Raw genomic sequence first — 45,226 nt, 5'->3', positions numbered from 1 at the left:
CGTCACCGCCGTCCGTTTCCAGGGGATCATCCACGACTTCGTGATGCTGAACGCCCTGCGCGAGACGCACGCCGCCGAGGCCGCGATCACGATGGCCGTCACCGTCCTGCGCAAGGCGCTCGCCTCCGGCTGACGTACGGCACACTCGGCGGCATGGACACCGATGCGTTCGTGAAGACCCTGGACCGGGAGGGCGGCCTGCTGGCCGAGGCCGCGGAGGCGGCGGGCGTCGACGCCGAGGTACCGCCCTGTCCGGGGTGGCGGGTACGGGATCTGCTGCGGCACACGGGGATGGTGCATCGCTGGGCGACCGGGTTCGTCGCCGAGGGGTACACCGGGTACCACCCCGACGCCGGCCTCCCGGACCTGGACGGCGCCGAGCTGCTGGCCTGGTTCCGGGCGGGGCACCGCTCCCTCGTGGACACCCTCTCCACCGCCCCGCCCGACGTGGAGTGCTGGCAGTTCTTCGCGGCGCCGTCGCCGCTCGCGTTCTGGGCGCGGCGGCAGGCGCACGAGACGACCGTGCACCGGATGGACGCCGAGGCGGCGCGCGGCGGGACGGCCGGTGAGATCGCCCCGGACTTCGCGGCCGACGGCATCGACGAGTTGCTGCGCGGCTTCCACGGCCGCCGCAAGAGCAGGATCCGCAGCGAGGAGCCCCGGGTGCTGCGGGTGCGGGCGACGGACACGGACGGCGCCGTGTGGACCGTACGGCTGTCCCAGGAACCGCCCGCCGCCGAGCGGGACGGCACCGGGGGCGCCGACTGTGAACTGGCCGGTCCCGCGGGGCAGTTGTACCGGGCACTGTGGAACCGGGGGCCGTTCCCGAGCGTGACCGGCGACACCTCGGTCGCCGCACTGTGGCGGGAGAAGTCCGCCGTAACCTGGAGCTGACGGATCCACGACTGACGGATCCAAGGCCGCCGGATCCGGAGCTGACGCCGCGTCAGCCGGTCAGCATCTTCGTCAACACCGCGCGCTGCAACGGGAGTACCTCACCGTGCAGCGCGCGGCCCTTGTCCGTGAGGGTCACGCGGACGCCCCGCCGGTCCTCCGCGCACATGCCGCGCTCGACGAGACCGTCCTTCTCCAGCCGGGCGACCAGGCGGGACAGGGCGCTCTGACTGAGGTGGACGCGCTCGGAGATCTCCTGGACGCGGAATGCGCAGGACTCACCCGACAGCACATCCAGAACCTCGAAGTCGCTGCCGCACAGGCCGTGTTGATGCAGAGCACGGTCCAGTTCGCACTGTGTGCGGGCGTGCAGCGCCAGCATCTCCCGCCATTGGTCCACGAGCGCCTGCTCGGCCTTCTTCGCCGCCATGACAGCGCACCGTAGCAGAGAAACGAGTTTGTTGCATCGGAATTAAATGCTCTTGCATTCGATGCATGCGCATGTATTGTCTCCGGCATGACCTCTCCGCTCTCCCCTCCCGCGGCCCCGTCCTCGGCGGTCAGCTGGACCCCCCGGCTGTGGGGCACCCTGCTGGTGCTCTGCGCCGCGATGTTCCTGGACGCGCTCGACGTGTCGATGGTCGGTGTCGCGCTGCCCTCCATCGGTTCCGAACTCGATCTCTCCACCTCGACGCTCCAATGGATCGTCAGCGGCTACATCCTGGGATACGGCGGCCTGCTCCTCCTCGGCGGCCGGACCGCCGACCTGCTCGGCCGCCGCCAGGTCTTCCTGGTCGCCCTGGGTGTCTTCGCGGTGGCCTCGCTGCTCGGCGGGCTCGTCGACTCGGGCCCGCTGCTGATCGCCAGCCGCTTCATCAAGGGCCTCAGCGCGGCCTTCACCGCACCGGCCGGCCTGTCGATCATCACGACGACCTTCGCCGAGGGCCCGCTGCGCAACCGCGCCCTGTCCATCTACACCACCTGCGCGGCCACCGGGTTCTCGATGGGCCTAGTCCTCTCCGGCCTGCTCACGGAGGCCAGTTGGCGGCTCACCATGCTGCTGCCCGCGCCGATCGCGCTCCTCGCCCTCCTCGCCGGCCTGAAGCTGCTGCCGCGCAGCGAACGCGAGAAGGACCACAACGGCTACGACGTCCCGGGCGCCGTCCTCGGCACCGCGTCGATGCTGCTGCTGGTGTTCACCGTCGTACAGGCGCCGGAGGCCGGCTGGGCATCGGCCCGAACTCTTCTCTCCTTCCTGGCAGTTGCCGTCCTGCTGACCGTCTTCGTGTTCGTCGAGCGACGCTCCGCGGGGCCGTTGATCCGGCTGGGTGTGCTGCGCTCCGGCAACCAGATCCGCGCCCAGCTCGGCGCGATGGCCCTCTTCGGGTCCTACGTCGGCTTCCAGTTCCTGGTCACGCTCTACATGCAACAGCTGCTCGGCTGGTCGGCGTTGCACACCGCGCTCGCCTTCCTGCCAGCCGGTGCGCTGGTGGCGGCATCCTCGACGAAGATGGGTGCGATCGTCGACCGGTTCGGCACCCAGCGGCTGATCGTGGTGGGCTTCGCGCTGATGGTCGTGGGGTACGCCCTGTTCCTGCGGGTCAGCGTCGATCCCGTGTACGCGTCGGTCATCCTGCCCTCGATGCTGCTGATCGGCGCGGCCTTCGCGCTGGTCTTCCCCTCGCTCAACATCCAGGCCACCAACGGGGTCGACGACCACGAACAGGGCATGGTCTCCGGCCTGTTGAACACCTCGGTGCAGGTCGGCGGCGCGATCTTCCTGGCCGTCGTCACGGCCGTGGTGACCGCCCACGCCCCGGCGCACGCCACCCCGCAGGCAGTGCTGGACAGTTACCGGCCCGGGTTGGTCGTGGTGACGTTCATCGCGCTCGCCGGACTGCTGATCACGCTGCCGGGGCTGCGCACCCGCCGTACCCCACAGTCCATCGTCGTAGCCAAGTCCACTGTGACGGAGGCGGAAGCGGAAGCGGAGCGCGTGGCGCTACGTGACTAGGGGGACGCCTCCCTGAGGGTGCGCCCGGCGGAGCCGATTGCTCCGCCGGGCGCACGCGTGTGAGACTTTCGGGATGACGACGACCGGGGGACGGCGCACGCAGGCCGAGCGGGACGCGATGACCGTCGAGATCGGGTACGCGCTGGTCAGCGCGGCGTTCGTGGCGGCGGTGCTGTTCGGGGCGGTCGCCGGTCCGGCGTTCCTGTTCGAACTGCCGGGCGCCGTCGAGACGTCGCTGGTGCGCGGGGCGCTCGTGCTCGCGCCGGTCGTGTTCTTCGTCCGGGTGGTGACGGTTCTGTACCGGTACCGGCAGGGAGCGGTTCAGCCCAGCCAGCCGGGGCGGACCAACCCCGACTCGTAGGCCAGCACGACCAGTTGGGCTCTGTCCCGGGCGCCCAGTTTCACCATCGTGCGGCTGACGTGGGTCTTCGCGGTCAGTGGGCTGACGACCAGGCGGCGGGCGATCTCGTCGTTGGAGAGTCCGATGCCGACCAGAGCCATCACTTCCCGTTCCCGCTCGGTGAGTTGGGTGAGGGCGTCGGCGGTCGCGGGTTCCTTGGAGCGGGCGGCGAACTCGGCGATCAGACGCCGAGTGACCCCGGGCGACAGCAGCGCGTCGCCGTCGACCACCGCCCTTACGGCGCGCAGGAGTTCGTCGGGTTCGGTGTCCTTGACCAGGAAGCCGGAGGCGCCGGAACGGATCGCCTCGAAAACGTACTCGTCGAGTTCGAAGGTCGTCAGCATGACCACCTTCACGTCTCTCAACCCGCTGTCCCCGGTGATCCGTCGAGTCGCGGCCAGACCGTCGAGCAGCGGCATGCGAATGTCCATCAGGACGACATCCGGGCGCAGTTCGCCCACCGCGCGCACGGCCTCCTCACCGTCGGACGCCTCACCCGCCACCTCGATGTCCGGCTGCGCGTCCAGCAGGGCCTTGAAGCCGGCCCGGACCAGGGCCTGGTCGTCGGCGAGCAGTACGCGGATCACCGGTCGTCCTCCTTCGGCGTGACCTTCAACGGCAGTACGGCGAGCACCCGGAAGCCGCCGTCCGGGCGCGGACCCGCTTCGATCGTGCCACCGAGCGCGGCGGCCCGCTCCCGCATCCCGGCCAGCCCGTTGCCGCTGCCCCCGGCGTCCGCGCCGGTCGCGGGCCCGTCGTCGTCGATGCGCAGCCGTAGCTCCCGGGGGTCGTGGTCGAGGTGCACGCGCGCGTGCCGCGAACCGGAATGCCGTACGACGTTGGTGAGCGCCTCCTGGACGATGCGGAAGGCGGCGAGGTCGGTACCCGGCGACAGGCGGGGCGGCGTTCCGTCGACCGCGACGGTCAGCCCCGCGCTCGCCGCCTGCTGCACCAGTTCGGGCAGCCGGTCCAGGCCGGGGGCCGGGGCACGCGGGGCGTCGCCCGGGGTGCGCAGGCTGTCGAGGACCTGGCGGACCTCGCCGAGCGCTTCCTTGCTGGCGGCCTTGATGGTGGTCAGCGCCGTACGGGCCTGCTCGGGATCGGAGTCGAGGAGCGCGAGGCCGACGCCCGCCTGGACGTTGATGACGGAGATGCTGTGCGCGAGGACGTCGTGCAGTTCACGGGCCATCCGCAGCCGTTCCTCGTCGGCACGGCGCCGGGCCGCCTGGGCACGCTCGGCCCGCTCCCGGGCCCACTGTTCGCGGCGGGTGCGGGCCAGTTCGGAGACCGCGGCGACGGCCACCACCCAGGCGGCGACGGCCAGTTCACGACCCCACGGCATCCCGTGGTCGTGTTGCGGGGGCAGCCAGCGGTAGAGCCAGTGCGCGATCAGGAGATGCGCCACCCACAGCACACCGAGCGCGCTCCAGGCGACCCGGCGCCGACCGGCGACGACCGCGCTGAAACAGCCGATCGCGACGGGCAGGAAGACGGGACCGTACGGGTATCCGGCGCCGAAGTACACCACGGTGACGAACACAGTGCCGAAGGCCACCCACACGGGGTACCGATGGCGCCACAGCAGCAGCACCGATCCGACGACGAGCAGCACGCGCGCGTAGAAGTCGAGGTGAACGCGATCGGGCTGACTGTGCGAGGCGAAGGTGCTACCGCCCAGCACGAACACGGTGACCAGCAACGTGGAACGCCACGGCCACCGCGTCGGGACCACCGGTCCGCGGCGCCACCAGGGCGGTCCCCCGCCACGTACCCACTGCTCGTCCATGCACGTCACGCTAGACGCCGGCCGGCACCGGGGTCGTCAGCTGAACGGGGTGATCACTCATACTCCCCGGGGAGTACAGCGCCCCTGAAAGGGGCGCGGGGAACTGCGCGACCAGCCCCCACCGGCTCGCGGCCAACAGACCACCTATCCAGCGGAGCACTCAAACATCCGCAAGCCCCACCCCAAGCGCAAGCCGTCGCACCGCATGCCGAAAGAACGCCTCCCGATCCTCCACCACCCGCCGGAACTGACCGAAGAGCTCGAAGCTCACCAACCCATACAGCTCAGCCCACGCGGCGACCAGAGCCACAGCCACCGCGGGCGGAAGATCACCGGCGAAGTCCGCGACCATACGCTCCCCCTCGGGGCGGAGATCCACCGGGAGCAGGGGCTCGGTCAGGGTGCCGGCCTGGTGCGCGTCGCGCGCAATGCCAATGAGGAGAAGGGCAACCCGCGCGGCGGACGGCACGGTGGTCTCGGGAGCGACATACCCCGGAACCGGCGACCCGTAGATCAACGCGTACTCGTGCGGATGCGCCAGCGCCCACCCCCGCACCGCCTCGCACACAGTGATCCACCGCCGCACCGGCCCCGCGTCCACGACCCCGGAGTACGCCACTTCCGCGGCCTCCCCGACGGAGTCGTACGCGTCGATGATGAGAGCGGTCAGCAGCTCGTCACGGCTCGGGAAGTACCGGTACAACGCGGAGGAGACCATGCCCAGCTCACGCGCCACGGCGCGCAACGAGAGCTTCGAGGCACCTTCCGCGGCGAGCTGTCTGCGCGCCTCGTCCTTGATGGCCGCGGTGACCTCGATCCGGGCTCGGGCGCGGGCGCCTTGTGTGGTGCTCATACGAGCCAGTGTGGCACGGAATCAGAGCAGCGCACACAAACAAGAGCAGCGAACAAAAAAGAGAGCACCGCTCTTGCATTGGACCGCCGAACCGATGCAGACTATTCCCGAGAGCGAGAGCAGTGCTCACAAAAGCGAGCATCGTTCTCCCCGTCCGTCTTCTTCACCCAGGGAGTCATCATGAGCACGCACGTCCAGAAGCCCGGCTGGTTCACCGTGAACGTCTTCAACCGCGCCGTCGCCTGGTTCACCCGCCGCGGTCTCAGCGTCTGGGGTTCACGGGTGCTGGCGGTCCGCGGCCGTAAGAGCGGCGAGTGGCGGACCACCCCGGTGAACCTGCTGACGGTGGACAGACAGCAGTACCTCGTCGCCCCGCGCGGGCACGTCCAGTGGACGCACAACATGCGGGCGGCGGGCGGCGGCGAGCTGCGGCTCGGCAAGAAGGTCGACGCGTTCACCGCGACCGAGGTCACCGGCGACGACAAGGTGCCGCTGCTGCGCGCCTACCTCAAGCGGTGGAAGGCCGAGGTCGGGGTGTTCTTCGGAGGAGTCGGCCCGGACTCCTCCGACGACGAGCTGCGCCGGATCGCCCCCGACCACCCGGTGTTCCACGTCACGGTCAGGAGCTGACCTCGCCCTCCACGGGCTCCGTGGGCTCCACGCGCTCCACCGGCTCCGCGTTCCTGCGGTCGATCGCGGTCAGCGCGCGCTGGGCCAGCGGATGGCTGCGCACGAGCTCGCCCAGCGTCGTCGAGCCCCGGGTGATGTCCATGAAGGCCTTCCACGCCGGCCGGAATCCGGTGAGGGCGGCGTGGAACAGACCGGGGCGCTTCTCGAAGATCGCCAGCATGCTCTTGCCGACGCTCATCTCGACGCCGAGCCCCGCCTTGATCGCGAACGCGTAGTTCAGGGCCTGGCGGCGGGTGTCCACGGCGTCGTGCGCCTCGGCGATCCGCACCGCCCACTCGCCCGCGAGCCGTCCCGACCGCAGCGCGAACGAGATGCCCTCACGGGTCCACGGCTCAAGAAGTCCCGCCGCGTCGCCGCACACCAGCACGCGCCCGCGTGACAGTGGCGAGTCGTCCGCCCGGCAGCGGGTCAAGTGTCCTGAGGAGATGCTCGGTTCGAAGCCGGCGAGGCCGAGCCGGGCGATGAAGTCTTCCAAGTACCGCTTCGTGGCGGCGCCTTCACCGCGCGCCGAGATCACCCCGACCGTGAGCGTGTCGCCCTTGGGGAAGACCCAGCCGTAACTCCCGGGCATGGGGCCCCAGTCGATGAGCACCCGGCCCTTCCAGTCCTCGGCGACGGTCTCCGGCACCGGGATCTCCGCTTCCAGGCCCAGGTCCACCTGGTCGGTCTTTACCCCGACGTGCGCCCCTATGCGGCTGGCGCTGCCGTCGGCGCCGACGACGGCCCGCGCGAGCACCGTCTCGCCGCCCTGGAGGACGACCGCGACGGTACGCCGGTCGGGCACCGCGGAGCCGTGCTGCTCGACTCGTGTCACTGTGACGCCCGTACGCAGCTCGGCGCCCGCCTTCTGGGCGTGCTCGACGAGCTGCTGGTCGAACTCGGGCCGGTTGATCAGCCCGAACAGCATCTGCCGGGACCGGCGCGTGCGCGTGAACCGCCCGTTGTTCGAGAAGGTTATGGCGTGCACCCGGTCCTTCAACGGCAGTTCGAAGCCGGGCGGGAGGGAGTCGCGGGAGGGTCCGATGATGCCGCCGCCGCATGTCTTGTAGCGGGGCAGCTCGGCTTTCTCCAGCAACAGCACGCGCCGTCCCGCGACCGCCGCCGCATAGGCGGCCGAAGCCCCCGCGGGTCCCGCGCCCACCACGACGACGTCCCAGACCCGCTGTTCGTCGTCCGCCGAAGAGTTCTCGCTGCTCACGATGGTCTACTGCTCCCGATCAAGCCGCTGCCGCACCTGTCCCCCGCATCCTACGGCGGACATCGCCACAGACCGCTGTGGGAGGATCGACGGCATCATTCGTACAACGTCGCACCCACGAGGAGCGTGCCCATGTCGTCGAATCCGGTCGCCGAGACCGTCGCCTCGCTGATGCCCACGGCGAGGACGGAGCTCACCGAGCTGGTGGCCTTCCGATCGGTGGCGGACTTCGACCAGTTCCCGAAGAGCGAGAGCGAGGGCGCCGCGAACTGGGTCGCCGACGCGCTGCGCACCGAGGGTTTCCAGGACGTGGCTCTGCTCGACACCCCGGACGGCACCCAGTCCGTCTACGGCTTCCTGCCCGGCCCCGAGGGCGCCAAGACCGTGCTCCTGTACGCCCACTACGACGTGCAGCCGCCGCTGGACGAGGCCGGCTGGACGAGCCCGCCGTTCGAACTGACCGAGCGCGACGGCCGTTGGTACGGGCGCGGTGCCGCCGACTGCAAGGGCGGCGTGATCATGCACCTGCTCGCGCTGCGCGCCCTCAAGGCCAACGGCGGTGTCCCGGTGCACGTCAAGGTGATCGCCGAGGGCTCGGAGGAGCAGGGCACCGGCGGCCTGGAGCGGTACGCCGAGGAACACCCCGAGCTGCTGAAGGCCGACACGATCGTCATCGGCGACGCGGGCAACTTCCGGGTCGGCCTGCCGACGGTCACGTCCACCCTGCGCGGTATGACCATGCTGCGCGTGCAGGTCGACACCCTCGAAGGCAACCTGCACTCGGGCCAGTTCGGCGGCGCCGCACCCGACGCGCTGGCCGCGCTGATCCGCGTACTGGACTCGCTGCGCGCGAAGGACGGCTCGACGACGGTCGACGGACTCGCCGCCCAGGCGTCCTGGGACGGGCTGACGTACGAGGAGGAGCAGTTCCGCGAGGACGCCAAGGTGCTGGACGGCGTCGAGTTGATCGGCTCCGGTTCGGTCGCCGACCGCATCTGGGCGCGTCCGGCCGTCACGGTCCTCGGCATCGACTGCCCGCCGGTCGTCGGCGCCACCCCGTCCGTGCAGGCCGGTGCCCGCGCGCTGGTCAGCCTCCGCGTCCCGCCGGGCGCCGACGCGGCCGAGGCGACCAAGCTGCTCCAGGCCCACCTGGAGGCCCACACCCCGTGGGGCGCCCGCGTCCGCACCGAACAGATCGGCCAGGGCCAGCCGTTCAGCGCCGACACGACCAGCCCGGCGTACACGGCGATGGCCGACGCGATGGCGGTCGCCTACCCCGGCCAGGAGATGCAGTACGCCGGCCAGGGCGGCTCCATCCCGCTGTGCAACACCCTCGCGGCCCTCTACCCGCAGGCGGAGATCCTCCTCATCGGCCTCAGCGAGCCGGAGGCCCAGATCCACGCGCTCAACGAGAGCGTGTCCCCTGAGGAGTTGGAGCGGCTGTCGGTGGCGGAGGCGCTGTTTTTGCAGAACTACGCGGGCAACTGATCCGCTCTGCCCGTAGCAGAGGCCCTCGCCTGCGGGCGGGGGCCTTTTCTACGGTCGTCCCATGGACGTCGTCGAGATCCTCCCCCGCCTCCACCTGCTCCGCTTCCCGGTCGGCCAGGCCTATCTCTGGTACGACGACGGGGAGTTGACGCTGATCGACGCGGGACCGGTGGGCTCCGGCGCGTCGATCGCGGGGGCGATCACCTCGCTGGGGCGGGATCCGGGGGCCGTACGACGGATCGTGCTGACCCACTTCCACGAGGATCACGTGGGCGGGGCGGGCGAGTCCGCCGTGCTCGGCGGCGCCGAAGTGCTGGCGCATCACCTGGACGCTCCGGTCGTACGGGGCGAAGTCCCGGGCCCGCCGCCGGTGTTGGAGGACTGGGAGCGGCCGATCCACGCGGAGGCGGCCAGGCATCTGCCCCGAGGTGACATTCGACGCCCGTCCGCGGTAACCGAGTTGGAGGACGGCGACGTGCTCGCCTTCGGGGGCGGCGCCCGCGTCGTCCACGCGCCCGGTCACACGGATGGCAGCGTCGCACTCCATCTGCCGCAGTACGGCGTGCTGTTCACCGGTGACGCCGTCGCCGCGTCGCCGGTCGACGGCTCGGTGCTGCTGGGCGTGTTCAACGTCGACCGGGCCCGGGCCGTCGCCTCCTTCCGCCGGCTGGCGGCACTCGACACAGAGGTGGCCTGCTTCGGCCACGGTGATCCGGTGATCGGCGGGGCCGGGGCGGCTCTTCGGAGATCGGCGGACAAGTACACCGTCCCGCCCCGAGGATGAACGCATGTCCAGCACCTCGCGCGTCACCGCCCACAGTGACATCGCCACGTCCCTCGCACTCCTCTCCGACCACGAACTCGCCGAAGTGGTCGAGGCCGGCACGCCGTTGGGGTCCGGTATCGGGGGTCGCTCGGCGCTGATCGAGGTGGACGGCAGAAAAGTGTTCGTGAAGCGGATGCCGCTGACGGATGTGGAGCGGCGGCCGGAGAACGTTCGGTCGACGGCCAACGTATTCGGAATGCCCGCCTATTGCCACTACGGCCTCGGAAGTCCGGGCTTCGGTGTCTGGCGGGAGCTGGCAGTGCACAAGATGACCACGAACTGGGTACTCGCGGACCGGTTCCCGGGCTTTCCCCTGATGCACCACTGGCGGGTACTGCCCGACACGCCCCAGCCTCTGCACGAGGAACTGGCGGATGTGGAAAAGGTCGTGGCCTACTGGGGCGGCAGCCGACAGGTGCGTGAGCACATCGAGGCACGGCGCACGGCAAGCGCGAGCCTGACCCTGTTCGTCGAGCACTTCCCGCACACACTCCACGACTGGTTCGACGACCAGCTGCGCACCGGCGATCCGGACGCCGCCTGCACCCTCGTGGAGCAACAGCTCAAGACCACCACCGAGTTCCTCCACGAGCACCGACTGCTGCATTTCGACGCCCACTTCGAGAACATCCTCACCGACGGCCGGCAGCTCTATCTCGCCGACTACGGCCTGGCAGTCTCGTCCCGCTTCCGACTCTCCCCCGAGGAGCGGGAGTTCTTCGACCGGCACCAGCACTACGACCGTTCCTACGCCACCGCTCGGCTGGTGAACTGGCTCGTCGTCGCCCTCTACGGATACGACCTCCCGGCGCGCGAAGCCTTCGTGCGCGCCTGCGCCGATGGAGAGCGGCCCAGCGGAATCCCCGGAGCCGCCGCCTCGATCATCACCCGGCACGCGCCACTCACCGCTGTGCTGGCCGACTTCAACCGCCGTGTGCAGAACGAGAGTCGGCTCACCCCGTACCCGGACGACGAACTGAGCCGCGCCTACAACAACTCCACGCTCTCCGCGTAGTGACAGGCGACCGGATTGCCACCACCCCGGGATCGCGAGGGTCGCCCCGAAACTGCGGGTGAGCTGCTGCGCGGCGGCCTCGGCGCCGGCCTCGTCTACATGGGCTGTCACGCCACGCACGGCCCGAACCTCTACAAGCTCAAGCTCGGCACGGTCACCTGGAACGAACTCAACGGCCTGGACATGTCCGCGCTGGACGGCCGCCGCACCCTGGTGTGCCTGAACGCCTGCCACTCCGCCCGGTTCGTGAACAACCGGCCGCTCGGCGAGAACGCCCTGCGCGGCTTCGCCGAACTCTTCCTCCGCAAGGGAGCAGGCGGCTGCATCGCGACCTCCGGCAAGGTCGGCGACGACGTGGCGCACACGCTGATCCGCGATCTCGTCGGACGGCTCTGCGCCGACCCCGAACTGCCCGTCGCGCGGGCCCTGCGCGACTTCCGGGCCGCGGCCGTGGCCCAGCTGCCCGATCCGCTGCCGTTCGTCTACGGTGACGACGACGCGATCGACGCCGAGGGCCAGCGGCAGATTCTGCCGATCCTCTACAGCTTCATGTTCCTCTATTTCGGACACCCCTTGACCACGCTCCGGCTCAGCGTCCGTGCGCAGGAGGCGAGGACATGAGCGGCGATCCCGCTGCGTTGATGATCGAGCCCCTCGTGGGCTGGCCCCGCAAGGCCCAGGCAGGGCAGAGCTATCTCGTCACCGTCGACCTCAACGGCCCGGCGGCGCCCGAGGACTGGCCCTACGACGAGGAGGAGTTCGACTTCGGCGTCGCCCTGGACGGCTCCCGCCGGTTCGTGTGCGAGGCCCTGAACGAACCCAGCGTCGTCCTGCACCGCTTCGGCGGCACCTACGGCCCGGCCCGCTTCGTGATCAAGGCGAGCCGGGCACCGGGCCCGGGCACGATCTGGCTGACCATCAGCAACCGCTGGGGTGTTCCGGTCCGTACCGTCGAACTGCCCAGCGAGATCGTCGCGGACGCCGTCGTAGGACAGGGGCATGTCGTCGTGCCCGCGCTGAACGGCAGGGCCGCCACCCTCCCGGCCGAGCACACCGTCCCCGGGCAGCGCGTCGGGCGGCGTCCGGTGTCCGGCGTCTGGTCGCCGCACCACATCACGATCAGCTACGCCGGCACCGACCGCGCCTGGGCCGTGTGGACGGCGCGGCAGCTGGAGCGGCACGGCTGCCAGACCTTCCTGCTGCGCTGGGACCCGCCGCCCGGGGTGCCGCTGGCCCGGCTGCTGACCGATCTCCTCACCGCCCCCGGCCGGGTGCTGCTGCTGCTCGACGAGGAGTACCTGCGGCTCGGCCAGCGCACCGAGCTCGAATGGGGCGAGGCGCTGGGCCCGGTGGTCGCCGCCGACCCGGACCGGTTCGCCGCCGTTGACCTCTCCGCGCGCACGCTCCCCGCGGCAACCGCCGTACTGGGCCCGGTCAGTCTGCGGGAGCTGGACCCGGCCGAGGCGCTGCGCCGGCTGCTGACCACCCTCGACCTGCAGGACGCCCGGCCGGAACCCGAGGACGAGTCCGTCGCCCCCCGCTTCCCGGACGCGCCGCCCGCGGTGTGGAACGTCCCGCGCCGCAACTTCCGCTTCACCGGCCGCGACACGGTCCTGGAGGAACTCCGCGCCCTCTTCGAGAACGGACCGCCGACGGGCGCCCGGGTGGCCCTGCGCGGTATCTCGGGCGTCGGCAAGAGCCAGATCGCCATCGAGTACGCGCACCGGTTCGCCAACGAGTACGACGTGGTCTGGTGGATCAGCGCGAGCTTCCGGGCCACGGCCCGCCAGCAGTTCGCCGACCTCGCCGAACCGCTGGGCCTCGCCGACAGCAGCGCGCTGCCGGAGCGGGTCCGCGCGGTCCGCGAGGCCCTGCGCACCGGCCGCCCGCACCGCCGCTGGCTGCTCGTCCTCGACAGCGCCGACGACCTGGAACAGGTCAACGACCTTCTTCCCGAGGCCGGCGGCCATGTCGCGGTGACGACCCTCACGCAGGGCTGGGCCGCGACCGGCGGGGTCGCCGAGGTCCAGGTGGAGCGCTTCACCCGGGCGGAGAGCATCAGTTACGCCCGCCGGCACGTGGAGCGGCTCACCGAGGAGGAGGCCGACCAACTCGCCGACGCCGTCGAGGACTTCCCGCTGCTGCTGGCCCAGACGACGGCCTGGCTGGACGCCAACCGGATGTCGGCGGCCGAGTACATCGGGCTGCTGCGCCGGGGCGACGCCGACGAGATCGGCATCCAGACCCTGCCGGACTACCCGATCGGCTTCCAGACCACCTGGGCCCTCACACTCGACTCCCTGGCGCGGGACAACCCCGAGGCGACCGAACTCCTGCGCCTGTTCGCCATGTTCTCCCCCGGCTCGATCCCCGTACGCCAGCTCCAGCAGTCCCGCCCCGGCGACCTGCCCACGCTGCTGGCCGACCTGGCCGCCGACCCGGCCCGCTGGCTCGGTGCGCTGCGCCGCCTCTCGGAGTCAACTGCCGTACGGATGGACTACGTTCAGCCCTCGGACAGCGTCGGCTATGTGGACAGCGTGGAGATGCACCGCCTCTACCACCGCTTCCTGCGCCGCACCCTGACCCCCGGCGAACGGGACGAACTCTCGGCGGTCGCCTGCCGGGTACTGGTCTCGGCCGACCCCCGCTCACCGTCCGAGGTCGCCAACTGGCCTGTCTACGCCGAGCTGTTGCCGCATCTGCACCCCTCGGGCGCCCTGGAGAGCTCCGAGGGCCCGGTGCGCGACCTCGTGCTCAACTGCATCGAGTACCTGCGGCTGCGCGACGAGGAGAGCACCGGACTCACCCTGTGCGAACAGGTGCTGGCCCGCTGGCGGATCAGGCTCGCGCCCACCCATCCGTCCATGCTGGTCCTCGTCCACCAGCACGCCAACATGCTGCGCCGCTGCGGCCGTTACCGCGAGGCGGAGGCCGTGGGCCGGTCCGTCGTGGAGCAACTCGCCGAGGAGCGCCCCTCCGACGACCTCGAACTCCTGCGGGCCGAGACGGGCCTCGGCGGCTCCCTGATGGCGCTCGGCCTCTTCAAGGAGGCCCACCACCTCTTCGAGCAGGTCTGGCGGGCCTACGACGTCCTCGACGGACCACGGGCCCCCCGTACCCAGGCCTGCCTCAACAACCTCGGCGTCGCCCTCGGCCTCCTCGGCCGCTACCAGGAGGCGGCCGACGTGCACGCCCAACTCCTGGTCCTACGGCGGGAGTCGTTCGGTTCGGACCATCAGTCGACCCTGCTCAGCGGCCTCACCTACGCCCGCTCGCTGCGTCTGCTGGGCCGCCACCAGGACGCCACCGCGCTCCAGGAGGCCAACTCCCTGCTGCACCGCCAGACCATGGGCGACCATCATCCGCAGACCCTGGCCGCCCAGCACAACCAGGCGCTGTGCCTGCGTCGTTCGGGCGACGTGCCGGCCGCCGCCGACCTGCTGCGCAGCCTGGTCGAGCGGTGCCGGAACCTCCAGGGCGTCCGGCATCCGATGACCCTGATGGTCCAGGCCGACCACGCCTCCTTCCTGCGCTCGCACGGTGATCTCACCGAGTCCGCCGAGCTGACGGACGCGGTGGCCGACGGCTACCGGCATCTCCTCGGCGACGATCACCCGTACACGGTGGGTGTCCTGGGCAACCGCGGTCTGCTGCTGTGGCTCGGCGGCGACCGGGCCGCCGGGGCCCGGCTGATCGAGCAGGCGCTGCGGGGCATGACGAACGCCGTGGGCGCCGACCATCCGTGGACCCTGGGCTGCGCCCTGAACGCGGCGGCGGCCCGCCGGCTGTCCGGACGGCCCGACGAGGCGGCCGAACTGCGCCGGGAGACCCTGCTGCGGGCCCGCGACGCCGTCGGCCCCGACCATCCGCTCATACGGGCCTGTGAGGACGCGTCGGCGACGGGAGCGGAGGAACCACCCGGCTGGGACTTCGAGCCGCAGCCCATCTGAAGCCCGTCTGGAGTCTCTCAAAAGACCGGTCCGCAGCCCGTCCGAACTGCCTTTCCGGGCCCCAGCATTGGGGCCCGGCCTGAGGGTGCTGTGCGCAACCTGTGAGTCCGCTGATTCTCATCGGCCGCTCAGTGAAGGCTCAGCAATGCCACAGACGGGGACCGGAAAGTCACCGTCATGAACGAACAGAACGCGGGAGGCGTCCGGCAGCGCTCGGTCGAGATCGTGGTGCCGGTCTACAACGAGGCGCACGTCCTCGCCGGCAGTGTCGGCCGTCTCCACGCATACCTCGAAACGTCCTTCCCGTTCCCGTTCACGATCACCGTGGCGGACAACGCGAGCACCGACTCCACCTGGCAGGAGGCGCTCGACCTCACCCAGCGGCTGCCGCACGTGCACGCCGTGCACCTCGACGCCAAGGGCCGGGGCCGCGCCCTGAAGCACGTGTGGAGCCGCTCCGAGGCGGACGTGGTCGCGTACATGGACGTCGACCTCTCCACCGGCCTCGAAGGCTTCCTGCCCCTGGTCGCCCCGCTCCTGTCCGGCCACAGCGACGTGGCCATCGGCAGCCGGCTGCACCGGCAGTCGGCGGTCCAGCGCGGTGCCAAGCGCGAGTTCATCTCCCGCTCCTACAACCTCCTCCTCAAGGCAGGCCTCGCCGCCCGCTTCTCGGACGCGCAGTGCGGCTTCAAGGCCGTCCGCACCGAGGTGTTCCGGGCGCTCGCCCCGCACATCGAGGACACCGCCTGGTTCTTCGACACCGAACTCCTCGTCCTCGCCCAGCGCAACAAGCTCCGTATCCACGAGGTCCCGGTCGACTGGATCGACGACCCCGACAGCCGCGTCGACATCGTCCGTACCGCCCTCGACGACCTCAAGGGCATGCGCCGGATGTTCAAGCAGACCGTCACCGGCCGCGCCCGCATCGCCGCCGTACCCCGTCGCACCCGCACCACCGCCCCTGTCCTGCCCGTCGGGGCGCCCGCCTCTTCCGCGGAACACCTGGAGTACGCGTCATGACGACCCTCGCCCCGCCCCCCGGCCAGGAGAGCGCCCGCCGCTCGCACCGCGCGGGCCCGCCCGCCGACGGCGGCCTCAACTCCCGTGCCAGAAGGCTCTTCACGGGCCCGGAGGACGACCCCCGCTGGGCCCGCCCGGCCCTGTGGGGCATCCTCCTCCTGGCCACCGCGCTCTACGCGTGGAACCTGACCTCGATCACCGGCAACACCTTCTACGACGCGGCCGTCTACAGCGGCACCAAGAGCTGGAAGGCGTTCTTCTTCGGCGCGCTCGACTCCGGCAGCTTCATCACGGTCGACAAGCCGCCGTTCGCCCTCTGGGTGATGGGCCTGTCCGCCCGCGTATTCGGTTACGGCACCTGGCAGTTGATGCTGCCCATGGTCGCGGCCGGCACCGGCTCGGTCGCCATCCTGTACCGCCAGGTCAAGCGGGACTTCGGCGCGGTGGCGGGCACGATCTCGGCGGTGGTCCTCACCCTCACCCCGATCACGGTCGCCATCACCCGGGACACCAATCCGGACCCGATCCTCGTCCTGCTGATGATGCTCGGCGCCGCGGCCCTCATGAAGGCCGTCCGCAACGGGAAGCTGATGCCGCTGGTGTGGTCGGCGGTCGCGATCGGCTTCGCGTTCAACACCAAGATGATGCAGGCGTACGTCGTCCTGCCCGTGTTCTTCCTCGTCTACCTCTGGGCGACGAACGTCTCCCTCGGCAAGCGGATCCGCAACCTCGCCGTCGCCACCCTCGCGCTGATCGTCTCCAGCGCCTGGTGGATGGTGATCGTCGACCTGATCCCCGCGTCCTCCCGCCCCTACATCGGCGGCTCCACCGACAACACGGTGTGGGACCTCGTCATCGGCTACAACGGCTTCGGCCGCATCTTCGGCGCCAGCTCCTCGGTCGGCTCGCAGGGCAACGGGGCGAGTTTCGGCGGCAGTTCGGGCCTGTACCGGATGTTCAACGAGATCATGGGCGGCCAGATCTCCTGGCTGATCCCCTTCGCGGCGATCGCGCTCGTCGGCGGCCTGGTCCTGCGCGGCCGCGCTCCCCGCACGGACGCCAAGCGTGCGGCGCTCATGCTCTGGGGCGGCTGGTTCGTCGTCCACTTCCTGACCTTCTCGCTCGCCGAGGGCACGTTCCACCCGTACTACGTCACCGCCATGGCGCCCGGTATCGCGGCCCTGGCCGGTGCGGGCGGGGTGCTGCTGTACCGCGCCTTCCGTGAGGGCTCGGCGGCCAAGTGGGCCTGGGTGCTGCCGGCGGCGATCGCGGCCAGCTCCGTCTGGGCGGTCGTCCTGCTCCAGCGGGTCTCCGGCTCCGGCACGGTGTACACGGTCGCAGAGATCGTGGTCGGTGTGGCGGGCGTGGCCTCCGTGCTCGGCCTGCTGGTGGGCCGGTTCACCAAGCGCCACCGCCTGATGGGCTTCGCGGCACTGGCCGCGGTCGTCGCCCTCCTCGCCGGACCCGCGGCCTACTCGGTCTCGGCGGCGACCTCCTCGACCAACGGCACCAACCCGACGGCCGGTCCCAGCACCGGTGGCGGCATGGGTGGCGGCGGTGGCGGCAGCATGGGCGGCGCCCCGGGCGGCACCAAGTCCGGTACGAAGCCCAGCGGTTCGGCCCCGTCCGGCACCCGGCCCTCGGGCAGCGGTTCGGCGCCTTCCTCCTCCTCGTCTTCCTCCTCGTCCTCGGCCACGGAGTCCGGCGCCGAGTCGAGCACCGAGTCCGGTACTCAGTCGGCCGGTGGCGGTACGGGCGGCGGCACCCAGGTCTCGTCCGAGATGATCACGTACCTCAAGAAGCACCAGGACGGGGCGACTTGGCTGCTGGCGGTGTCCACCGACCAGACGGCGTCCTCGATCATCCTGGAGTCGGGTCAGCCCGTGATCTCCATGGGCGGCTGGTCCGGCAGCGACAACGCGATGACCCTCGCCAAGCTCAAGTCCCTGGTGAAGTCGGGCAAGTTGCACTACATCATCGTCAGCAGCGACGGCGGCCAGGGCACCAACTCCGCGATCGCGACCTGGGTCAAGGCCCACGGCACGGCGGTCAAGTCCTCGGCGTACAGCAGCAGTTCCTCGACGACCTCGACCTCGTCGACGAGCAGCGGCCTGTACCGCCTGGACGCCTCCGACGTCAGCTGATCCACTCCCCCGATCCACATGTCCCGACAGGAAGGGCCGCCGGTAATCCGGCGGCCCTTCCGCTTGCTGTGGGTGAGGGACAGCCGCTAAGCCGCCACCGTCGCGACCGGGAATCCCGGCGTACGGCGGACCCGGCGCTCGGCGTCGACCGCGAACACCTCGCAGCCGGGCCGGGCGGCGGCCCAGTCGACGCCCTCCGGACCCATCGCGAAGGCCGCGGTGGCCGTGGCGTCCGCCTCCGTGAGGGAGGCGGCCACGACGGAGATGCTGAGCAGTCCGGTCGCGGGAGTGCCGGTGCGCCCGTCGACGATGTGGTCGCCGCGCTCGTAGCGCGCGGAGGTCGCCACCGCCCCGTCGGTCAACTCCAGTACCGTGCACAGCTGGTCGGCGTGCTCGGGGTGCCGTACGCCCACCCGCCACGGACCGCCGGCCACGACCACGTCGCCACCGGCGTTGAGGATGAACCGCCGGGCGCCGGCGGCGGTGAGCAGTTCCGCCGCCCGCTGCACCGACCAGCCCTTGACCACCGCGCAGGGGTCGAGGGGCCGGCCTGGCAGCCGGACGTCGAAGGCGCCGCCGGTCGCGACCCGGTACTGCTCGCAGAGGTCGAGCACCTCGGTCAAGTCCGCGCTCAGGTCCCGGAGTCGCAGCTCCCCGCGGTCGTAGCGGCAGACCTCGCTGTCCGGGCGGAACGGGCTGAAGCGGGCGTCGACCTCGCGCAGCCAGGCGAACAACGCGTCCGCCACCTCGTCCCCGATGCCCTCGTCGTCGACGCGCAACGACACCGGAAAGCCCATCACATGCTCGACTCGCCGCATTTCAGGCGCCCTTGGCGTCGATCGCGGCCTGGAGCGACTGGACGTAGGCGTCGCTGGTGATCGTGGCGCCGGACACCGTGTCGATCTTCGAGCTCTGCGCCTTGAGGGTCTCCTCGATCAGCACCGGGACGGCCGCCGTGGTCTGCGGGTGGTCCGGCTGCTGGAGCATGCTCACGGAGCTGATCTTGTCGCCCTCGAAGGTCACCTGCACCTGCACGGTGCCCTTGGATGTGTTGATCGCGGTGCCCTGGACGACCTTCTTCGAGGACGCGGAAGGGGTCGACGAAGACCCGGACGAGGACGACGAAGTGGCCGTAGGAGTCGGTGTCGAGACCGCCTCCGTCGTGGTCGTCGTGCTCGTCGTCGTCCCGATGGACGGCTCGTAGCGCCACACGGGGATCAGACCCGCGACGGACAGCACCAGGACAGGTATGACTCGCTTCACGATATTTCTCTCATCCCGCCAGGCTGAAGCGTTCGAAGTGGATCTGCTGCTTGGGCACGCCCATGTCGCCGAGGCTGCGCAGCACCGCGTTCATCATCGGCGGCGGTCCGCAGAGGAAGACGTCGCGGTCGGCGATGTCCGGTACGAGCCGGGCCAGTTCGCGCGGCGCGAGCTTGTCGGGGACGGGCGGGCCGGTGACCAGGTGGAGCTGGGCGCCCTTGGCCTGGGCGAGTTCGACCAGCTCGTCGTAGAGGACGGCGTCGCGGTCGGTGGCGACGCGGTAGATGACGACGGCGTGGCCCTCCAGGTCCTCCAGCAGGGCGCGGATGGGGGTGACGCCGACGCCGCCCGCGATGAGCAGGGACTCCGGCTTCGTGCGGTGCAGGGTGGTGAAGGCGCCGTAGGGGCCCTCGGCGAAGACGCGGGTGCCGACCTTGAGGTGGCGCAGGGCGGCCGTGCCGTCGCCGGCCGTCTTGGCGGTGAGGCGCAGGCGGGTGCCGTCGGGGGCGGCCGAGAGGGAGAAGGGGTTGGCCTGCCACCAGCGGTCCTTCGTCAGGAAGCGCCAGAGGAAGAACTGGCCTGCCTGCGCCGGGAGTTGGTGGAGGTCGCGGCCGGTGATGTAGATCGAGACGACGTTGCCGGACTCGGGGACCACCGCCTCCACCCGGAACTGGTGGCGGAAGTTGCGCCACAGGGGCAGGACCAGCCGGCCCAGGGCGACCGAGCCGAGCGCGACGCCCCACACCGCGTACCAGTACGTCGTGGCGGCGGACGACGCGGTGAACGTCGTACCGACCGCGACCTGGTGGGTGAAGGCGAGGACCACCGCGACATAGGTGTAGAGGTGGATGAAGTGCCAGGTCTCGTAGGCGAGGCGGCGCCGGGCGTAGCGGGCGGAGGTCGCGCCGATGACGAGGATCAGGGCGAAGGCGACGAGCGCGCGCAGGATGCCCTCGGTGGTCTCGGCCAGGTCGACGACCTCGCCGATCGGGCCGGTGTCGGTGCCCTGGGCGTAGCCGAAGGCGATGAACACGAGGTGCCCGAGCAGCGTCCAGAGCAGCGCGAAGCCGGTCCAGCGGTGCCAGTTGGTGAGCCGGTCCATGCCGATCCGGCGGTCGAGCCAGGGCAGGCGGGCCACCAGCAGCAGCTGGAAGGCCATGACGAGCGCGCCGTAGAGGCCGAGGAGGCGGCCGATGACGATGAGCGCGTTGGAGGCGAATCCTGCCTGGGCGAAGAAGACGGTCACCACGGCGACGTTCGCGGCCAGCACGGCGTACAGGCCCGTGCGGGCCACCACCCTGGGGCGTATCGCCGTGGGGGGCGCAGGGGGTGATTGGACGGTCGTCACGGACGGCAGCTCCTTGATCGGGTCCTGGGAGACGAGCTTGACCTCGGGGAGCTGTCTTTTTCCTGTCGGACAACTTTCAAGTGCTTATCGATGTGGGTGTGGCGGTGCCGCGGGTCTGGCGTAGATCGGTGTGTGGCGCAGTATGAGCGGGTGGACAAAGTACGACTCCTCGTCGTGGACGACGACCCGCCGATCGCCGACCTTGTCGCGACGGTCGCCCGGTACGAGGGCTGGGAGGCCGCGTGCGCGTACTCCGGTGAGGAGGCGCTGACCGTGGCCGCCGAGTTCGCACCGGACATCGTGGTGCTCGACCTGATGCTGCCCGGCCTGGACGGTTTCGGTGTGCTGGACCGGTTGCGGCGGTCCGGGACGATGGTGCCCGTGGTGTTCCTCACGGCGCGGGACGCGGTCGCCGACCGGGTCGCGGGGCTGACCCGGGGCGGGGACGACTACCTGGTCAAGCCGTTCGCGGTGGAGGAGCTGATGGCCCGGCTGCGGACCGTGCTGCGGCGCAGCGCCGGGCCCGGTTTCCCGCGCTCCGTGCTGCGGGTCGCGGATCTGACGATGGACGAGGACACGCGCGAGGTGCGGCGCGGTGACCACCTCATCACGCTCACCCCGACCGAGTACGAGGTGCTGCGCTATCTGATGCGCAAGTCGCCGACCGTGCTCACCAAGGCGCAGATCCTCGACCATGTGTGGGAGTACGGCTTCGGCGGCCGCTCGAACGTGGTGGAACTGGTGGTCAGCCGGCTGCGCCGCAAGCTCGACGAGGGCCACGATCCGCTGATCCACACCGTGCGTGGCTTCGGCTATGTGATCCGGCAGGCCGCCGAATGATCCGACGACTGCGCCACAACTGGCGCCGCGTACGCCTGGGCACCCGGCTCGCACTGGGCGTCGGCGTCCTGTCGCTGATCGTGTTCGCGGTCGTCGGCACGGCCCTGACGATGTACATGCGGGACTACCTCCAGCGCCAGGTCAGCGACCAGATGAAGCTCGTCCAGGTCGTCCAGTCCAAGGACGCCCAGGCGCACGGCATCGTCCAGCGCAAGCCGTACTACGGCTGGTACACGGCCGTCTACGACGTCTCGGGCACGACCCCGAAACTGCGCGAGCCCTCGGACGTACCGGAGGACACCAAGGCGCTCACCGCCCTCGCGAAGACGATGGCGCACTCCACCACGGAGATCACCCGGACGGTGACGATCGACGGCAAGGGCACCTACCGGCTGCGGGCCTGCGAGGTCGAGCCCGGTGTGGTCCTGGTGAGCGCGGCCCCGCTGGCGGACGTGCAGGGCACGGTACGGCAGCTGGTCACGGTCCAGGTGGTGGCGTTCGCGCTGGCACTGCTGGTACTGGTGGTCATAGGGCGGAACCTGCTGCGGCGCGGGCTGCGCCCCCTCAGCGACATGGCGACCACGGCCCACGGCATCACCTCGCACGACCTCACCGACTCGGCGGCCCGGCTGCCGCTGCGCGCCGAGCGGGGCGACGGCGGGCCCGAGGTGGAGGAGCTGCGCACCGCGTTCAACACGATGCTGGAGCACATCGACGACTCCCTCGCGGTGCGCGCGGAGGCGGAGCAGCGGCTGCGCCGGTTCGTCGCGGACGCCTCGCACGAGCTGCGCACCCCGCTGATGTCGGTGCGCGGCTACGCGGACCTGTTCCAGTACGCGGCCGCGAACGTCCCCGAGGAGCGCGACAAGCACCTGGCCCGGCTGCGCGCCGAGGCCGCCCGCATGGGCATCCTCCTCGACGACCTCCTCCTGCTGGCCCGCCTCGACGCGGCGGACGTGGAGACTCCGATACGGATGCAGGACGCGGACCTCGTGGAGCTGGTGGAGCAGGCGGCGGACGCCTTCCGCGCCGGGCACCGGGAACACCCACTGACGGTGACGGTTCCCCCCTCCCCGGTCCCGCTGCGCGTCGACCCGGTCCGTATTCGGCAGGTGCTGGACAACCTCCTCACCAACGCGGCCGTGCACACCCCGGCCGGAACACAGGTCTCGGTGGCGTTGTCGGTCGCGGGCGGCGCCGCGTCGGTGCGGATCGCCGACGCGGGGCCCGGTATCCCGGAGGACGACCGGGCCCGGGTCTTCGACCGCTTCTACCGGGTCGACAAGGCCCGGACCCGGGAGCGGGGCGGCAGCGGGCTGGGCCTCGCGGTGGCGCGGTCGCTGGCGAAGGCGCACGGCGGCACCGTGGAGCTGACGTCGGAGCCGGGGGCGACGGTCTTCACGGTGACGATCCCGCTGGGGGCGGCTTCGTCACGGTGAGGATCCTGTCGGGGGCGGCTCCGTCCCGGTGAACGCGGGTAGCGCGCGCCGTCGCTCGCTCTAGCTCAGCGCCGGGCTTGTGCCTACCATGGGTAACGTGGCGTCACCTGAGGCTCAGGACCATCAACTGGCTCTGTTTTATCGGCAGTTGTCGTGCTCCGAAGCCGAGAAGTCACCGTCACATACCGCGCCACACGTTGTCGTACGCCGCGTCCTCGACGCTCTTCCGCTGCCGTACGGCCTCCAGCTCCGTCACCGCGTCGTGGACCACGGCGATGACCGTGTCCAGCGACTCGTCGGTGACCTTCGCGGAGTCCTCGTCCGACACCTCGCGGATCCCGGCGGCCGCGGCGAGCTGGGCGAGGACGGGTTCGCCCTCGGCCCAGCGGTCCGCCGCGCGGCTGCGGACCGGGGAGTCGACCAGGGCCGTCCGGCCGGTGCGGACCGGGATCCAGCGCCCGCGCTGCCGGGCGACCAGCCCCTCCGCCTCCAGCACGGCGAGATAGGCGGAGGAGAGGCTGCGCCCGCGCCGCCACAGCCAGTCCTCGACCGACTCGTACGGCGTCTCCCGCACGAGCGCGGCCGCCGCCTGGTCCAACAGGACGTCTTCCATGGGGAGTTGGGGGTTCGGCACGATCAGGTCGCCGTCCAGCGTCACGGCTCCGGCGGCGAGGAGGTCGATCACCTCCGCTCCGGCGAGCGCGAGCGAAAGGTCACCCGTCTCGACGGGGCGCTCGGGTGCGACATCCATGGCGACGATCATCAGGTCCCGCGGTGTGCTCATGGGTGCCAACCTAGCGCGGCCTATGCGAGGAGGCATCGACACCCAACGTTTACATAATTCCGTCCCGCCGTCAGCGATGTTTCGGGACTGTGAGCCTCGGATGAATAGCAGGGGCTTTTGGACCGCTTGCGCCACTGCGGTCCGAGTGGTGTGCCCTCTGAAGGAAATTGGCAGGGTTTTCGGTTGTTTGGGGGCCGGTTCCCGATGGCCTGATCACCCCCGTCGACCAGTTGCTTGCCTGGACCTTGTTGACCGACGAGTAACCGGGGGGCTAGCTTTCCATCAGCCCTCTTGCGCCTCTGCGATTACATTCGGCGCACCCCCGCCGAAACCCCCCACCGTGTAGTTTCACCGTTTATTCGGAGAATCATGACGCCTGTCGCGCGCGCCGAATGCATGATCCTTGGAATCACCCCGTTCCATGAGCCGGACGCCCGACTCGCGGCGGCCGTCAGCCGTGCCGGTGGGTTGGGGGTACTCGACCTGGGACTGGGCGACCGAAGATCCAGAGAGGCCCTGGCGCGCATCCGGCGCTGGTCCCCCGGCCCTTTCGGGGTACGGGTCGGACCTCACTGCCGGATCGCTCCCGGTGACCTCACGACAGGCGCGGGCGCGGTCCCGCACACCGTGGTCCTCACCGCGGACGCCGCCTGGCAGGTCGGCGAGGTCGCGGCGGAGCACCGGGTGCTGGTCGAGGTCACCGACCCGGACCAGGCACTGGCGGCGGTCCGCGCCGGCGCGCACGGACTGATCGCCCGGGGCGCCGAGAGCGGCGGCCGGGTGGGCGAGTTGAGCACTTTCGTGTTACTTCAACGGCTGCTCGCCGAGCCCGGTGTGGACGTCCCGGTCTGGGCCTGCGGCGGCATCGGCCCCCGTACGGCGGCCGCGGCCGTGGCCGGTGGCGCGGCCGGGGTCGTCCTCGACAGCCAGCTGGCCCTGCTCGCCGAGTCGGGCCTGCCGGAGGCGGCGGCTGCGGCACTGCGCTCGATGGACGGTTCCGAGACCACGCTGGTGGCCGGTCACCGGGTCCTGTTGCGGCGCGGCCCGGACGCCCCCCAGGTGCCCGCCGACCGGGTCCCCGAACTGCTCGGTGCCCGCGACCCGCGCACCCAGTTGCTGCCCGTCGGCCAGGACGGTTTCCTCGCCGCGCGCTTCGCCGAACGCTGGGGCGACACGGGTCGCACGGTGCGCGAACTGACCGCCGCCATAAGGGAATCCGTACGGGACGCGGGACCGGCCGACGCGTTGCGCGCCGGGTCCCCGATGAGCCGGACCCTGGGCACTCAACTCCCCATCGCTCAGGGCCCGATGACCCGTGTCAGCGACCAGGCGGAGTTCGCCGCGGCCGTCGCCGAGGGCGGTGCCCTGCCGTTCGTCGCGCTGGCGCTGTCGAGCGGCGAGCAGTCGCGGGCGGTGCTGGCCGAGACCCGCGCCGCCGTGGGGAGGCGGCCCTGGGGTGTCGGGGTGCTCGGCTTCGCGCCCGAGGAGATGCGCAACGCCCAGCTCGAAGCCGTACGGGAGCTGGAGCCCACGCACGCGATCATCGCGGGCGGACGCCCCTCCCAGGCCGAGGCGCTGGAGCGGGCCGGGATCTCCACCTTCCTGCACGTGCCCTCGCCGGGGCTGCTGCGGCAGTTCCTGGACGCGGGGGTGCGCAGGTTCGTGTTCGAGGGCTCCGAGTGCGGCGGCCATGTCGGACCGCGCGGCAGTTTCCCGCTGTGGGAGGCACAACTCGCCGTCCTGGACGACTTCTTGGAGAAGGCCGAAGCGGGTACGGCGGAGCGCGTCGAGGTGTTCTTCGCGGGCGGCGTCCACGACGAACGCTCGGCGGCGATGGTGGCCGCGCTCGCCGCACCGCTCACCGCGCGCGGCGCCGCCGTCGGCGTGCTGATGGGCACCGCCTATCTGTTCACGGAGGAGGCGGTGACGCGCGGGGCGGTCCAGCCCCTGTTCCAGGAGCAGGTCGTCCAGGCCACGCGCACCGCGCTCCTGGAGACCGCGCCCGGTCACGCCACCCGCTGCGTACCGAGCCCGTTCAGCGACAACTACCTCGAATTCGAGGCCCAGTTGCGCGAGCAGAGCGTACCCGACCGGCAGATCTGGGAGAAGCTGGAGCGGCTCAACGTCGGCCGGCTGCGCATCGCCAGCAAGGGCGTGGAGCGGGACGCGGACGGTGCGCTCACCGCCGTGGACGAGCAACGCCAGCTCGCCGAGGGGATGTTCATGGCCGGCGAGGTCGCCGTGCTGCGTTCGGCGACCACCACGATCGACGCCCTGCACCGCTCGGTGACCGAGGAGGCCGCCGACTTCCTGGCCGACAGCGCGCGAACCGCCCGCGCCCGTCTGGGAGTCGAGGAGACCGTCGAGCCGGAGGCGCCCGCACCCCTGGACATCGCGGTCATCGGCATGGCGTGCATGTTCCCGCAGGCACCCGACCTCCCTACGTTCTGGGCGAACATCCTCGGCGGGCGCGACTCCGTCGACGAGGTCCCGCCCGACCGCTGGGACCCCGCCGTGCACTACTCGCCGGACAAGACCGGCGCCACCCCGTCGAAGTGGGGCGGCTTCCTCCCGCGCATCCCCTTCGACCCGCTGCGTTACGGCATCCCGCCGGCCTCCCTCGGCAGCATCGAACCGGTGCAGCTGCTGGCCCTCGAAGCGGCCCGGCGTTCGCTGGAGGACGCCGGATACGGCGACCGGGGACGGGAGTTCGACCGCGCACGCACCTCCGTGGTGTTCGGCGCGGAGGCGGGCAGCGACCTGTCCAACGCGACCACGCTGCGTGCCGTACTCCCGTCCTACTACGGGAAGCTCCCGCAGGGCATCGAGGAGCAGCTCCCCACGCTCACCGAGGACTCCTTCCCCGGCATGCTCTCCAACGTCATCTCGGGCCGCATCGCCAACCGGCTCGACCTCGGCGGCGCCAACTTCACGGTCGACGCGGCCTGCGCGTCCTCGCTGGCCGCCGTCGACGTCGCCTGCAAGGAACTCGTGGGCGGCACCAGCGATGTCGTGCTGTGCGGGGGCGCCGACCTCCACAACGGCATCAACGACTACGTCCTCTTCTCCTCCGTGCACGCCCTGTCCCCCACCGGCCGCTCCCGCGCCTTCGACAGCTCGGCGGACGGCATCGCGCTCGGCGAGGGCGTCGCCTGCGTGGTCCTCAAGCGGCTCGCGGACGCGGAGCGGGACGGCGACCGGATCTACGGCGTGATCAAGGGAGTCGGCAGCTCCAGCGACGGCCGCTCCCTGGGCCTGACGGCACCCCGGCCCGAGGGCCAGCGGGCCGCGCTGGAGCGGGCGTACCGCAACGCGGGTGTCTCCCCCGCCGAGGTCGGCCTGGTCGAGGCGCACGGCACCGGGACGGTCGTCGGCGACCGCACCGAACTCTCCATCCTCAGCGAGGTGTTCACCGAGTCCGGCGCCGGGGCGGGCAGTTGTGCGCTCGGCTCGGTCAAGTCGCAGATCGGGCACACGAAGTGCGCCGCCGGACTCGCCGGTCTGATCAAGACCGTGCTGTCCCTCTACACCGGCGTCAAGCCGCCCACCCTGCACATGAAGCAGCCCAACTCGGCCTGGAAGGAGGACGACAGCCCGTTCGTCTTCCACGCCCGGCCGCGGCCCTGGGCCGCCCCTGCCGAGGAACGCGTCGCGGGGCTCAGTGCGTTCGGCTTCGGCGGCACCAACTTCCATACAGTGATCCAGGCTTACGGGGATGCCGTACCGCCCGCTCACGGACTGGACGCGTGGCCCGCCGAGTTGTTCACCTTCCGGGGAGCGGACCGGGCGGCGGCGCGCCGGGGCATCGAAGAGATCCTGAAGCTCGCGGAGGCGGGTCACTGGAAGCTGCGCGACCTCGCGCTGAGCGCTTCGCGACGCTCGGACGCCCGGCACGAGCCGGTGCGGGTGGCGGTCGTGGCACGGGATGTGGCGGGGCTGGCCGGGCAGTTGCGGCGGGCGCTGGCCGGTGAGCATGATCCGGCCGGGGGGATTCACCTCGCGGAGCCTGAGGCGGAGGCCGACACGGAATCCGGCGCGAACGCCGAGGCCAGGACCGGCGCGGGACCCGGAGCCGGCGCGGGCAAGGTCGCGTTCCTCTTCCCCGGTCAAGGCAGTCAGCGGCCCGGCATGCTCGCCGAGGTCTTCATCGCGTTCCCCGAGTTGCAGCACTATCTGCACCTGGGCCGCGACCACGCCGACGCGCTCTACCCGCCGACCGCCTTCGACGACACCGCCCGCGACCGCCAGCAGGCCGGTCTCACCGACACCCGGGTCGCGCAACCCGCGCTGGGCATCGCGGGGTTGGCGGCCCACGCCCTGCTCACCGAGGCGGGCGTGCGGCCCGACATGGCGGCCGGGCACAGTTACGGTGAGCTGGTCGCCCTGTGCGCGGCGGGCGCGATCGCGCCGGAGGCACTGCTGGAGCTGAGCGCCGAACGCGCGGCGGCGATCCTCGAAGCCACGGGCGCGGACGACCCTGGCACCATGGCAGCGGTCGCGGCCGGTGCCGAGGACGTCGAACAGGCCCTCAAGGCGGCGGGCGCACCCGACTCGGTCGTCGTCGCCAACCACAACTCGCCCCGCCAGACGGTGATTTCGGGCCCGACAGAGGCAGTCGCCACAGCCGTACGGCTCCTGCGCGACGCCGGTCTCGGCGCCAAGCGCATCCCCGTGGCCTGCGCCTTCCACAGTCCGCTGGTGGCGGGGGCGGGCGAACGGTTCGCGGAGGCTCTTGCTCAACGGCCCGTGCTCACACCCGAGTTCCCCGTGTGGTCCAACCGTACGGCGGCCCCGTACGGGGAGGGCGCCGACGCGGTCCGGGCCGAACTCGCCGCGCAGATAGGCTCCCCGGTCGGCTTCGTCGCGCAGATCGAGGCGATGTACGAGGCGGGCGCGCGGGTCTTCGTCGAGGCCGGTCCCGGTTCCGTGCTGACCCGGCTGGTCGACCAGATCCTCGGTGACCGCCCGCACCGCACGGTCGCGTGCGAGCCCCGGCAGGACAGCGGGCTGCGCGGCTGGCTCGACGCGCTGGCCCAACTGGCCGTCGCGGGGCTGCCGGTGCGGACCGGCTGGCTGTTCAACGGGCGCGACGCCGTCGACGCGGCCCGGACTCCTGTGCCCTCGCGACCCGGCTGGACGGTCGACGGACAGCTGGTCCGTACCGCCGCCGGAGCACTCCTGCCCGGTGCCCTCGCACCGGCCCGACGTGTAGTGGAGACGACTGTGACGACGAACCCTCAGGACGGTGTCCCCGTCGAGGTGAACAGGGACGCGCTCATCTCCGAATTCCTGCGCACCAGCCGGGAGATGGTGGCCGCGCAACGGGATGTGCTGATGACGTACTTCGGCGCGGTACAGGGAACGGTGCCGCAGGGAACATGGGTTCCGGCACCGGCGCCCGCCGTGACCGAGGCGCTGCCGCAGCTGCCCGCCCTGCCGGCCGCCGAGGCATCCCTACCTCAACAGCCCACCGCACCAACGGAGTCGGCCGCCCCCCAGGTTCCCGAGGCTGTCACCGAGGCCGACGTCCTCCGGGTCGTCCTGGAGATCATCAGCGAACGCACCGGCTATCCCGTCGACATGATCGAGCCCGACCTCGATCTGGAGGCGGACCTCAGCATCGACTCCATCAAGCGCGCCGAGATCGCCGGCGAACTGGCCGGGCGCCTAGGCATCGGCGGCGGGATGGACGTCGCCTCGCTCGACGACGCCGAGTTGGAGGACCTCGCGAAGGCCCGTACGGCGGCCTCCGTCACGAGCTGGCTGTCGGCACGGCTGACAGAGCCCGCGGCGGCGGACGAGACACCCCCGAGTGTCAGCGCCCCTCAGGACACTTCCCCGCCTGCCAGCGCCCCGCAGGACGAGGTCACCGGCACCGCGCCGAAGCGGCTCCAGCTGCGGCCGGTGCTGCTGGCGCACCAGGACGGCGACAACCCGGCGGACCCGGCATCCGTGCTGAGCGGCCGGCGGTTCGTCCTCTACGGCGACGGTGAGGCCTCGGAGGCGGTCGCGGCGCGGCTCACCTCGTACGGCGCCGACACGGTGACCGTCGCCCCCGAGCACCAACTCACCGACGCCGACGGCCAGGTGGACGCCGTCCTGTATCTCGCGCCACTCACGGCATCGGCACCGGTGCTGCCCGACGCGTTCCCCGTGTTCCAGGCCGCTCTGCGGCGCGGCCCGCGCCAACTCCTCGCGGTACAGGGGGCGGACGGTGGTTCGGCGGGCCTGCACGGGCTGTTCCGTACGGTGGCCCGCGAGTACCCGGACACCGTCGCCCGGGTCGTCGAGCCGGCGGACACCGCGCCGGCCGCCGTCGCCGACGCGCTGATCGCCGAACTGCTGGCGCCCGGCGCCGAGCCGGTAGTGCTCCGAACCCCCGCTGGACGGCACGGACTTGAGCTGACCGAGACACCGCTCGGCGCCCTCGCGACCAACGGCGCGGGACCGGCCGGTGACGGGGTCGCGGAGGCCGCCGCCATCGGGCTCGACCGCGACTCGGTGGTCCTGCTGGTGGGCGGTGCGCGGGGCATCACCGCGAAGTTCGCCGTCGCGCTCGCCGCCGCCTCCCGGTGCCGTATCGAACTCCTCGGCAGGACGGTCGCGCCGGCCGGTCCCGAGGACCCGGCGACCGCGGGCGCCCGTACCCCGGCCGAACTGCGCGCCGCCCTCGCCGCCAAGGGCGGTGGGCTCACACCCGCCGAGATCAACCGCACCGCCGAACTCCTGCTCGCCCAGCGGGAGATCACCGCGACCCTGGACGAACTCACTGCCCTCGGCAGCGAGGCCCGCTACCACTCCGTCGACTTCCGCGAACCGGACGCCGCGCTCCAGGCGGTCAAGGAGATCCACGCCGAACACGGCCGCCTCGACGGTGTCGTCTACGCGGCCGGGGTCATCGAGGACCGGCTGATCGCCGAGAAGACCACCGAGTCCTTCCAGCGGGTCTACGGGACCAAGACGCACGGCGCCGAGGCGCTGCTGTCGGCGCTGGAGGAACTGCCCAACGGCCCTTCCTTCGCCGTCCTGTTCGGCTCCGTCTCCGCCGTCCTCGGCAACCGGGGCCAGGTCGACTACGCCGCCGCCAACGACGCCCTTCAGAGTCTGGGCACCGCCTGGTCCGCCCGCACCGGGCACCGTGCGCTCACCGTGCACTGGGGTCCGTGGGCGCCCACCGGTGGCCATCACGGCATGGTCACCCCGGAGTTGGGACGCGAGTACGCCCGGCGCGGCATCTCGCTGATCGACCCCGAGGAGGGCACCGCGGCCCTGCTGCGTGAACTCGCCTGGGGCGACGAGTCAGCAGGGGCCGTCGTCTACACCGCTTCGGGCTGGTAGCCATGACGGACCGTCAAGTGCCGGTCGCCATCGTGGGCATGTCGGTGCTGCTCCCCGGCGCCGCCGACCTCGACGCGTACTGGCGGAATCTGCTGGGCGGCACGGACGCCATCAGTGAGGTGCCGGACGGGCGTTGGGACGCGGACTACTACCGGCCGGACTCGGCGAGCGGTCCGGCCGTGGCCGACCAGGTGTACTGCCGGCGCGGCGGTTTCGTGGACGAGCTGGCCGAGGTGGAGGTCACCCGGTTCGGCATCATGCCGAACTCGGTGCCCGGCACCGAACCCGACCAGCTCATCGCCCTCCACGTGGCGGCCGCCGCCCTCGCCGACGCGGGCGGCGAGTCCCGGCTGCCCGACCGGCGGCGCGTCGGTGTCGTGCTCGGCCGGGGCGGCTATCTCACCCCCGGTCTGGTTCGCCTCGACCAGCGGGTCCGTACGGCGGGCCAACTCGTCCGCACGCTGGGCGAGTTGCTGCCCGACCTGGACCCCGGCCAGCTGGACCGCATCCGCTCCGCGTTCACCGAACGGCTCGGCCCCGACAGTCCCGAGTCGGTCATCGGCCTGGTGCCCAATCTCGCGGCGTCCCGCGTCGCCAACCGTCTCGACCTGCGCGGCCCGGCGTACACCGTGGACGCGGCCTGCGCGTCCTCGCTGATCGCCGTCGACCAAGCGGTGACCGAACTCGCCGCCGGGCGCTGCGACCTGATGCTCGCCGGAGGCGTCCACCACTGCCACGACATCACGCTGTGGAGCGTGTTCTCCCAGCTGCGCGCGCTCTCCCCGAGCCAGCGCATCCGTCCCTTCCACCGCGACGCCGACGGCATCCTGATCGGCGAGGGCACGGGCGTCGTCGTCCTCAAGCGCCTCGCCGACGCCGAGCGTGACGGCGACCGGATCTACGCCGTCATCCGCGGCACCGGCGTGTCCAGCGACGGCCGCGCCGCGAGTCTCGTCAACCCGGACTCGACCGGCCAGACCCATGCCGTTCGCCAGGCCTGGCAGGCGGCGGGGCTGGATCCCGCGCTGCCCGGTTCCATCGGCCTCCTTGAGGCGCACGGCACGGCGACACCTGCCGGTGACACGGCCGAACTGACCACGCTGGCCGAGGTGTTCGGGGACACGGGCACGTCCCACGGCCGTGCGGTGATCGGCTCGGTGAAGTCGATGATCGGCCACACGATGCCGGCCGCCGGGGTCGCCGGTCTGGTCAAGGCCGCTCTCGCCGTCCACCACGGCATGCTGCTGCCGACCCTGCACTGCGACGACCCGCACCCCGCGCTCGCGGCGACCCGGTTCCGTCCGCTGGAGCAGGCGGCTCCCTGGGAGACGACCTCCGAACAGCCGGTGCGACGGGCGGCGGTCAACGCGTTCGGGTTCGGCGGCATCAACGCACATGTGGTGCTGGAGGAGGCTCCAGGGGCGCGCGCCTCACGTTCGGCAACGGTGGCCGGCGGCGAACCGGAACGCGTGAACGCCTCCGCTCGCACGGTCTCCGTGGCCGAACCGGAACGCGTGCTGATGCTCGCCGCCGACAGCCCCGAGGCCCTCGCCGCACTTCTGGACGCGGACGACTCCGCCCTCCTGGCCGCAGCCAACACCCCTGCCACCTCGGGCCGTTCGCGGCTCGGCATCGTCGCCCCGGACGCCAAGCGGCTGACGCTGGCCCGCCGGGCGGTCGCCAAGGGGCGGGCCTGGCAGGGCCGTAGCGATGTGTGGTTCACGCCGAGCCCGCTGATCGGGGCCGGTGCGGGAAAGCTGGCGTTCGTCTTCCCGGGTCTGGAGGGCGACTTCACGCCCCGGGTCGAGGACGTAGCCGCGCACTTCGGACTGCGTGCGAACCGGTCCTCAACCCCGGCGCAGGTGGGGGACGTTGGCCGCCATGGATTCGATGTGGTCGGCGTCGGGCGGCTGTTGGACGCCGCGCTGCGCGAGATGGGTGTCGTCCCGGACGCGGTCGCCGGACACAGCGTCGGCGAGTGGACGGCGATGACCGCCGCCGGGGTGTACTCGCCGGACGAGGTCAGCGACTTCATGGAGGCGTTCGACCCCGACTCGGTGACGGTCCCCGGCCTCGCTTTCGGGGCGATCGGGGCCCCGGCGGAGCGCGTGCTGTCGGCCCTCGCCGACGAGTGGCCGGGCGCCGGAATCGTGCTCTCCCACGACAACGCGCCGGGCCAGTCGATGGTGTGCGGACCGGACAAGGCCGTGGACGAGTTCGTGCGGTCCTTCCGCGCGCAGGGCGTGCTGAGCCAGGTACTCCCGTTCCAATCCGGCTTCCACACACCGATGTTGAAGCCCTACCTCGCCCCGATCGAAGAGGCCACGAACCGCTTCCGCCTCCACCCGCCGACGGTCCCCCTGTGGTCGGGGACGACCGCCTCGCCGTTCCCTTCGGACGAGAAGGCGGTACGCGAGCTCTTCATCCGCCACCTCCTGGAACCCGTGCGCTTCCGCCAGCTCGTCGAGGCCATGTACAGCGCCGGCCACCGCGCGTTCGTCCAGGTCGGCACCGGTCAACTCGGCTCCCTCATCGACGCGACCCTGAGCGGACGCGATCACCTGGTCGTCGCCGCCAATTCGCCCCACCGCTCCGGACTGGCCCAACTCCGGCGCGTGGCCACGGCGACCGGCCGCGCCACCGACCCCGTCCTCGAAGACGCCGGGCGCCCGGGCGGGGGACGGGCGCCCGGCGTCGCGTTCCGCTTGGCCGGGCGTCGCACGGCAGGGGACGGCGGCCGACGTCAAGGCCACCAAAAACCCCTGCGCTCCCCGTCTGTCCACGTCGTACGCTGACGGCCGCTGTCTGCCGAGGGAGGACGCATGGGGATCCGAAGCCTGACCCGCATCGAAGCCGAGCGCCGGGCCGAGCTGATCGACGTCGAGCGGTACGACGTGGACGTCGATCTGACCGCACTGCCCGACGGTCCGGAGGTCCGCTGCGTCTCCACGGTGGCGTTCACGTGTCGCGAACCGGGCGCGAAGACCTTCGTGGACTGTGCGGCCCGGGTGCTGAGCGCCACGCTGAACGGGGTCGGACTCGCCCCCGCCGAGGACGGGCGGATCCGGCTCCCCGCCCTCGCCGAACACAACGTGCTGCGGGTGGAGAGCGTCCAGGCCGACACGACGGCCGGCGAGGGCGTACACAAGGCGACGGACCCCGCCGACGGCGAGGTGTACGTGTGGATGAGCTTCGAACCGGACGAGGCCCGCTTCGTCTGGGCCTGCTTCGACCAGCCCGACCTCAAGGCCCCGCACGCCTTCACCGTCACGGCCCCGTCCGCCTGGACCGTCACCAGCAACTCCGGCGACGCGCACGTCGAGGAGCTGGACACGGCCCGCCGCTGGACCTTCCCGGACACCCCGCCCCTGTCCGTGTACAACACGGTCATCAACGCGGGCCCCTTCCACGAGGTCCGCCGCGAGGCCGACGGCCACAACCTGGGCCTGTACGCCCGCCGTTCACTCGCCGAGGTCCTCGAACGCGACGCCGACGAGATCTTCACCCTGACCAGCCAGGGCCTCGCCTTCTACGCCGAGGTCTTCGCGATGCCGTTCCCGCAGCGGCGCTACGACCAGGTGTTCGTGCCGGAGTTCGGCGGGGCGATGGAGAACTACGGCTGTGTGACCTGGTCGGACGCGTTCCTTCGCCGGGCCGCGCCGACCCCGGCCGAACACGGGCTCCTGGCAAGGGTGTTGCTGCACGAGATGGCGCACATGTGGTTCGGCAACATCGTCACCATGCGCTGGTGGGACGACCTCTGGCTGAACGAGGCGTTCGCGGAGTTTGCCTGCCACTGGGCGGCCGAGCGCGCCACCCGGCACACCGACGCGTGGGCGAGCCATCTGATGATCGGCAAGATCAGCGCGTACCTGTCCGACCAGGGCCCCGCCTCGCACCCGATCCACCAGCCCATCCACGACGTCGCCCAGGCCGCGTCGATCTTCGACAACATCACGTACCCCAAGGGCGCGTCCGTCCTCCAGCAGCTCAAGACGTACGTCGGCGAAGACCACTTCAGGACCGGCATGGCCGCCTACTTCGCCCGCCACGCGTGGGGCAACACCACGCTCCAGGATCTGATCGACTCCCTGTCCGAGGCCAGCGGCCGCGACCTCGACACCTGGCGCACGGCCTGGCTGGCCACTGCGGGCACCGACCGCTTCACCCTGGAGCGCGACGGCGACACGGTCACTCTGGTGGCCGCCGCCGAGCCGCGTCCGCAGGTGCTGGCGGTGGGCGCGTACGCCAGGAACGGCGACGCGCTGGAACGCCGGGCGCTGGTACGGGTCGAGGTGACGGAACCCCGCACGACCGTCACCGGCCTCCCGCCCGCCGCGGACGTCCTGCTGATCAACGACGACGACCTGACCTTCGCGACGACCCGCCCGGATCCCACGACCAGGGATGCCCTCTTCCGTACGGCGGCGCAGTTGCCCACGGCCATCTCCCGGGGCGTGGCCGCGGCCACCGTCTGGGACATGCTGACGACCGGCGAGGCCACGGCGGCGGAAGCCGGGCGGTGCCTCACCTCCGTTCTGACGGCCGAGACGTCCGACGCGGTGATCGAGCCGTATCTGACCCTCGCCGCGAACGTGGCCGAACTCTGGGCGCCGCCCGCCGAGCGCGACGGACTCTCGGCAGCGGTGGCGGCGGCCTGTCGCGCCCTCGCCGGGGACCCCGGCCGCCGTCAGGTCGCGCTGCGCGGACTGGCCCGTACCGCGACGACCACGGACGATCTCGCCTGGCTCCGCGAACAGGCCGGCGACGACGTGGACCTGCGCTGGCGCGCGCTGGTCCGCGAGGCGGAACTGGGCGGCGACATCACCGCGGAGTCCGAACTCCTGCTCACGCGCGACCCGGACCCCGACGCCTGGCTCCGCGCCCTCACCGTACGGGCCGCCCTGCCCGACGCGGCCACGAAGGCGGAGGTCTGGCAGCAGCTGGTCGTGGACCGTACGGTCCCCATCAACTCGGTCGGCCTGGTCGCCGCGGCCTTCTGGCGCCCCGGCCAGGACGCACTCCTCGCGCCCTACGCCGAGCGCTACCTGGAGGCGGTCCCGAAGCTGCACCAGGGCGGAATGATCCTCGCGATGAGCTACACGTACCGCCTCTTCCCCCTGCACGCCATCGACGCCACGTACATCGACCAGGCCCGGCAGGCGTCCCAGGAGGCGGTCCCGGTGGTCCGCACGACCGTCCTGGAACGCTCGGACGAGGTGAGCCGGATGCTCCGCGCCCGGGGCACGTCGGACTGACGGGCTCAGCGGCCCGTTCCACCGCCCAACCGGTCGGCCAGGCACGCGAGATGGAGGGCCATGGCTGTCCGGTACTCGCGCAGTGAGTGGCCGTTGATCTGCTCGATCTTGTTCATCCGGTAGACGCCGGTGTTCCGATGGATGTGCAGGGCCTCGGCGGTACGGGCACACCGGCCACCATCCCGACGCGCTCACGCCGTTCCGCTTCGGCCAGGGGCCTTGGCAAGGGCCTAGTCCGCAGGTGGCGTCGGCGCGGGCGCGGCAGGTTCCGGGTGGGGATAGGACGGCTGGACGCGCAGTGGGCGGGCCGCCCAGGCGGGCAGGTGCCAGTTCCAGCCGCCGAACAGGGAGACGAGGGAGGGAACGAGCAGCATCCGCACGATGGTCGCGTCCAGCAGGATGCCGATGCCGAGGCCGGTCGCCAGTGTCTTGAGGTCGGTGCCCGGTCCCGAGGCCAGTGCGGCGAAGGCGAGGAAGAGGATGAGTGCGGCGCTGGTGACGAGTCGGCCGGTGCGGCCGATGCCCTCGACGACCGCGTCGTCGGTGGAGAGGCCGGCGTCGTACTCCTCCCGGATGCGGGAGAGGATGAACACCTCGTAGTCCATGGACAGTCCGAACAGGAACGCGAAGATCATGATCGGGATCCAGAACGTGACGGCCCCGGTCGCGGCGATGCCGAAGAGCGTGTTGGAGCCATGGCCGTCCTGCCAGAACAGCACCATCAGGCCCAGTGTCGCCGCCAGCGAGATCAGGTTCAGCAACACCGCCTTCAGGGGCAGCAGCAGGGAGCGGAAGGCGCGCACCAGCAGGACGTACGTCAGCAGCGCGATGATCGTGAGCATCAGCGGGAAGTTGCCGTAGACGGCGTGCAGGAAGTCGATCTGTGCCGCGCCGACGCCGGCGACACCGACGACTCCGGGCAGGTGCTCGGTGGCGGTCTTGACCCGTTTGACGACGTCGATGCTCTTCGAGTTCACCGTCTCGGTGTCCGGGATCACCACGACGATGCTCTGTCCGCCCTGGTTGCCCGCGGGCCCTGTCGGCACGAGGACGCTGGTCACGCCGTCGACCTTGGTCAGCTCGGCGGCGACGGGTTTCGCCTGGTCGGTGCTGACCAGGACCTCCATCGGGGTCAGCGCGCCGGTCGGGACGCCACCGCGCTCCAGGGTCTGCAGGGTCTCGTAGGCGGGGCCGCTCTTGGCCAGCGACTCCGAGGAGGCCAGGCCGATCTTGATGCCGAGGAAGACGCCGACGAGGGCTGCGAGCGCGGCCAGGGCCGCGGCGGCCGCGATCCAGCGGCGCCGTACGACCGCGGCGGTCCAGCGGCTCCAGAAACGGCTCGCCCGGTTCTCGTGCCGGATCTTGGGCCAGTCGACCTTCGGCCCGATGCCGCCGAGGATCGCGGGGGTCAGGGTGAGCGTCGTCAGGACGCTGGCGAGCGGGATGAGCGCGCCGCCGTAACCCATGCTGCGCAGGAACGGGACGGGCAGGACGACCAGCGAGAGCAGGCCGATGGCCACCGTGACCCCGCTGAACACGATCGCGTGCCCGGCGTGCTGCATCGCGACGACGACCGCGTCGTGGTTGTCCCGGCCGCGGTCGCGTTCCTCGCGCCAGCGGGTGACGAACAGCAGCGAGTAGTCGATCGCCACGCCCAGGCCGATCAGGGCGACCAGGAACTGCACGATGAACGACATGTCGGTCACATAGGTGAGCGGCAGCAGCATCACGAAGGTCGCGAGGATCGACACCGCGGCTACGAGCAGCGGCAGCAGGGCCAGGAAGGAGGCGAACACGAAGGCGAGGACGGCGAGTGCGCCGACGGCGCCGAGGAGCGTCTCGCCGAGGACCCCGGGTCCGCCCCCGTCGTCGCCGCCGGAGGCCAGTGGGTCCTCTCCGGTCACCCCGATCACCGCGCCCGTCGGCACGGCCTTCTCGGCCGCCGCGCGGATCGGGTCGGTCAGCGGTTTCTGGCTGGGCGACGGGTTGAACCGGTAGAACACCAGCGCGTAGGCGGTGCGGTCGTCCTTCGTCCGGAAGGCCTTGTCCCCGGTGTTCGCCTCGTCGATCACCCGCACGCCCGGCACCGCCGTGCCGACGGCGGTGAAGACCCGCCCGACGTCCGACTCGTGACCGGTGACCGTCTGCCCTGCCGGAAGGGTGACCGCCACCAGATAGGGATTGGTGTCGCCGCCGCTGCCGAAGGCGTCCTCGATCTTGTGCGCGGTCACGGTGCCGGGCTGGCCGGGCAGGGAGAAGTCGATCGTCAGCCGGTCCGTGGTACGACCGGCCAGCAGGATGCCGGCGACCAGCACCAGACCCCAGAACGCCACCACCGCTTTGCGATGACGCAGAACGAATTCGGCCCACCGTCGCATGCCGGACCTTCCCAGCGTCGTAGGTTGCGCGAGTTTAGCCCGCGGCCCGCTTTCTCCGCTATCGGAACGATCCATCCGCTTTGACGGGATCCGGAAGCATGGAATCCGGACGCGCGGACCTCAGGAAGAGAGCGCGCGCGAGCGGTGTTTAGCCTGTCAGCACTGGATCATCACCGGACGCGTGAGAACGGAGCAGTCAAGGTGAACGACGCGCCGAAGGCCGACATACGCCAGGGAACGGAGTATCCGACTCCGACGCCCGATGTGCTGGATCGGGTACGGCGGCACCGGCGCCACACTCTGGAACTGCTCACCGTCTGCGCCGTGGGACTCGTCCCGTGGACGGTCCTGCTGGCGGTGACGCTGCCGTCCGCCTACGAGGTCCACCAGTGGCGGACGACATGGGTCGGGTTCGACGTCCTGCTGGTGCTCTCGATGGCGGCCACCGCGCTGCTCGGCTGGCGGCGGCACCGGGCGGTCATCGTGGCGGCGGCCGTCTCGGCTGCGCTGTTGATCTGCGACGCGTGGTTCGACGTGTCACTGGCCTTCGGCACCTCGGACGTCTGGTCGGCCGCGGCCCTCGCGGTCTTCGCCGAACTGCCGCTGGCCGGCTACCTGATCCATCGTGTGCTGGCGATGATCTCGCTCGCACGGTGGCCGTCCGTGGAAGCGGCCACCAGGCTAACCGAATAGCCTTTTTGCCTCTGCGGCAACGGTGAGGTTTTCGCAACTCCCCTTTGTTCCCGATGACTTCGTTCGGAAATCCACGGGGCTGAAGTTTGTCGCCATGGAGAGCGGCGAGGTGGCAAGACCTCGGCGCGCGGCATGGAGGATGTCATGCCCGAGATGTATTTCGATGTGCGCTGGCCCGACGGTCTGACCCAGCGCTGCTATTCCCCTTCCACGATAGTCGAGGACTACTTCGCGCCGGGCGGTGAATACGAGCTCGCCGAATTCGTCGAGCGCAGTCGTACGGCGCTCGGTATCGCCGGGGAGCGGGTCCGGGAGAAGTTCGGCTTCTTCTGCACCGGCGCCTCCGACCAACTCGCCCTGATAGAGCGGACGGCCGCGGCATACGGCGACGTCACCGGGGCCAGGGTCACGGTCGAGTCCCTCACCGGTGCCGACGGGAGCCCGCGATGAGCCCGGCGGCACGGCTGGCCGGCGCGCACTACTCGGTTGCCGTGGTGGGCGGTGGCCAGGCGGGCCTCTCCGTCAGCCACGAGCTGCGCGAACGCGGCATCGACCACGTCGTCGTCGAGGCCCACCGGGTCGGACACGAGTGGCGCGAGCGCCGCTGGGACTCCTTCTGTCTGGTGACGCCCAACTGGCAGTGCAGGCTGCCCGGTTACCCCTACCAGGGCGACGATCCCGACGGCTTCATGGTCCGCGACGACATCGTGCGGTACCTGGAGGGCTACGTCGACCACTTCCGGCCCCCGCTGGTCGAGGGCGTGACGGTCACCCGGCTGCGCCGCTCCCCGAGCGGGGTCTTCGAACTCGCCACCACCGAGGGGGACTTCACCGCCGACCAGGTGGTGACAGCGACCGGCCCGTACCACACCCCCTCCCTCCCTGGGATGGCCCAACGGCTGCCCGACTCCGTCACCCAGGTCCACTCCTCGCGCTACCGCAACGCCGCCCAACTCCCGCCGGGCGCCGTCCTGGTGGTCGGCACCGGCCAGTCCGGCTGCCAGATAGCCGAGGACCTGCACCTCGCCGGACGCCAAGTACATCTGGCCGTCGGCAGCGCGCCCCGCGTCGCCCGCTTCTACCGCGGCCGTGACTGTGTGGCGTGGCTCGACGAGATGGGCCACTACGCGAAGAGCATCGACGACTTCGACGACGCCGGCGCGGTCCGGATGCGCGTCAACCACTACGTCACCGGACGCGACGGAGGCCGCGACATCGACCTGCGCGCCTTCGCCCGCGACGGCATGCGGCTGTACGGACGGCTCACCGAAGTCGGCGGCAGCGCACTGGAGTTCGCCGACGACCTCAAGGTGAACCTCGATCACGCGGACGCCGTGGCCGAGGGCATCAAGGACGCCATCGACGCCCACATCACCGCCCAGGGCATCGCGGCACCGGACGAACCCCGCTACGTCCCCGTGTGGGAGCCGGACGACCAGCCCCGTGAACTCGACCTGGCTCAGGCCGACATCACCTCCGTCGTCTGGTCGACCGGGTTCCGCCGCGACCACCGCTGGATCGAGGCTCCGGTGTTCGACGGCCGCGGCTACCCGATGCACTGGCGTGGCGCGACCAGCGTCCCCGGCCTGTACTTCCTGGGCCTGCCCTGGCAGCACTCATGGGGTTCGGGACGCTTCGAAGCGGTGGGCAGGGACGCGGAGTTCCTGGCCGACCACATCGAGGCCTCCCGCCGCCTGGCCGACGTCTGCGGCACCCTCACCGGCGCCCCCACCGAACTCGCCTCCGCCCTCCCGATCGGCTGAGGCGGAGGAAGAGGAGAAGAAGAGGACGAGGAACGGGACGACACACACATGGTCTACGACGCACACCGCCACATCGGCGTCCTCCCCGCCTACCCCTTCTACGGCGGCCCTCCGGTCAACCCCGACACCACTGCCCGCGCCACCGTCAAGCAACTCATCGCCGACCTGGACGCGGAGGGCACCGAACGCGCCCTGGTCATCCCCAACTACGGCGTCCCGGACCCCGCGATCGCCTTCTCCTTCAACGAGTTGGCGATCGAGGCCGCCCAGACCGACGACCGCATCCGGGCCGGACTGTGGGTGTCCCCGCGCCCCGAGGACGAGCAACTCACCGCGCAGGCCTTGCAGTTGGCGGGCGAGCGGGGCGTGAAGGCGCTCAAGCTGAGCTTCCTGCTCGGCGGGCGTCCGACCGACCCGGCCTGCCGCCCCCACCTGGACCACATCTTCGCCGAGGCGGCCCGGCACGGGCTGGTGGTCCATGTCCACACCTCCCCCGGTGCCGCCTCCGACATCGACGAGGTCGGCCATCTGGTCGACTGGTACGCCGATCAAGTCCCCGTCCATCTCGTGCACTTCGGCGGCGGGATGAGCGGCCACATCAAGCTCGCCGGTTCCCGGTTCTTCGACTGGATCACCGCCGGCAAGCACGTATACACCGACCTCTCCTGGGCCATCGGTTTCACTCCCCGCTGGCTGGCCCGGGAGATCGAGCACCGTGGCATCGGCCACGACCGGGTGCTCTTCGCCAGCGACCAGCCGTGGGGCGACTTCACGGGCGAGTACGCCCGCCTCGCCGAAGCGACCGGCGGCGGCGAACTCGGCGACCTGGTCTTCCGGGACACGTTCGCCGCGCTCTACGACTGACCGACTCCCCTCTCAAGTCCGGTACGCACAAGGAGACAGCCATGTCCGAAACCGTCGAACTCAGCGAGATCGAGCAGCAGTCCCTCAACGAGATCCCCCACCCGTCCCTCCCCGACGGCACCAGCATCTACGGCGCCACAAAGGTGTTCCCCGACTACAAGGCCGAGGACGGCGAGACGTACTTCACGCTCGTCCACGGCATCGCCCACGAGTCGTCGGTCTCCTTCGTCGCGGTCCTCCAGGCGACCCGCGCCCTGCGCAAGGGCTTCGAGACGGCCATCTACTTCTACGGCCCCGGCTCCCTCAACTGCCTTGCCACGCGCGGCTTTCCGACCACCGGCAACTCGGCGTTCCCCGGCGAGCACAACATCAACAACCAGCTCAAGACGTTCATCGCCGAGGGCGGCAAGGTGTTCTGCTGCCGCTTCGGCCTCTCCCTGCACGGTGCCCGCGAGGAGGACCTCATCGAGGGTGTCATCCCGACCCACCCGCTCGACGTCCAGGACGCGCTGATCCACTACGCGCGCAAGGGCGCCATCATCAACTCCACCTACCAGCTGTAAGGGGGCCGCTGTGAGCGTTGGCACCGAATCGACGAGTACGGCGGTGGATGTACGCATCCTGACCCGCGCCGAACTCGCCCTGCACGGCGTCGCGTTGGACGCCCCCGTACGGCGGCCCGACGGCGCGGGTCCGAGCGGCGACGGTCACGTCCTCGTCGACGGTGCCAACGCCGCGCTGCCCACCAACCAGGCCAGCCCCTACCGCGTACGCGACGGCAAGGTCTGGCTGGGCGACGAGGACGGACAACTCACCGACACCGGGCTCGCGTTGACCGCCGTGAGCCGCCCGAAGTTCTACGACCTCACCACCACGGACGGCACCCCCTACGAGCACATCGCCCGCCTCCACGGCGCCGACGTCCTCGCCACCACCGTCGTCCAGACCTGTATCCGCTACGCCGAGTCCGACCGCTGCCGCTTCTGCACCATCGAGGAGTCCCTGCGCTCGGGCGCGACGGTCGCCGCCAAGACACCGGCGCAGCTCGCCGAAGTCGCCGAAGCGGCGGTGCGGTTGGACGGCGTCAAGCAGATGGTCATGACCACGGGCACGACCACCGGCCCCGACCGGGGCGCGCGCAACCTCGTCCGCTCCGTGCGCGCCGTCCTCGAAGCGGTGCCCGGCCTGCCCATCCAGGTGCAGTGCGAACCGCCCGGCGACCTCGCCTGGATCCGCGCACTGCACGACGCCGGGGCCACCACGATCGGCATCCATGTCGAGTCCCTCGACGAGGAGGTGCGCGGGCGCTGGATGCCGGGCAAGTCGACGGTCCCGATGGCCGAGTACGAGACGGCGTGGGACGAGGCGGTGCGCGTTTTCGGACCGAACCGGGTCTCCACGTATCTCCTCGTCGGACTCGGCGAGGACCCGGACGAACTCATCGCGGGTGCGGGCGGGTTGATCGACCGGGGGGTGTACCCGTTCGTCGTGCCGTTCCGCCCGATGGCCGGCACGCTCGCCGCCCGCGACGGCATCCCGGCACCGAGCGCCGAACTCCTGACATACGTCACCCAGGGCGTCGCAGCCAGACTGCGCGAGGCCGGGATGAGCGGTGCCGACCAGAAGGCGGGCTGCGCGGCCTGCGGCGCGTGCAGTGTCCTCCAGTCGGCGGGCGGGTGATGGCCGTGTACCTCGACGGCTCCGCGGCACCACTCGTGACGGACGGGCCGGTCGACATCCTGGCGCTGCTGGGCGACCGGAGCACACTCGCCCGCCGTCCCGCGTTCCACATCGAACAGGCCGCCGACAACTCCGAGTTGGCCGACTACCGACGGCTGCGCACTGAGACCTTCGTCCACGAACAGGGGCTCTTCACCGGCGACGACCTCGACGACCGTGACGCCGACGCCCGTACCGTCGTGCTGGTCGCCCGGGCCCCGGACGGCACGGTCGTCGGCGGGGTACGGCTGGGCCCGGTCGACGACGGTCCGGACCTCGGATGGTGGCAGGGCGGCCGGCTGGTCGTCGCCCCGCGCGCCCGTGGTCCGCACGGGATCGGCGCGGCACTGGTCCGGGCGGCCTGCGCACGGGCCGAGGCGGAGGGTGTCCTGCGGTTCGACGCGACCGTGCAGGCCCGCAACGAGGTGCTCTTCCGGCGTCTCGGCTGGCAGTCCGTGCGGGCCACGGAGGTCGCCGGTACACCACACGTCCTGATGCGCTGGCCCGTCGCGCGGATCGCGGCCCAAGTCGCTTCCACGAAAGCCGCGTTGGGCCCACTGCTCGCCGAACTCCCCGCCCCGCCCGGCTTCGTCGGTGACGACGGCGCGCCCGTCCCCGGCAGCGATGTGATCGCAGCGTGCGACGCGATCGTGCCGTCGATGGTCGAGCGGGACCCGGAGTGGGCGGGCTGGTGCGCGGTCCTGGTGAACGTCAACGACCTTGCGGCGATGGGTGCTTCACCGGTCGGGCTGCTCGACGCGCTGGGTGCCCGTGATGCGACGCACGCCGCGCTGGTCCTCGCCGGACTGACCCGGGCGGCGCGGGCCTACAGCGTCCCGGTGCTCGGCGGCCACACCCAACTCGGCGTCCCTGCCGCCCTGTCGGTGACCGCGCTCGGCCGCACGGCCCGGCCCGTGCCCGGTGGCGGAGGGCGCCCCGGACACGCCGTACGGCTCACGGCCGACCTCGGTGGCGGCTGGCGTGCGGGCTACCGGGGCCGCCAGTGGGACTCGACCACCCGTCGTCGTACGGACGAACTCCGCACGATGACAAGGGCGGTGGCCGTCGCGCGACCGGCCGCCGCGAAGGACGTGTCGATGGCCGGGATCGCCGGCACGCTGGGGATGCTGGCCGAGGCGAGCGGCTGCGGGGCGGTGCTCGACGTGGCCGCCGTGCCCCGTCCGGCGGACGCGTCCATGGGCGACTGGCTGACCTGCTTCCCGGGGTTCGCGATGCTCACCGCCGACGAGCCGGACGCGCC

General features: G+C 71.2%; 32 protein-coding genes and 3 pseudogenes. 24 read left to right on the top strand and 11 right to left on the bottom strand.

Going from position 1 to position 45,226, the window contains the following annotated elements:
- Both ACNFOC_RS11630 and ACNFOC_RS11625 read left to right on the top strand, forming a co-directional pair.
- A pseudogene (locus ACNFOC_RS11630) lies at window positions 1-133 on the top strand (esterase); the annotation flags it as partial.
- Between the two features lie 20 nt (window positions 134-153).
- Window positions 154-894: a maleylpyruvate isomerase family mycothiol-dependent enzyme gene (locus tag ACNFOC_RS11625; RefSeq protein ID WP_416959014.1), complete on the top strand. Its 741-nt coding sequence runs from the start codon at window positions 154-156 to the stop codon at window positions 892-894.
- A 52-nt stretch (window positions 895-946) separates the two neighbouring features.
- Here ACNFOC_RS11625 and ACNFOC_RS11620 read toward each other — a convergent pair whose 3' ends face one another.
- Window positions 947-1,324: a MarR family winged helix-turn-helix transcriptional regulator gene (locus ACNFOC_RS11620; RefSeq protein WP_416959012.1), complete on the bottom strand. Its 378-nt coding sequence runs from the start codon at window positions 1,322-1,324 to the stop codon at window positions 947-949.
- A gap of 87 nt (window positions 1,325-1,411) precedes the next feature.
- On the opposite strand from ACNFOC_RS11620, the gene ACNFOC_RS11615 reads away from it, so the two are divergent.
- Window positions 1,412-2,908, top strand: coding sequence for an MFS transporter (locus ACNFOC_RS11615; RefSeq protein WP_416959011.1), 1,497 nt, complete (start codon window positions 1,412-1,414; stop codon window positions 2,906-2,908).
- A 73-nt stretch (window positions 2,909-2,981) separates the two neighbouring features.
- Window positions 2,982-3,269, top strand: coding sequence for a DUF6332 family protein (locus tag ACNFOC_RS11610; RefSeq protein ID WP_416959009.1), 288 nt, complete (start codon window positions 2,982-2,984; stop codon window positions 3,267-3,269).
- Here the strand turns inward: ACNFOC_RS11610 and ACNFOC_RS11605 are convergent.
- The 3 genes from ACNFOC_RS11605 to ACNFOC_RS11595 all read right to left on the bottom strand — a co-directional run bounded on the left by ACNFOC_RS11605 (window position 3,230) and on the right by ACNFOC_RS11595 (window position 5,947).
- On the bottom strand, window positions 3,230-3,895 hold the full coding sequence (locus ACNFOC_RS11605) for a response regulator (protein WP_416959008.1): 666 nt from the start codon (window positions 3,893-3,895) through the stop codon (window positions 3,230-3,232). The genes ACNFOC_RS11610 and ACNFOC_RS11605 overlap by 40 nt on opposite strands.
- Window positions 3,892-5,094, bottom strand: a complete 1,203-nt coding sequence (locus tag ACNFOC_RS11600) for a sensor histidine kinase (RefSeq protein WP_416959006.1) — start codon at window positions 5,092-5,094, stop codon at window positions 3,892-3,894. The genes ACNFOC_RS11605 and ACNFOC_RS11600 overlap by 4 nt, the downstream gene beginning before the upstream one ends.
- A gap of 160 nt (window positions 5,095-5,254) precedes the next feature.
- Window positions 5,255-5,947: a TetR/AcrR family transcriptional regulator gene (locus ACNFOC_RS11595; protein WP_416959005.1), complete on the bottom strand. Its 693-nt coding sequence runs from the start codon at window positions 5,945-5,947 to the stop codon at window positions 5,255-5,257.
- Between the two features lie 180 nt (window positions 5,948-6,127).
- Between ACNFOC_RS11595 and ACNFOC_RS11590 the strand changes: the two genes are divergently transcribed.
- Complete coding sequence (locus tag ACNFOC_RS11590) at window positions 6,128-6,577, top strand: nitroreductase family deazaflavin-dependent oxidoreductase (protein ID WP_416959004.1); 450 nt, start codon at window positions 6,128-6,130, stop codon at window positions 6,575-6,577.
- Here ACNFOC_RS11590 and ACNFOC_RS11585 read toward each other — a convergent pair.
- On the bottom strand, window positions 6,567-7,835 hold the full coding sequence (locus ACNFOC_RS11585; RefSeq protein ID WP_416959002.1) for a geranylgeranyl reductase family protein: 1,269 nt from the start codon (window positions 7,833-7,835) through the stop codon (window positions 6,567-6,569). The two genes, ACNFOC_RS11590 and ACNFOC_RS11585, sit on opposite strands and share 11 nt — an antisense overlap.
- Before the next feature lie 132 nt (window positions 7,836-7,967).
- On the opposite strand from ACNFOC_RS11585, the gene ACNFOC_RS11580 reads away from it, so the two are divergent.
- From ACNFOC_RS11580 to ACNFOC_RS11550, 7 genes are all read left to right on the top strand, one after another.
- A complete protein-coding gene (locus ACNFOC_RS11580; protein WP_416959001.1) occupies window positions 7,968-9,323 on the top strand; it encodes a dipeptidase in 1,356 nt (451 codons plus the stop codon).
- Between the two features lie 61 nt (window positions 9,324-9,384).
- Complete coding sequence (locus ACNFOC_RS11575) at window positions 9,385-10,107, top strand: MBL fold metallo-hydrolase (RefSeq protein ID WP_416959000.1); 723 nt, start codon at window positions 9,385-9,387, stop codon at window positions 10,105-10,107.
- 4 nt (window positions 10,108-10,111) lie between these two features.
- The gene (locus tag ACNFOC_RS11570) at window positions 10,112-11,164 is read left to right on the top strand and encodes a protein kinase family protein (RefSeq protein ID WP_416958999.1); all 1,053 of its coding nucleotides are present in this window, start codon (window positions 10,112-10,114) and stop codon (window positions 11,162-11,164) included.
- Between the two features lie 15 nt (window positions 11,165-11,179).
- Window positions 11,180-11,785, top strand: coding sequence for a CHAT domain-containing protein (locus ACNFOC_RS11565; protein WP_416958998.1), 606 nt, complete (start codon window positions 11,180-11,182; stop codon window positions 11,783-11,785).
- The gene (gene fxsT / locus ACNFOC_RS11560; RefSeq protein ID WP_416958997.1) at window positions 11,782-15,114 is read left to right on the top strand and encodes an FxSxx-COOH system tetratricopeptide repeat protein; all 3,333 of its coding nucleotides are present in this window, start codon (window positions 11,782-11,784) and stop codon (window positions 15,112-15,114) included. The genes ACNFOC_RS11565 and fxsT overlap by 4 nt, the downstream gene beginning before the upstream one ends.
- Window positions 15,115-15,291: 177 nt before the next feature.
- Entirely contained in the window at window positions 15,292-16,134 is an 843-nt protein-coding gene (locus ACNFOC_RS11555) for a dolichyl-phosphate beta-glucosyltransferase (RefSeq protein ID WP_416958996.1), read from the top strand.
- Window positions 16,131-18,278 (top strand): ArnT family glycosyltransferase, encoded by a 2,148-nt coding sequence (locus tag ACNFOC_RS11550; protein WP_416958994.1) that lies wholly within the window; start codon window positions 16,131-16,133, stop codon window positions 18,276-18,278. Before ACNFOC_RS11555 ends, ACNFOC_RS11550 begins: the two co-directional genes overlap by 4 nt.
- A gap of 86 nt (window positions 18,279-18,364) precedes the next feature.
- Here ACNFOC_RS11550 and ACNFOC_RS11545 read toward each other — a convergent pair whose 3' ends face one another.
- The 3 genes from ACNFOC_RS11545 to ACNFOC_RS11535 are packed head-to-tail and all read right to left on the bottom strand — an operon-like array spanning window position 18,365 to window position 20,889.
- Window positions 18,365-19,096, bottom strand: coding sequence for an FAD:protein FMN transferase (locus ACNFOC_RS11545; protein ID WP_416958993.1), 732 nt, complete (start codon window positions 19,094-19,096; stop codon window positions 18,365-18,367).
- A gap of 1 nt (window position 19,097) precedes the next feature.
- Window positions 19,098-19,541 (bottom strand): FMN-binding protein, encoded by a 444-nt coding sequence (locus tag ACNFOC_RS11540; protein ID WP_416958991.1) that lies wholly within the window; start codon window positions 19,539-19,541, stop codon window positions 19,098-19,100.
- Window positions 19,542-19,551: 10 nt separating this feature from the next.
- Complete coding sequence (locus ACNFOC_RS11535) at window positions 19,552-20,889, bottom strand: ferredoxin reductase family protein (RefSeq protein ID WP_416958989.1); 1,338 nt, start codon at window positions 20,887-20,889, stop codon at window positions 19,552-19,554.
- A gap of 150 nt (window positions 20,890-21,039) precedes the next feature.
- Between ACNFOC_RS11535 and ACNFOC_RS11530 the strand changes: the two genes are divergently transcribed.
- Both ACNFOC_RS11530 and ACNFOC_RS11525 read left to right on the top strand, forming a co-directional pair.
- The gene (locus tag ACNFOC_RS11530) at window positions 21,040-21,729 is read left to right on the top strand and encodes a response regulator transcription factor (protein WP_266863068.1); all 690 of its coding nucleotides are present in this window, start codon (window positions 21,040-21,042) and stop codon (window positions 21,727-21,729) included.
- A complete protein-coding gene (locus ACNFOC_RS11525; protein ID WP_416958987.1) occupies window positions 21,726-23,168 on the top strand; it encodes a sensor histidine kinase in 1,443 nt (480 codons plus the stop codon). Before ACNFOC_RS11530 ends, ACNFOC_RS11525 begins: the two co-directional genes overlap by 4 nt.
- A gap of 178 nt (window positions 23,169-23,346) precedes the next feature.
- Here the strand turns inward: ACNFOC_RS11525 and ACNFOC_RS11520 are convergent, their stop codons facing one another.
- A complete protein-coding gene (locus ACNFOC_RS11520; protein ID WP_416958986.1) occupies window positions 23,347-23,952 on the bottom strand; it encodes a GOLPH3/VPS74 family protein in 606 nt (201 codons plus the stop codon).
- Between the two features lie 396 nt (window positions 23,953-24,348).
- On the opposite strand from ACNFOC_RS11520, the gene ACNFOC_RS11515 reads away from it, so the two are divergent.
- From ACNFOC_RS11515 to pepN, 3 genes and pseudogenes are all read left to right on the top strand, one after another.
- Window positions 24,349-31,290 carry an SDR family oxidoreductase gene (locus ACNFOC_RS11515; RefSeq protein WP_416958985.1) on the top strand — a complete coding sequence of 2,314 codons (6,942 nt, stop codon included), beginning with the start codon at window positions 24,349-24,351 and terminating at the stop codon, window positions 31,288-31,290.
- 2 nt (window positions 31,291-31,292) lie between these two features.
- Window positions 31,293-33,962: pseudogene (locus ACNFOC_RS11510) on the top strand (beta-ketoacyl synthase N-terminal-like domain-containing protein); the annotation flags it as partial.
- 150 nt (window positions 33,963-34,112) lie between these two features.
- Window positions 34,113-36,548, top strand: a complete 2,436-nt coding sequence (gene pepN, locus ACNFOC_RS11505) for an aminopeptidase N (protein ID WP_416958983.1) — start codon at window positions 34,113-34,115, stop codon at window positions 36,546-36,548.
- Window positions 36,549-36,553: 5 nt separating this feature from the next.
- Here pepN and ACNFOC_RS11500 read toward each other — a convergent pair.
- Window positions 36,554-36,715 (bottom strand): annotated as a pseudogene (locus ACNFOC_RS11500) (helix-turn-helix domain-containing protein); the annotation flags it as partial.
- A gap of 63 nt (window positions 36,716-36,778) precedes the next feature.
- The gene (locus ACNFOC_RS11495; RefSeq protein WP_416958982.1) at window positions 36,779-38,884 is read right to left on the bottom strand and encodes an MMPL family transporter; all 2,106 of its coding nucleotides are present in this window, start codon (window positions 38,882-38,884) and stop codon (window positions 36,779-36,781) included.
- Window positions 38,885-39,127: 243 nt separating this feature from the next.
- Between ACNFOC_RS11495 and ACNFOC_RS11490 the strand changes: the two genes are divergently transcribed.
- The 7 genes from ACNFOC_RS11490 to ACNFOC_RS11460 form a co-directional block, all read left to right on the top strand.
- Entirely contained in the window at window positions 39,128-39,619 is a 492-nt protein-coding gene (locus tag ACNFOC_RS11490; RefSeq protein ID WP_416958981.1) for a hypothetical protein, read from the top strand.
- A gap of 144 nt (window positions 39,620-39,763) precedes the next feature.
- Window positions 39,764-40,069 carry an MSMEG_0570 family nitrogen starvation response protein gene (locus ACNFOC_RS11485; RefSeq protein ID WP_384151278.1) on the top strand — a complete coding sequence of 102 codons (306 nt, stop codon included), beginning with the start codon at window positions 39,764-39,766 and terminating at the stop codon, window positions 40,067-40,069.
- Window positions 40,066-41,382 carry an MSMEG_0569 family flavin-dependent oxidoreductase gene (locus tag ACNFOC_RS11480; RefSeq protein ID WP_416958979.1) on the top strand — a complete coding sequence of 439 codons (1,317 nt, stop codon included), beginning with the start codon at window positions 40,066-40,068 and terminating at the stop codon, window positions 41,380-41,382. Before ACNFOC_RS11485 ends, ACNFOC_RS11480 begins: the two co-directional genes overlap by 4 nt.
- Before the next feature lie 48 nt (window positions 41,383-41,430).
- Window positions 41,431-42,246, top strand: coding sequence for an amidohydrolase family protein (locus ACNFOC_RS11475; RefSeq protein WP_416958978.1), 816 nt, complete (start codon window positions 41,431-41,433; stop codon window positions 42,244-42,246).
- A 41-nt stretch (window positions 42,247-42,287) separates the two neighbouring features.
- Entirely contained in the window at window positions 42,288-42,809 is a 522-nt protein-coding gene (locus tag ACNFOC_RS11470; protein ID WP_033279770.1) for an MSMEG_0572/Sll0783 family nitrogen starvation response protein, read from the top strand.
- 10 nt (window positions 42,810-42,819) lie between these two features.
- Window positions 42,820-43,926 carry an MSMEG_0568 family radical SAM protein gene (locus ACNFOC_RS11465; protein WP_416958977.1) on the top strand — a complete coding sequence of 369 codons (1,107 nt, stop codon included), beginning with the start codon at window positions 42,820-42,822 and terminating at the stop codon, window positions 43,924-43,926.
- A partial coding sequence (locus ACNFOC_RS11460; protein WP_416958976.1) for an MSMEG_0567/sll0787 family protein occupies window positions 43,896-45,226 on the top strand: 1,331 nt, incomplete at its 3' end. The genes ACNFOC_RS11465 and ACNFOC_RS11460, both read left to right, overlap by 31 nt.

The organism is Streptomyces colwelliae (genome assembly GCF_048158785.1).
Lineage (GTDB): Bacteria > Actinomycetota > Actinomycetes > Streptomycetales > Streptomycetaceae > Streptomyces.
Note: the sequence above shows the minus strand (reverse complement) of the source record. Positions and strands in the feature narration are given on the sequence as shown.

Bases quoted from the DNA above. Each gene is read 5' to 3' on its own strand.
- ACNFOC_RS11615 (WP_416959011.1), top strand. From the start codon at position 1,412: ATGACCTCTCCGCTCTCCCCTCCCGCGGCCCCGTCCTCGGCGGTCAGC.
- ACNFOC_RS11590 (WP_416959004.1), top strand. From the start codon at position 6,128: ATGAGCACGCACGTCCAGAAGCCCGGCTGGTTCACCGTGAACGTCTTC.
- ACNFOC_RS11575 (WP_416959000.1), top strand. From the start codon at position 9,385: ATGGACGTCGTCGAGATCCTCCCCCGCCTCCACCTGCTCCGCTTCCCG.
- fxsT (WP_416958997.1), top strand. From the start codon at position 11,782: ATGAGCGGCGATCCCGCTGCGTTGATGATCGAGCCCCTCGTGGGCTGG.
- ACNFOC_RS11600 (WP_416959006.1), bottom strand. From the start codon at position 5,094: ATGGACGAGCAGTGGGTACGTGGCGGGGGACCGCCCTGGTGGCGCCGC.
- ACNFOC_RS11485 (WP_384151278.1), top strand. From the start codon at position 39,764: ATGCCCGAGATGTATTTCGATGTGCGCTGGCCCGACGGTCTGACCCAG.
- ACNFOC_RS11570 (WP_416958999.1), top strand. From the start codon at position 10,112: ATGTCCAGCACCTCGCGCGTCACCGCCCACAGTGACATCGCCACGTCC.
- ACNFOC_RS11555 (WP_416958996.1), top strand. From the start codon at position 15,292: ATGAACGAACAGAACGCGGGAGGCGTCCGGCAGCGCTCGGTCGAGATC.
- ACNFOC_RS11580 (WP_416959001.1), top strand. From the start codon at position 7,968: ATGTCGTCGAATCCGGTCGCCGAGACCGTCGCCTCGCTGATGCCCACG.
- ACNFOC_RS11475 (WP_416958978.1), top strand. From the start codon at position 41,431: ATGGTCTACGACGCACACCGCCACATCGGCGTCCTCCCCGCCTACCCC.
- ACNFOC_RS11515 (WP_416958985.1), top strand. From the start codon at position 24,349: ATGATCCTTGGAATCACCCCGTTCCATGAGCCGGACGCCCGACTCGCG.
- pepN (WP_416958983.1), top strand. From the start codon at position 34,113: ATGGGGATCCGAAGCCTGACCCGCATCGAAGCCGAGCGCCGGGCCGAG.
- ACNFOC_RS11550 (WP_416958994.1), top strand. From the start codon at position 16,131: ATGACGACCCTCGCCCCGCCCCCCGGCCAGGAGAGCGCCCGCCGCTCG.
- ACNFOC_RS11525 (WP_416958987.1), top strand. From the start codon at position 21,726: ATGATCCGACGACTGCGCCACAACTGGCGCCGCGTACGCCTGGGCACC.
- ACNFOC_RS11480 (WP_416958979.1), top strand. From the start codon at position 40,066: ATGAGCCCGGCGGCACGGCTGGCCGGCGCGCACTACTCGGTTGCCGTG.
- ACNFOC_RS11470 (WP_033279770.1), top strand. From the start codon at position 42,288: ATGTCCGAAACCGTCGAACTCAGCGAGATCGAGCAGCAGTCCCTCAAC.
- ACNFOC_RS11520 (WP_416958986.1), bottom strand. From the start codon at position 23,952: ATGAGCACACCGCGGGACCTGATGATCGTCGCCATGGATGTCGCACCC.
- ACNFOC_RS11595 (WP_416959005.1), bottom strand. From the start codon at position 5,947: ATGAGCACCACACAAGGCGCCCGCGCCCGAGCCCGGATCGAGGTCACC.
- ACNFOC_RS11545 (WP_416958993.1), bottom strand. From the start codon at position 19,096: ATGCGGCGAGTCGAGCATGTGATGGGCTTTCCGGTGTCGTTGCGCGTC.
- ACNFOC_RS11610 (WP_416959009.1), top strand. From the start codon at position 2,982: ATGACGACGACCGGGGGACGGCGCACGCAGGCCGAGCGGGACGCGATG.
- ACNFOC_RS11620 (WP_416959012.1), bottom strand. From the start codon at position 1,324: ATGGCGGCGAAGAAGGCCGAGCAGGCGCTCGTGGACCAATGGCGGGAG.
- ACNFOC_RS11625 (WP_416959014.1), top strand. From the start codon at position 154: ATGGACACCGATGCGTTCGTGAAGACCCTGGACCGGGAGGGCGGCCTG.